Source organism: Desulfovibrio legallii, from assembly GCF_900102485.1.
Lineage (GTDB): Bacteria > Desulfobacterota > Desulfovibrionia > Desulfovibrionales > Desulfovibrionaceae > Desulfovibrio > Desulfovibrio legallii_A.
The window spans coordinates 1-44,401 of sequence record NZ_FNBX01000021.1; the positions used below are offsets into that span (position 1 = coordinate 1).

At 57.4% G+C, this 44,401-nt stretch carries 48 protein-coding genes; 31 read left to right on the forward strand and 17 right to left on the reverse strand.

The features are described from left to right. On the forward strand, nt 1–130 hold a 130-nt coding region (locus tag BLS55_RS11940; RefSeq protein WP_143339551.1), incomplete at its 5' end, for a transposase. On the opposite strand, the gene BLS55_RS12135 is transcribed toward BLS55_RS11940, so the two are convergent. Continuing rightward, on the reverse strand, nt 112–255 hold the full coding sequence (locus BLS55_RS12135) for a hypothetical protein (RefSeq protein WP_180365455.1): 144 nt from the start codon (nt 253–255) through the stop codon (nt 112–114). The two genes, BLS55_RS11940 and BLS55_RS12135, sit on opposite strands and share 19 nt — an antisense overlap. Nucleotides 256–257: 2 nt before the next feature. Between BLS55_RS12135 and topA the strand changes: the two genes are divergently transcribed. From topA to BLS55_RS11945, 4 genes are all read left to right on the forward strand, one after another. Further along, nucleotides 258–2,405, forward strand: coding sequence for a type I DNA topoisomerase (topA, locus tag BLS55_RS10575; protein WP_092155015.1), 2,148 nt, complete (start codon nt 258–260; stop codon nt 2,403–2,405). Nucleotides 2,406–2,413: 8 nt separating this feature from the next. Then, entirely contained in the window at nt 2,414–3,289 is an 876-nt protein-coding gene (gene rdgC / locus BLS55_RS10580) for a recombination-associated protein RdgC (RefSeq protein WP_092155017.1), read from the forward strand. 54 nt (nt 3,290–3,343) lie between these two features. Beyond that, nucleotides 3,344–3,874: a phage tail protein gene (locus BLS55_RS10585; protein WP_092155019.1), complete on the forward strand. Its 531-nt coding sequence runs from the start codon at nt 3,344–3,346 to the stop codon at nt 3,872–3,874. A gap of 136 nt (nt 3,875–4,010) precedes the next feature. Further along, the gene (locus tag BLS55_RS11945) at nt 4,011–4,277 is read left to right on the forward strand and encodes a hypothetical protein (protein ID WP_143339552.1); all 267 of its coding nucleotides are present in this window, start codon (nt 4,011–4,013) and stop codon (nt 4,275–4,277) included. A 597-nt stretch (nt 4,278–4,874) separates the two neighbouring features. Here the strand turns inward: BLS55_RS11945 and traI are convergent. The 4 genes from traI to BLS55_RS10610 all read right to left on the reverse strand — a co-directional run bounded on the left by traI (nt 4,875) and on the right by BLS55_RS10610 (nt 8,171). After that, a complete protein-coding gene (traI, locus tag BLS55_RS10595) occupies nt 4,875–6,410 on the reverse strand; it encodes a TraI/MobA(P) family conjugative relaxase (protein ID WP_092155021.1) in 1,536 nt (511 codons plus the stop codon). After that, nucleotides 6,407–6,751, reverse strand: coding sequence for a plasmid mobilization protein (locus BLS55_RS10600; protein ID WP_092155023.1), 345 nt, complete (start codon nt 6,749–6,751; stop codon nt 6,407–6,409). Before BLS55_RS10600 ends, traI begins: the two co-directional genes overlap by 4 nt. Further along, nucleotides 6,751–7,656, reverse strand: coding sequence for a Rha family transcriptional regulator (locus BLS55_RS10605; RefSeq protein ID WP_092155025.1), 906 nt, complete (start codon nt 7,654–7,656; stop codon nt 6,751–6,753). Before BLS55_RS10605 ends, BLS55_RS10600 begins: the two co-directional genes overlap by 1 nt. Before the next feature lie 251 nt (nt 7,657–7,907). Further along, nucleotides 7,908–8,171 carry a tyrosine-type recombinase/integrase gene (locus BLS55_RS10610; RefSeq protein ID WP_257243223.1) on the reverse strand — a complete coding sequence of 88 codons (264 nt, stop codon included), beginning with the start codon at nt 8,169–8,171 and terminating at the stop codon, nt 7,908–7,910. Nucleotides 8,172–8,388: 217 nt separating this feature from the next. Here BLS55_RS10610 and BLS55_RS10615 point away from each other — a divergent pair, with 217 nt between their 5' ends. The 3 genes from BLS55_RS10615 to BLS55_RS10625 all read left to right on the forward strand — a co-directional run bounded on the left by BLS55_RS10615 (nt 8,389) and on the right by BLS55_RS10625 (nt 11,069). Next, a complete protein-coding gene (locus BLS55_RS10615; protein ID WP_092155026.1) occupies nt 8,389–8,610 on the forward strand; it encodes a helix-turn-helix domain-containing protein in 222 nt (73 codons plus the stop codon). A gap of 145 nt (nt 8,611–8,755) precedes the next feature. Continuing rightward, nucleotides 8,756–10,144, forward strand: a complete 1,389-nt coding sequence (locus BLS55_RS10620) for a ParB/Srx family N-terminal domain-containing protein (RefSeq protein ID WP_092155028.1) — start codon at nt 8,756–8,758, stop codon at nt 10,142–10,144. Between the two features lie 52 nt (nt 10,145–10,196). Beyond that, nucleotides 10,197–11,069 (forward strand): DNA adenine methylase, encoded by an 873-nt coding sequence (locus tag BLS55_RS10625; RefSeq protein ID WP_092155030.1) that lies wholly within the window; start codon nt 10,197–10,199, stop codon nt 11,067–11,069. A 310-nt stretch (nt 11,070–11,379) separates the two neighbouring features. Here the strand turns inward: BLS55_RS10625 and BLS55_RS10630 are convergent, their stop codons facing one another. The 4 genes from BLS55_RS10630 to BLS55_RS10645 all read right to left on the reverse strand — a co-directional run bounded on the left by BLS55_RS10630 (nt 11,380) and on the right by BLS55_RS10645 (nt 17,012). Beyond that, entirely contained in the window at nt 11,380–12,216 is an 837-nt protein-coding gene (locus tag BLS55_RS10630; protein WP_092155032.1) for a tyrosine-type recombinase/integrase, read from the reverse strand. Nucleotides 12,217–12,467: 251 nt separating this feature from the next. Further along, on the reverse strand, nt 12,468–14,891 hold the full coding sequence (locus BLS55_RS10635; RefSeq protein ID WP_257243224.1) for a ComEC/Rec2 family competence protein: 2,424 nt from the start codon (nt 14,889–14,891) through the stop codon (nt 12,468–12,470). Between the two features lie 245 nt (nt 14,892–15,136). After that, on the reverse strand, nt 15,137–15,592 hold the full coding sequence (locus BLS55_RS10640; protein WP_092155036.1) for a hypothetical protein: 456 nt from the start codon (nt 15,590–15,592) through the stop codon (nt 15,137–15,139). Nucleotides 15,593–15,722: 130 nt separating this feature from the next. Next, complete coding sequence (locus BLS55_RS10645) at nt 15,723–17,012, reverse strand: O-acetylhomoserine aminocarboxypropyltransferase/cysteine synthase family protein (RefSeq protein ID WP_092155037.1); 1,290 nt, start codon at nt 17,010–17,012, stop codon at nt 15,723–15,725. A gap of 252 nt (nt 17,013–17,264) precedes the next feature. Here BLS55_RS10645 and BLS55_RS10650 point away from each other — a divergent pair, with 252 nt between their 5' ends. Next, complete coding sequence (locus BLS55_RS10650) at nt 17,265–18,551, forward strand: competence/damage-inducible protein A (protein WP_092155039.1); 1,287 nt, start codon at nt 17,265–17,267, stop codon at nt 18,549–18,551. A gap of 134 nt (nt 18,552–18,685) precedes the next feature. Here BLS55_RS10650 and BLS55_RS10655 read toward each other — a convergent pair whose 3' ends face one another. The 6 genes from BLS55_RS10655 to BLS55_RS10680 all read right to left on the reverse strand — a co-directional run bounded on the left by BLS55_RS10655 (nt 18,686) and on the right by BLS55_RS10680 (nt 24,030). Beyond that, nucleotides 18,686–19,024 (reverse strand): DUF190 domain-containing protein, encoded by a 339-nt coding sequence (locus BLS55_RS10655; protein WP_092155041.1) that lies wholly within the window; start codon nt 19,022–19,024, stop codon nt 18,686–18,688. A gap of 58 nt (nt 19,025–19,082) precedes the next feature. After that, nucleotides 19,083–19,472, reverse strand: a complete 390-nt coding sequence (gene crcB, locus BLS55_RS10660) for a fluoride efflux transporter CrcB (RefSeq protein ID WP_092155043.1) — start codon at nt 19,470–19,472, stop codon at nt 19,083–19,085. A 23-nt stretch (nt 19,473–19,495) separates the two neighbouring features. Continuing rightward, nucleotides 19,496–20,683 carry an MFS transporter gene (locus BLS55_RS10665; protein ID WP_092155044.1) on the reverse strand — a complete coding sequence of 396 codons (1,188 nt, stop codon included), beginning with the start codon at nt 20,681–20,683 and terminating at the stop codon, nt 19,496–19,498. A 166-nt stretch (nt 20,684–20,849) separates the two neighbouring features. Then, nucleotides 20,850–21,794: a symporter gene (locus BLS55_RS10670; RefSeq protein WP_092155046.1), complete on the reverse strand. Its 945-nt coding sequence runs from the start codon at nt 21,792–21,794 to the stop codon at nt 20,850–20,852. Between the two features lie 602 nt (nt 21,795–22,396). After that, nucleotides 22,397–23,680, reverse strand: a complete 1,284-nt coding sequence (locus BLS55_RS10675) for a type II toxin-antitoxin system HipA family toxin (protein WP_092155048.1) — start codon at nt 23,678–23,680, stop codon at nt 22,397–22,399. A gap of 11 nt (nt 23,681–23,691) precedes the next feature. Next, on the reverse strand, nt 23,692–24,030 hold the full coding sequence (locus tag BLS55_RS10680) for a helix-turn-helix domain-containing protein (protein WP_092155050.1): 339 nt from the start codon (nt 24,028–24,030) through the stop codon (nt 23,692–23,694). Between the two features lie 308 nt (nt 24,031–24,338). Here BLS55_RS10680 and BLS55_RS11950 point away from each other — a divergent pair, with 308 nt between their 5' ends. The 22 genes from BLS55_RS11950 to BLS55_RS10780 all read left to right on the forward strand — a co-directional run bounded on the left by BLS55_RS11950 (nt 24,339) and on the right by BLS55_RS10780 (nt 43,642). Continuing rightward, nucleotides 24,339–24,746: a TraK family protein gene (locus BLS55_RS11950; protein WP_180365456.1), complete on the forward strand. Its 408-nt coding sequence runs from the start codon at nt 24,339–24,341 to the stop codon at nt 24,744–24,746. A gap of 15 nt (nt 24,747–24,761) precedes the next feature. Next, nucleotides 24,762–25,487: a nucleotide-binding protein gene (locus BLS55_RS10685; RefSeq protein ID WP_092155052.1), complete on the forward strand. Its 726-nt coding sequence runs from the start codon at nt 24,762–24,764 to the stop codon at nt 25,485–25,487. Between the two features lie 8 nt (nt 25,488–25,495). Then, nucleotides 25,496–25,939 carry a hypothetical protein gene (locus BLS55_RS10690; protein WP_143339554.1) on the forward strand — a complete coding sequence of 148 codons (444 nt, stop codon included), beginning with the start codon at nt 25,496–25,498 and terminating at the stop codon, nt 25,937–25,939. After that, nucleotides 25,939–26,907 (forward strand): P-type conjugative transfer ATPase TrbB, encoded by a 969-nt coding sequence (gene trbB, locus BLS55_RS10695; protein WP_092155056.1) that lies wholly within the window; start codon nt 25,939–25,941, stop codon nt 26,905–26,907. Before BLS55_RS10690 ends, trbB begins: the two co-directional genes overlap by 1 nt. A 7-nt stretch (nt 26,908–26,914) precedes the next feature. Then, nucleotides 26,915–27,130 (forward strand): Com family DNA-binding transcriptional regulator, encoded by a 216-nt coding sequence (locus BLS55_RS12410; RefSeq protein ID WP_180365457.1) that lies wholly within the window; start codon nt 26,915–26,917, stop codon nt 27,128–27,130. Then, nucleotides 27,093–27,440, forward strand: a complete 348-nt coding sequence (locus BLS55_RS10705) for a TrbC/VirB2 family type IV secretion system protein (protein ID WP_092155058.1) — start codon at nt 27,093–27,095, stop codon at nt 27,438–27,440. Before BLS55_RS12410 ends, BLS55_RS10705 begins: the two co-directional genes overlap by 38 nt. Beyond that, nucleotides 27,440–27,730 (forward strand): conjugal transfer protein TrbD, encoded by a 291-nt coding sequence (trbD, locus tag BLS55_RS10710; protein WP_180365458.1) that lies wholly within the window; start codon nt 27,440–27,442, stop codon nt 27,728–27,730. The genes BLS55_RS10705 and trbD overlap by 1 nt, the downstream gene beginning before the upstream one ends. Then, nucleotides 27,724–30,132, forward strand: a complete 2,409-nt coding sequence (locus BLS55_RS10715; RefSeq protein ID WP_092155062.1) for a VirB4 family type IV secretion/conjugal transfer ATPase — start codon at nt 27,724–27,726, stop codon at nt 30,130–30,132. Before trbD ends, BLS55_RS10715 begins: the two co-directional genes overlap by 7 nt. Before the next feature lie 11 nt (nt 30,133–30,143). After that, nucleotides 30,144–30,944 carry a P-type conjugative transfer protein TrbJ gene (gene trbJ, locus BLS55_RS10720; protein WP_092155064.1) on the forward strand — a complete coding sequence of 267 codons (801 nt, stop codon included), beginning with the start codon at nt 30,144–30,146 and terminating at the stop codon, nt 30,942–30,944. Nucleotides 30,945–30,952: 8 nt separating this feature from the next. Further along, nucleotides 30,953–32,095, forward strand: a complete 1,143-nt coding sequence (gene trbL / locus BLS55_RS10725) for a P-type conjugative transfer protein TrbL (protein WP_092155066.1) — start codon at nt 30,953–30,955, stop codon at nt 32,093–32,095. 8 nt (nt 32,096–32,103) lie between these two features. After that, complete coding sequence (locus BLS55_RS10730) at nt 32,104–32,856, forward strand: VirB8 family type IV secretion system protein (protein ID WP_092155068.1); 753 nt, start codon at nt 32,104–32,106, stop codon at nt 32,854–32,856. Between the two features lie 10 nt (nt 32,857–32,866). After that, nucleotides 32,867–33,793, forward strand: a complete 927-nt coding sequence (gene trbG, locus BLS55_RS10735) for a P-type conjugative transfer protein TrbG (protein WP_092155070.1) — start codon at nt 32,867–32,869, stop codon at nt 33,791–33,793. Beyond that, nucleotides 33,790–34,287 (forward strand): hypothetical protein, encoded by a 498-nt coding sequence (locus BLS55_RS10740; RefSeq protein WP_092155072.1) that lies wholly within the window; start codon nt 33,790–33,792, stop codon nt 34,285–34,287. The genes trbG and BLS55_RS10740 overlap by 4 nt, the downstream gene beginning before the upstream one ends. Before the next feature lie 9 nt (nt 34,288–34,296). Continuing rightward, nucleotides 34,297–35,511, forward strand: a complete 1,215-nt coding sequence (locus BLS55_RS10745; RefSeq protein ID WP_227327200.1) for a TrbI/VirB10 family protein — start codon at nt 34,297–34,299, stop codon at nt 35,509–35,511. Between the two features lie 72 nt (nt 35,512–35,583). Beyond that, complete coding sequence (locus BLS55_RS10750; protein ID WP_092155074.1) at nt 35,584–37,695, forward strand: type IV secretory system conjugative DNA transfer family protein; 2,112 nt, start codon at nt 35,584–35,586, stop codon at nt 37,693–37,695. Beyond that, entirely contained in the window at nt 37,670–38,242 is a 573-nt protein-coding gene (gene traF, locus BLS55_RS10755; RefSeq protein WP_092155076.1) for a conjugative transfer signal peptidase TraF, read from the forward strand. Before BLS55_RS10750 ends, traF begins: the two co-directional genes overlap by 26 nt. After that, nucleotides 38,235–38,447, forward strand: coding sequence for a hypothetical protein (locus BLS55_RS10760; protein WP_092155078.1), 213 nt, complete (start codon nt 38,235–38,237; stop codon nt 38,445–38,447). Before traF ends, BLS55_RS10760 begins: the two co-directional genes overlap by 8 nt. After that, the gene (locus tag BLS55_RS10765; RefSeq protein WP_092155080.1) at nt 38,437–40,836 is read left to right on the forward strand and encodes a zincin-like metallopeptidase domain-containing protein; all 2,400 of its coding nucleotides are present in this window, start codon (nt 38,437–38,439) and stop codon (nt 40,834–40,836) included. Before BLS55_RS10760 ends, BLS55_RS10765 begins: the two co-directional genes overlap by 11 nt. Beyond that, on the forward strand, nt 40,833–41,348 hold the full coding sequence (locus tag BLS55_RS10770) for a DNA N-6-adenine-methyltransferase (protein ID WP_092155082.1): 516 nt from the start codon (nt 40,833–40,835) through the stop codon (nt 41,346–41,348). The genes BLS55_RS10765 and BLS55_RS10770 overlap by 4 nt, the downstream gene beginning before the upstream one ends. Next, nucleotides 41,323–42,102 (forward strand): toprim domain-containing protein, encoded by a 780-nt coding sequence (locus BLS55_RS12345; RefSeq protein WP_257243226.1) that lies wholly within the window; start codon nt 41,323–41,325, stop codon nt 42,100–42,102. Before BLS55_RS10770 ends, BLS55_RS12345 begins: the two co-directional genes overlap by 26 nt. Next, the gene (locus BLS55_RS10775) at nt 42,006–43,283 is read left to right on the forward strand and encodes a type IA DNA topoisomerase (RefSeq protein WP_257243227.1); all 1,278 of its coding nucleotides are present in this window, start codon (nt 42,006–42,008) and stop codon (nt 43,281–43,283) included. Before BLS55_RS12345 ends, BLS55_RS10775 begins: the two co-directional genes overlap by 97 nt. Nucleotides 43,284–43,399: 116 nt before the next feature. Further along, entirely contained in the window at nt 43,400–43,642 is a 243-nt protein-coding gene (locus tag BLS55_RS10780) for a hypothetical protein (RefSeq protein ID WP_092155084.1), read from the forward strand. Nucleotides 43,643–43,687: 45 nt separating this feature from the next. Here BLS55_RS10780 and BLS55_RS10785 read toward each other — a convergent pair whose 3' ends face one another. Next, on the reverse strand, nt 43,688–44,002 hold the full coding sequence (locus BLS55_RS10785) for an antirestriction protein (RefSeq protein ID WP_092155086.1): 315 nt from the start codon (nt 44,000–44,002) through the stop codon (nt 43,688–43,690). Nucleotides 44,003–44,095: 93 nt separating this feature from the next. Further along, the coding region (locus BLS55_RS10790) for an integrase core domain-containing protein (protein WP_143339555.1) at nt 44,096–44,401 on the reverse strand (306 nt) is incomplete at its 5' end.

Below are 44,401 nucleotides of genomic sequence, written 5' to 3' on the forward strand. Positions count from 1 at the left end.
GGCCGAGGGCCTCAACAGCAAGATCATGGCCATCAAGAGGAAGGCTTGCGGTTATAGGAACCGGGAGCATTTCAAGACAGCCATCTACTTCTTCTGTGGCGGTCTAAACCTCTACCCGGCCAGTTCCTGACAGGGGTTACCCACGGAAAACCCGGAAGAACCACGGATTTTAACGATCTGCACAAGGCGCGTGGGCTTGATGCCGTCCGTCGGCAGGTCGGCGGCAAGGACCGCAGGCAGGAGAAGGAGCTGCACAGATGAAATTGCTGATTGTGGAAAGCCCCGGCAAGATCAAAAAGCTGCAAAGCATTTTGGGCGCGGACTGGCGCGTTGCCGCCAGCTGCGGCCATGTCCGGGATCTGCCGAATCAGGGCTATGGTCTGGAGCCGCCGGATTTCGCGCTGCGGTATGCTGAAACCAAGCCCGACGTCCTGAAAAAACTGGCCGCCCTGACCAGAACCGCGGACGAGGTCTTTCTGGCCTCTGACCCGGACCGGGAAGGGGAGGCGATCGCCTGGCACCTGAAGGACGCCCTGGGGCTGAATGCCTATAAGCGCGTGACCTACACTGCCATTACGCCCCAGGATGTCCGCAGCGGGCTGGCCAGCCCGCGCGGCATTGACATGAACCTCGTCCACGCCCAGGAAGCGCGCCGGGCTCTTGACCGTTTGTGCGGCTACAAGGTTTCCGGGCCGCTGGGCCGGGCGGTGCGGGAAGAAAAAATGTCCGCCGGGCGAGTGCAAAGTCCGGCTGTACGGCTCGTGGTGGAGCGGGAACGGGCCATCCGGTCCTTTGTCTCCACCACGCATTTCGGTGTGGAGCTGCTGTTTGAGGCCGTGGAAAATATCTCCGACGGCTGGAAGGCGGCCTGGCTGCCCAGGGAAGGCTGGCTGGAGGAAGGCCAGGAGTATTTTCTGGACAAGTCCGCGGCCGAAAAAATCGCGGCTTTGCGGACCCTGGACATTCTCTCTTGCGAAGAGAAGGAAAGCCGCGCGGCCCCGCCCGCGCCTTTTACCACGTCCTCCATGCAGCAGGCGGCCAGCAATGCGCTGAAGTTCAAACCCAAGAAGACGATGGAGCTGGCGCAGAAGCTCTATGAGGCCGGGCATATCACCTACATGCGCACGGACAGCCCCAACTTGAGCGTCAGCGCCATTGCCGAGATCCGGGCGTATTGCGACGCCCAGGGCTGGCCCCTGCCGGCCAAACCGCGCACCTGGAAGAGCAAGGCCGGCGCGCAGGAGGCCCATGAGGCCATCCGCCCCACGCATGTGGACATGGAAGAGGCCGGAGAAACGGAAGAGGAAAAAGCCCTGTACCGGCTGATCCGCATTCGGACTCTGGCCAGCCAGATCGCGGATGCCGTCTTTGACGTGCGCGTGGCCCGGCTCGCTGGCGACGTGGACGGCAAAAAGGCCGTGTTCGAGGCCAAAGGCAAAACGCTTCGGGAACAGGGCTGGAAGGTAGTCATGGCTGCTGACGCTTCCTTGGCCGATGCGGAAGAGGCGGAGCCTGACAACGCCGTGCCGGACCTCAAGGCCGGATGCCAGGCTACGGCTATCCGGGGCGAAGTGAAGACGAAAAAGACAAAACCTGCCTCCCGCTTTTCCGAATCCTCGTTGGTCCGTGAGATGGAAAGGCGTGGCATCGGCCGCCCGGCCACCTATGCCGCCATCATTGAAAACATCATATCACGCACCTATGTGAAAGAAGAAAAAGGCTTTCTCGTGCCCACGCCGCGCGGGGAACAGTTGGTGGACGCCCTGGTGGGCTCATTCGGCTTTTTGAACCTGGATTTTACCAGTCACATGGAGGAACGTCTTGATGACGTGGCCGACGGCAAAGTCAGCTATGTGGAGTGCGTCGGTGCGTTTCATGCCCAGCTCATGGAAGAGCTGGACAAATTCGTCCAGGGGCATGCCGTCCCTTGTCCGGCCTGCGGTGATCGGGAGCAGTTCCGTCATATCTACTCCAGGGAAAAAGGCTGGAATTTCTGGGGCTGCAAGGCCTGCGGGGCCACTTTCGCCGACGACAACGGCCGTCCCGGCCCCAGGCGTGAGAAGGCGGCTGCAGAGCAGACGGACTTCAGATGTGAGAAATGCGGACGCCCCCTGGAACACCTGAAAGGCACAAGGCGGGATGGCTCCGGGACATATGATTTTTTCGTCTGCTCCAGCAAAGAATGCGGGGCGAAATACGACAACCGGGAGGGCAGGCCCGCGGCGCACGAACGCCCTGCGCCGTCTGAGTATAAGTGCAAAAAATGCGGTAAGCCGCTCATTGCCCGGCCTACAAAAAACGGTGGCGTCTGGTATGGATGCTCCGGTTACCCGAAGTGCAAACAGCGGTACTGGGCGACCGATGACGGTGCCCCCGATTATGAAAACCCACCCAAAAACAAATAGGAGCAAGAATGTCCGGTTTTATGACTTCCACCACGGCTCTGAAAATCTTTGCAGCGCAGGTCGTCGCACCCGACGCAGATAATGTGCGGCAACATGTGTTTACACCAACGCCTAGGCCTGACGGCAAACGTATCGGCTGGGTTGGCCTCGGCGATCCGCTGGATCTGGATTTCAGCTTCGGCATAGACCATGGGCAGTTTATGGCCTTTTCTTTGCGGATAGACGAGCGCAAGCCTTCCGGCGCGGCTATCAAAATTCGCCTGGCTGAAGCCCTCAAAGAAGAAGCGGCCGCTAATGAGGGCAGGGTGCCGCGCAACCGCAAAAAAGAGTTAAAGGAGAGCATCACGGCCGCAGTCACGGCAAAAGCGGATTACATTCCGTCCCTCGCCGACTGCATTCTGGATGTGGACGCAAAACGCCTGTATGTGGCCACGACCTCGGAAAGCGTCCTGACCAGTCTGCTGGAACTGTTCCAGCAGACCTTCGGGGTTATGCCGACGCAACTCTTCCCGCAGGCGGATATGGCTGACGTCTTCGCTGGTCTTTTCCGCGAAAGTGCTACCCTTGACGGCACAGAGGTCTGCGCCAACGGCTGCTCTGTGACGCTGGCTACGCCGGAGCAGGCTGAGGACGCTGCCCAGGTCGCCGTTGTCAACAATGAAAGCGCCGTGGCCACGGCCCTGGAGGAAGGACTGCGGATTACGAAAATGGCCCTGGCGACCCGGAAGGATGGCGAGGAAACGTTTTTCACCTTGTCAGGGGACTTGGCCATCACTGGCCTGAAGCTGCCCAAGGGCGAAAAGGGCGATGAAGACGCCACATTCCTGCTTAAAGCCGATACTTGCGCGCAGGTGGCCAGCATCGTTGAAGCCCTGAGCAAATAACCCAAGGGCCGGCCGGCGGAACCGGCCGGCCCTGTCTTTTTCCTGGAGGGCATCATGCTCCGTCGCATTGCGCCGCTGTTTTTCTGGCTTTTTTTGCTGCCAATCTTCTGCGCGCCGGTCCACGGCGCGGACGCCACCAGTTTCGACCCGACTCTTGTGACGGTCAAAGCAAATGGGACGAGCAGCATCCCTGTCGGCACGATAATCTCTTGGCCGGTGGCCCAAAATCCGTCTGATTGGCAAAATTCGGACGGCACATATAACTGGCTGGAATGTAATGGACAAAGTATCTCAGCGTCAGTTTACCCGGAACTGTCCGCGCTTGTAGGCTCCGCCGTGCCCGATCTGCGAGGACTATTCCTCAGGGGCCTGGGAGGAAACTCGGCAGGCCTGTTGGAGGTTCAAGATATGATGATTCAATCGCATCGTCATAGAATTAAATATCCTGCAGCAACAAGCTATGCTGGTGGGCCAGGTTTTCCTGGGACAGGCCCAGGGGTTGCTCTTTTTACAAACTATGAAGGAGGCACAGAAACACGCCCTGTGAACATGGCCGTGCGCTACCTCGTCCGGGCCCGGCCATGAACGCCCTGGCGCGCCCGCCAGCGCGTACCCGGAACTGTTTGCGCTTGTAGGCTCCGTCGTGCCCGATCTGCGAGGACTTTTTTTGCGCGGGCACGGCTCTCAGTCCCACACCCAGAACAACGGCACGAAAGTTGGCGTGACCGAGACCCTGCACAGTTCCGGTGAGCTCGGCCAAGTGCAGGGGGATGGAAATAGAAGATTTACCGGCATGATTGGACCATCAATTAACGCAGGATCTGGTGGCATAGTTTATGGCGGCGAGAATTCTGGATATTGGGTTATGGGTGCAGCTCATTTTTCTACTGCTTATAATTACATTGATTCCGTTCGTGTCCTCCCCACAGCCAACGAAAACCGTCCGGTAAACATGGCCGTGCGGTATCTCGTCCGCGCGCTCCCGTAGCCCCTCTCGCAGCCCTCCCGCGCGTACCCGGAACTGTCCGCGCTTTTGAGTCCGATCTTCGGCTCCGCCGTGCCCGATCTGCGAGGACTTTTTTTGCGCGGCCTGGGGGGGAACAGCGCAGCGCTAGGTGAATACCAGCACTATGAGATACAGGCCCATCACCATACATATCAATGGCGGTGGGTCTGGGCGAGGGCAACGATAATGATGTTTCGCGTATGGGACCAGGTAGCGGGCACTCATCGAAAACAGACGACGAAGGAGGCGTGGAAACACGCCCAATGAATCGTGCTGTACGGTATTTGATCCGAATCAAGCAAGAAATGAAGTTACAAATAAAAAAAATATTATATTAATATTTTCTTCTGATAAAAATTTAGAGATAAAAAGTTATAGAGACTCGACAGAAGCTCTGAGGTATTTATTTGAACTTGAAAAACAATTTCCAGATAAAGATATTGTCCTTGTGAAAGCGGACACTAATGAGGAAATACAGTTAGCTTTCCGCAGCTACTTCTCGGATGCGAAAGATTTTTTGGATTTAATAGAGGGCGCATGCACAAAGTTAAGTGGCCATGTGAGGTGCGGTAGTCGCGACTAGGCTATTAAATTGCTCTGCCCCCGGTTTGGCTCTTGCTGCCGCTGCTGGCGGAATTGGGGTCGTTCAATGCTATTCCCGTCCAGCTTGGTCAGTTCGCTCTGCCTGATGCCCCACCTGGCGGCCGCATAGGCCAAACCCTCGTTCCTGGCATCGGGACTGAAGCTGATATGCTTCCCCGTATCGCAGATTTTCCTTCCACCAGGCAAGGTAAAGACGATGCTGCCGTGCTTGGTGATTTTCGAGGTGGAGCCTGGGACTAGGCTCTCCATCAGGGCAATGCCGATGAGCCTGTTTTTCGTTCTGCCGGAAAGTTCTGCGTTTTCCAGGATGGCCGTTTTCCTAGCCAAGTATGCCGCACGGTCTTTCATGCGCCTAGGCAGAACCTCCGGCGTTGTTTTTTCTTTCCTGGACCGCAGGACGGCCAGCGCTGTTTCATCGCCCTGGGCGGCTTTCTGGCGCAAAAAATCAAGCCAGTTCCCTGTTCCTCGCGCCATACGCGCCGCATGTACTTCTTCGGCCTCATACTGGCGGGCCATTTTCATGAGGTTGGCGCGTGTCCTGCGCGCGATGGGTCTGCGTTGCAATTCTGTGCGCTTCCGCTCCCACTTCTGGCGTATTTCATCCACGGCCATCTTCTGGACCAGCCGCTGTTCTTGAAATTCTTCCCACAGCCTGTTCCGGTTGGGCGCTTTCTGCAGTGGGGCAGCGCCATAATGTTGCTCACTTTCCGGCATCTTGCCATGGGGTGGGCGGAATGCCCCGAACCGCGCCTCCAGCTTTTTCAGGGACAAATCCCTATGCACGGCGCTGGCCTTGGTCATCTGGCGGCCGTGCCGGTTTTTTATCACGAGTCCGGCCCCTCGCGGCTTCAGCTCAAGTCCGTGGCGGGCAAAAGCCTGGTGCACGTCTTCCCACGAACGAGCGGTCTCTAGTGCAGCCAAGATGCTCTCTCCTTGTTCCTGGGAAAAGCCTTCAAAGGACTGCCGACCGGAATGCGCCTCCACAGATGCGGCCCTGTCGCCCAGCGTCTGCTCCTGGGCCTGCTCGCGCCCTGGGTCGATGACCAGGCCGTATTCCTGCTCCAGCTCACGGCACAGTTTGTCGCGTTTGATGTAATCGCGCCAAGGCTCCACCCGCGTCAGCTTTTCAGGGTGGATGAGGTTGTAGGCGACATGCATATGGATGTTGTCAGTGTTGACGTGGACGCCGCAGTGGCGCTGATGGTCGGCAAGCCCAAGGGCTTCGGCGAAGCGCTCTTCAATGGCCTTGAACTTTTCCGGCGTGAGGACGCCTTCATCCTCCGGGCGGAAGCTGACAACCAGGTGATAGGTTTTGACGCCCTGGCTGCGGGTGTTAAGTGCCTGGGTGTCGGCCACTTCCTGCATGGCCAGTTCGTAATCATCCCCTGCCCAACAACCGGCGCACCAGCTAACCAGAGATTTCTCGCCCTGATGGCTGGCATCGGCGATGTAGCTGGCAAGACGACCGTAATTGTCGTTCCCGGCCTGACAGTGGATGCGTTTGCTGATCATAGCGCGCGAATTTTTGCTTTCAGACTTGCTTGAAGCTGATCCAGCCGGTGGAGCAGGCTGTGTATCTGCTCCCTGCTGCCGCCCGCCGCCAAACTTTGCTTCAGCAGACCGCCCAGCCGTCCAAGGTCGGCGTTGACCTTCAGCAGCTCTCTTCGGGCCTGCTGGTCTTCGCGGCTCTCCACCCTGCAGCCCAGACACACGCGCCTGGTAAACTCTGAAAGTGTCAGCCCGGCCCGGTTGCTGAACTCCATAATAAGAGCGAACTCTCCCGCCGTGACATATGACTTCAGTATGCAAGTCCGCTTGGGCCTTGCTGCCTTGGCTGCCTTGTCTGGCGTCATTAAATGAACCTCATCCTGTCAGGAGAAATAGTTCTCCCGACTATTCCGCGAAAAACAGCAAAAATCGCTTTAGTTACGGCTGTCTCCGTAGTTATTTCTTCCAGGTTGCTGATGTTGCAGGAATTGCAGACGTAGTTAGTAACGGCCTGCTTCGAGTAATCAAGACTGATATACGCCCATAAATCAAGCAAACCGGAAATGACGGCAATGCCGTCGGGAGCCTCCGCCACTTTCCTGTCCGCCGCATCGACATCGTTCCGGATGACAAATATTTTCTTCCAGAGAAAAGTAAAAGCTGCATAAAAGGAATCCTTCTGCAGGTCTTCCAGCCTCCTGGCTTGCATGGCCACGAGCAAATCTTGCACCACATTCTCTTCTGCTGTCTTTTCGACATAGGCCACCATGCGAATCAGCCCCTTGAGAGCCTCTATTTGCCGGACAGTGAGCTTTTTTCCAGCAGAGAACAGAGTCCACTGTGCGGGCTTTGCATCCTGAATTTTTTGAAAATCGGGGCCAGCAGACTCCGTGACTTCCTGCCTCTTCAGCAATGCTACCTCCATTGCATTGAAAGCCTCCAGGAACTTCTCTTTCCATGCCGCCGCCTTTTTGCCGGTAAAGCCCATGGCCAGAAAAGCGAAGCCGTCGCGGGTCAGACGGTAGGCAGGGAATTCACGTTTAGCTCCACTGCCGATTTCCGCCTCATAGACCATTGGCTGAAAATTGAGCCGATGGAACTCTGGTGAGCACTCCAGATTTTCAATGGCCTGAAGCACGTTTTTGTGCTCTTTCTCGAACGCCTCAGCGATGATCAGCGACGTGGTAAACATTTCGTCATCATCAATCTGCACAATATTTTCAAATGGTTGAGTGGAGATTGCCTGCGTGTTGTTCTGACTGCCTTCCATTGCTTTCTCCTTTGTTTTTTAGCGTTGAGCCGAAGGCGAATAAGCAAGCCACCCCCGGCGATTGAGGGGGCAGGACGTAAAGTGTGGTACCACTTTACCTGTCCTGCCCTCTTTGTTTTGTTTTCAGCTATAGCATACTCATGTAATTTTACAACAATCTATTACATATTTCATAGAATGTCATAGAATGTCATAGAATGTAATTGATGAATGTTGCAAAAAATGTGTTATTGCGATGAGTTATATAATGATTAGAGTAGCGGAAGAACGGAGACGGCCTGCATCCCCTGATCAGGAGCGAGGTGGGCATAGCGCATGGTCATGCGGATGTCTTTATGACCAAGCAGACGGCTCACGAGCGCGAGCGGCGTGCCGTTCTGAACAAGCCACGATGCGAACGTGTGGCGAAGCGTATGAAAGCAGACTTTTTCTCGGCGGTCGTTTACTCCATGATTAAAACCGCAGGCCTCAACAGCTTCTTGAAACATGTAGTATTTGGTCTGGGCCTGCGCCAATGAACATGAAGATCTTGGGGCAAAGTATTTTTCCGCTATACGCAGCGCTGGTGGATTGAGTGAGAGATAGATCGACTAAGATTGTTTTTTGTGTCGACAGCCTTTGCAATATTGTGCTGTAAATCGACATGGTAGGATTGCAGAGCATAAATTTCATTGGCCCGCATCCCACCGCCCGGGCTTCTTGCGCCGGAGCTCAGATTTTTAGGAGCTGATCATGTCCAGACAAAGAGTAAACTTGCCCTATGACCGCGCCGCAGATGGCGCGCGCGTGAATGTGATGCGTGCTGCGGAAATGCTGAGCTGCTCACGTTCGTGGGTCTACAAGCTGATTGAAGCCGGACACCTCAAGGCTTTCAGCATCGGCAGCCGCAAGGGCTTGCAGATTACCGTGCGTAGCCTTGAGGGGTATTTGACGAAGCAGGCAGTGACGAATTAAATAAAATCAGAGAGCTATGCTTAAAACAAAAACTAGTCTGAGGCATTGGTTGCGAAATCATAGGCAATTGCATATCTTACTTATCCATGCTAGGAGTTCATTACACAAATAAAATAATTTTTGATGACAAATAGGAGTGACGAGCATGAGAGATAAATTTGAATTCTTGTCCAATATTCCTGTTTCAAACATTCAGCTTGATACAAATAATTTCCGTATTGGCACAGCTGCAAGTCAACGTGAATGCATTGGATTGATGTTTGTAGATAAAAGAGCAGAACATATTATATCTCTTGCAAAAGATATCGCTGACCGTGGGCTATCACCGAATCCCATAGTGGTTGTAAAAAATGAGAAAGGTGGATTTACTGTAAAAGACGGAAACAGAAGAGTCACCGCCCTCAAGCTTTTAAATAATCCTGCTGAAGCACCGGATAATTATAGGGCAACATTTTCAGCTCTTTCAGAAAATGCAAACACTAAAATTAGCGACTCTATAAGCTGCTATCTCACAGATGAAGAGACAGCACTTTCATTTATGGAACTTTCCCACCTTGGTTTTCAGGGCGGCATTGGGCAAATCAAATGGGGATCAAATGAGAAAGATAATCTCAATGAATATAAGGGGATAAAGCTTCAAAATAATGTTGCAAGATCAGTATTAGCATATCTCAAAAATATAGGAATTTCTGACATTGATAAAGCCAAAATCACAATCTTTCAACGTCTTTTCCAAGACAAAGAAGTTCGAGACCTTATTGGAATAAAATGGGAAAATGAAACACTTTCGTTTAATGCAGACGAAAAATCAGTTGCAAACATACTCACCGAAATATTTTACGACTTTACAGAACGTGGAAGCACTACCCTTAAAATTTTTACAGCCAAAGACAGACTCGAGTACATTAATGAACTTTTTGCTAGAGGGGTCGCCAAACCTCAGCTAGCATTAAGCAGTGAAGATGGATCCAGCTCAAATCAAAGCGCATCAGAGCAAGGCAAACCACCTAGCACAACTGAACCGAACGAAGCTGCTAAGCCAAGTAAGCCATTGCAGACACCAGACAGCGCTGTCTGCCCGGCTAGAAATCCCTCATGGGATAGAAAATGGCTGATTCCCAAGCGTTGTCGCCTGGGAATACCTAAGTCTGCCACAAAGGCGTCAAATATCGCTCATGAGTTATCCCATGGAATTGGAGTCAAAAAGGCCCCCAACGGTGCTGCGGTATTACTACGACTGCTAATCGAATTTTCAATTGATAATTACATAACAAATCATTCACTGGTTATTCCAAAAGGCAAAGATATGCTATACGTTAAGGCCATTAGAATTGCAGAAAACCTATTAGATGACAGCAAGATAAATAAAAAAGAATTCGAAGATTTGTCCAAGATTAGCCAAAGTGATGACATATTTTCAGCACACACACTGAATGCGTGGGTGCACCATTCTCATTACTCGCCAGATCCCCAAAGTCTATGTATATTTTGGGATAATATTGAAAAATTCATCAAACTTTGTTGGACAAAATAGCTGGCCAGAATTAGACCGCTGTGGTAGTTTTTTGGGACTGGAGGAAGCCCCAATGGCATTTTACACACCGCTACGGTACCCCGGCGGCAAGGGTAAACTTGCCCCATTCATTCAAGACATATACACCGCCAACAATTTGAGCGACGGCACATACGTTGAACCGTATGCAGGCGGTGCTGCCGTAGCCTTGAAGCTTTTACTGGAAGGATACGCTTGGAACATCGTCATCAACGACATTGATAAGCGTGTGTTTGCTTTTTGGTGGTGCGCCCTCAACAATACTGATGGGTTGTGCCAGAAGATACGAGACTGCCGCGTTGACATGGAAACATGGCATAAGCAAAAAGAAATTTATACGAATTTCGAAAATTACTCCATCGAGGAACTTGGTTTTGCAACTTTTTTCCTGAACAGGACAAATCGCTCTGGTATTCTTTGCGGTGGTGTAATTGGTGGAAAAAATCAGACTGGCAATTTTAAAATAGATGCAAGATTTAACAAAAACAATCTTATTTCAAGAATACAGCTAATTGCAAAGTACAAATGCAGAATTAAACTTTACAACAAAGACGCTCTGCAACTAATGCAGGAATTAAGTCCTACATTTGATGACAAGACATTGGTATATTTTGACCCACCTTATTATGCTAAGGGGAAAATGTTATACCAAAACTTTTATACACCAGAAGACCATAGAGCACTTGCCCAGTTCATCAAAAGCTCTAGTCATCCATGGATTGTCACATATGACAATATCGAAGAGATTAAAGATTTATATGATGGTGAAAATAGCGTAGAATTTGATATTTCATACTATGCAAATATGGAACGACCACGCGGAAAAGAAATTATGTTTTTTAGTAACATTAATATTCCATGCCAGCCATATACCCGTAAAGCTGATTTAACGAGAATAGCTATCTGATAAATTTATGCCTACAATTAGTTTTCCTTAATGTATTGAAAATTTGATATATAAAAGAAGCGCGGCAGTAATCCACTGCCGCGCTTCTTTATTTAGTCGGTCCTTAAAAATTGAATTTAGCCGGTAATCCCCCTGAGGGCTCCCCCTGATCATGAATACTCTTCTGGACCGCACAGCATTCAGGCGTCCGGCACAAAAAGCGTCCCTGTTTTTTACTCTGGGCCCCTTCTGGCCATTACCGCGCCCGCGGCACGGCCGCAGTGACCAAGGGCGGTGCAAAGGCCGCGCCCCGGCGGGGCCAGATAAAAAATTAGACTAGGGGAAGAACGGAAACTGCTTGCATCCCCTGATCGGGAGCTAGGTGGGCATAACGCATGGTCATGCGGATGTCCTTATGGCCAAGCAGACGACTGACGAGAGCGAGCGGCGTGCCGTTTTGTACAAGCCACGATGCAAATGTGTGCCTAAGTGTGTGGAAGCAGACTTTTTCTCGACGGTCATTTACTCCACGGTTAAAGCCGCACGCCTCGACAGCTTCCTGAAAAATATAATATTTTGTCTGAGCCTGTGCTAATGACTGTGAAGATTTGGGGGCAAAGTATTTTTCCGCTACGTGCAGTGCCGGGGGATTAAGCGGGATAGAGCGATTGAGATTGTTTTTTGTGTCGACAGCCTTTGCAATCTTGTGCTGTAAATCGACATGGTAGGATTGCAGAGCATAAATTTCACTGGCCCGCATCCCTGTGTTCAAGGCAAAAAGCCCGACATCGTGCCAGACTTCGGAACGTGCCTGAAGGTTTTCAAGAAGAAGTTTCGCTTCGCCGGGCGAAAGGAAACGCAACCGGCGGTTGTCGAATTTAGGCATCCGGAACACCGGCACAGGGCCAGGATAAAGCTCCCACTCCACGGCACGACGCATGACACGCCGAAGCAGGGAAAGACAATGAGCTACGGACTGCGGGCTCAAATTTTTGCTTTCAAGGCAATTTCGTAGTTGCACAATTTGCAAATTTTTGATTTTATCGAGGGGAAGCCGACCGAGGACAGGGGCGATATGGTTATTCCACCGCCCGACCTCCGTGGAAAGCTGTTTTGGCGTCGAAAGCACAAATTTGCGATAACATTCAAAGGCATCATTGAGTTTCATGTCGATCCTCCTTTGCCATAACGTATCGACATAAATCTAAAAATGCCTTTTGGAGGAACGATGGCGGCCTCTCAAGCCGCTAAGACGGGTTCAAATCCCGTTGGTGACGCCAGAAAGCTCCTCCACCTCTTTGGCTGGAGTAAAATACCTTCACCCTGGAAAGCTGTTGCGCTCCAGGGTGAAGGTATTTTATTCTATTTGCCGCCTGCCCCGGTCTTTGAGGTAGAGCCCCTATTGGCCCCTTCTGGCCATTACCGTTTCCACGGCACGGCCGTAGCGGCCAGGGGCGGCGCAAAGGCCGCGCCCCGGCGGGGCCAGCTGACCAGGACGGCGCCATAGCGCCCTGTATCCAGGAGCGGAATATTCCGCTCCTGCAGCCAGGCGCGCAGCCGACGCCCCGGATAGCCGTAGCGGTTCTCAAAACCGCAGGCGGCCAGAACCAACTGCGGTTGCACAGCCTTGTAGAAGGCGCTCAGGAAGCTGCCGTCCGAACCGTGGTGCGGCGCTACCAGCACCTGCGCCCGCAAATCCCGTCCGGAACGCAGCAGGCGGCGCAGTACCGGCTTTTCCGCATCGCCGGTAAAGAGGGCCAGTCCGCGCCCACCACAAGTGAGCCGGGCCACCACGGAGGCGTCGTTGCCGGAATAGACAGCGGCCGCGTCCGCCGCGTCACGCGGGGGATGCAGGATTTCCAGCCGCAGATGCAAGGCCGGATCGCCCAGCAGCAGCACATCCCCATCGGCCAGCGCACGCGCGCCGCATTCCTGCCGGACGGCGCTCCAGCGCGCGCCGCGTTCCCCTTTGTGTTCCCTGCCGTTGTCCAGCAGCAGCGGCACGTCCATAACGTTAAGGACATGCAGAAGACCGCCCATGTGGTCCACATCGGGGTGGCTGTTGCACACGGCCGCCAGACGCGGCGCATCGTTGGTCGTGAGCGCGGGGGTCACCAGGGCCTTGCCCGGATCAAAGCGGGGCGAAAAGCTGCCGCCGCCGTCCAGCAGCAGGCGGATGTGCCCGGGCAGGCGCAGGGCCAGGGCTTCTCCTTGCCCTACGTCCAGCATCTGCAGGCTGATGTCCGGGCTCGTCCGGGCTTGCAGCCGCAGCAGCGGCCCCACGCAGAGCAGCGCTGCGCCCAGAACCAGCAACCGTTGAGCCGCAAGGGGCAAGCGGGGCCTCCCGGCCTTGCTGGCCAGAGCTGTGAGCAGAGCGGCAAAGGCGGGCAGGGCCGTCCAGTGGGGCCGCAGCAGGGCGGGATTTTGCAGCAGCTCTGCGCGGGCCAGCCAGTCCAGCCCATCCGCCAGCGCCGTACAGGGCAGCGCGGCCAGCTCCAGCACCAGGCGCGCCGCGTCCGTCCAGCCCAGGGCGGCCAGCGCCAGCCCCGCAACGGCGGCGGGCAGCACCAGCAAGTCCGCTACAGGCAGCCAGAGTACGTTCAAGGCGAACCACTGGCCCGCATTGCCGAACAGCAGAATGTTCAATGGCAACAGGGCCGCCTGAATTCCCAGTGAGACAAGAAAAACCTGCGCCAGCGGCCGCGCCGCCCGTAAGAACAGCGCCTTCCCTGAGCGCGCGGCCCCAGGTTTTACAGAGGCTTCCGGCAAAAGAACGCGCAGCCAGGGCAGACCCATACCGATGGCGGCCACACAGAGAACGGAAAGTTGCAGCCCCGTATCCAGCACGCTCAAGGGCGCGGCCAGGGTGATGCAGAGCAGGGCGGCGCAGAGCGCGTCCAGCGTTGTGCACAGGCGGCCGCGCAGCAGCCAGAAGGCCAGCGCCAGCAGCATGACGGCGGCCCGAAGCAGCGAAGGCGGCGCATTGCCCAGCCAGAGGTAGACCAAGGCGGGCGGCAGGCTGGCCCAGAGCGCCAGCACGGCGCGCGGTCGGCGCAGGTAGAGCCCGGGGTGCAGGCGGGCGGCCGCCAGCACGCAGAGCAGGCCTACCAGCCCGGCCACGGCCAGATGCTGCCCCGAAAGCGCCAGGCTGTGCGTCAGTGTGGCGGCGGAAAAATTGTCGAGCGTGGCCTGGGTCAGATAACGGCGGTCGCCGAAAAGCAGGGCCAGGAGGATGGCCCTGCCCTGGGGAACGTCCTGGGCCTCTGCGGCGGATTGTTCTGCAGCGGCGCGGAAGGCCACGGCGGGCAAGGGGGCTTCCGGCTGCGGTCTGCGGACGGCTTGCCCTGTCTGTGGCGGGAGGTCGGGGAGGGGCAGGCCCAGGGCGGTGCAAAAATCCCTGCGCAGGTTCTCGCGCCAGAGGGCCGAGGCAGAGGGCTCCCCCAACAGCTCCGGTTCGTGCGCCGCCCCTTTGCTCCACAGCCGCCAGCGGACGCCCTGGGCCGCCCACCACAGGCCCCAATCGGCAAGGCCGGGATTGCGAAAGCCCTGCATGGGCAAAGGACGCCGGGTAAGGCAAACGGTCTGCCCCGGCAAGGGGGTCCAAAGCGGCGCTTCCCAGGTCCAGGCCGTCAGGCCTGGCAAGGGGGCGGCCGCAGCAGGGGCCGGAGCGGCGGGCCGCACAGCGCCAAGCAGCAGGCGCAGCCGATTGTCGGGCAGGCCCTGCACTTCCCGCACTCTGCCGCACAGGCGGGGAGGCGGTGCGGTCTGGGCCCAGGGGGACGGCGCAGGTGTAGAGGCATCCCAAAGGGGCCGCAGGCCGCCGTAGAGTTGCACATGGGCCACGCAAAAGCCCGTCGCAAAAAGGAGCGCTGCCGCGGCCAGGCGCAAAGGCCTCCACAGCCGCGCGTCAGCCGCGAGAAAGACCAGAAGGCAACACGCAGCCTGCCGCGGCCATACCGCCGCCAGAAGCCCCCCTGTCCAGACGACCAGAAAGCTCTGCCAGAGCAAGGGGGCTTGCAGCGGGGGATGGCGCATGACGGGACCAGCCTCACCGCGCCGATCGGGTGCGCTTGGGGCTCACAGCGGGCCTAGCGGGGCAGCAGATCCGCGTAATCCTGACTTTTGATGTAACGGCGCACAAAGGCCAGGCCGGTTTTTCGATCGCCGGTGAAGGTGGTGACCATGAAGACGTCGCCGGAAGTAGCCACCCAGGCCTGACCGGGCAGTTTCTGCTCCGTAAAGGTGAAGCTGTACTGCCCGTTGCGCTCCACTGGAGGCCGGGGCGCTTTAAACTGATCCGCAAACAGGGCCGCAATGGTTTTGGCGTCGGCTCCGCCGCTGGGGCCAATGACAAAGCGCACGGTGGTGGTGCCGGCGGCATTGGTAAAAATGGCGGTGGTGGCACCCTGACTTTCCGCAGGCGCCATGACAACCCGCCAGCTTTCCGGAATATCGGCGGTGAAGTACCTGGTGGTCACCTGTTCGGCCAGGGCTGGCGCGGCCAGGGCCAGCAAAAGCATTACGGCCGCGAGACGTTTACCCATAGACGTTTCCCCCACAAAAGAAACAGCCTGGAGCGCAACTCCCCCCCCGGACGGCAAGAAGCCCGCCCCGGCAGGGCAGGCTTCTTGTATGCAATGCGCCGACAAAACACAATGCCCCGGCGCGGCCTTGTCACGCGCCGCGCAGGGCCTGCTCCAGATCTGCGATCAGGTCGTCCTTGTGTTCTATGCCGATGGAAAGACGCACAGTATTGGGCAGGATGCCGGCCGCGGCCTGTTCCGTCGGCGACATCTGAGCGTGGGTGGTGGAAGCCGGATGGATGACCAGGGATTTGGCGTCCGCCACGTTGGCCAGCAGGGAAAAAATCCGCATCCGGTCAATGCAGGCGCGGGCCGCTGCCGCGCCGCCTTTGATCTCAAAGGTGAAGATGGAGCCGCCCCCCTTGGGGAAATAACGCAGGTAGCGGTCATGGCTTGGGCTTTCCGACCGGGAAGGGTGGTTGACGCGCTCCACACGCGGATGCCCGGCCAGAAAATCCACCACTGCCAGGGCGTTCTCTACATGTCGCTCCACCCGCAGCGAGAGGGTTTCCAGCCCTTGCAAAAGCAAAAAGGCGTGCAGCGGCGCAAGACAGGCCCCCAGGTCGCGCAGCAGAATGGCCCTGGCCCGAACCGCAAAGGCGGCCGGGCCGGCGGCGGCGCAAAACTGCAGGCCGTGGTAGGCCGGATCCGGCTCGCAGAACTGGGGGAAACGCCCGGAGGCCTGCCAGTCAAACCGGCCGCCGTCCACAATGACGCCGCCCAGAGCCGCGCCGTGGCCGCCCAGAAACTTGGTGGCCGAATGCACCACAATGTCCGCCCCGTGCTCCAGGGGGCGCAGCAGCCAAGGCGTGGCGAAGGTATTGTCCACCACCAGCGGGATGCCGTGGGCGTGCGCCAGGGTGGCCAGGCCCTCCAGATCGGGGATGTTGCTGTGGGGGTTGCCCATGCTTTCCACAAAAATGGCCTTGGTGTTGGGCCGCAGAGCCTGCGCAAAGGTTTCCGGCTTATCCGGATCCGCAAAGGTGGTTGTGACGCCCCAGGCGGGCAGCGTGTGGGCCAGAAGGCTGTACGTGCCGCCGTAGATGGTTTTGGCCGCCACCAGATGATCTCCGGCGCGGGCCAGGTTCTGCAGGGCGTAGCTTACGGCCGCCGCGCCGCTGGCGGTGGCCAGCGCGGCCACGCCCCCTTCCAGGGCCGCCACGCGGCGCTCAAAGGCGTCCACCGTAGGGTTGGTCAGCCGGCTGTAAATATTGCCCGCTTCTGTAAGGTTGAAGCGGGCCTCAGCCTGGGCGCAGTCGGCAAAAACGTAAGAGGTGGTCTGGTAGACGGGCACGGCGCGCGCGCCCGATGCCGGGTCCGGGGTTTCCTGCCCGGCGTGAACCTGCAGGGTTTCAAAATGCCACTGGGTGTTGGAAGTCATGGTGCATACCTCATGGCCGCGCGGGCGGCTATTACTTACTAAAAAGATAAGAAATAGTGCCCCAGCGCGCCAGGGTCTGTCAAGCACGTTTCTACAGGGCCGCGCTTGCAGCTCCGGCGCGGCGGCGTTAAAATATCGGCAACGGCGGCGTGCGGGGGCTGCGCTTTTGGGCGGAGCCGCACGCACGGGTTTGTGCCGTGAATCTTTTTGCCGGGCGCGTATTGCGGATACAACAGCGCCAGGGGGATGCGCATGCGGGCGGAAATTATCTCTGTGGGCACGGAGCTTTTGCTGGGGCACACCATTAATACGGATGCGGCCCATGTGGCGCGCGAGCTTTCCGCCCTGGGCGTGGACCTGTTGCAGGTTCAGACCTTGGGGGACAACGCCCCGCGCCTGGAGGCAGCCCTGCGGGAGGCCCTCGCCCGCGCGGAAATCGTTATCACCACCGGCGGCCTGGGCCCCACGGACGACGATCTGACCAAGGAAACTGTGGCCCGCGTGGCGGGCGTCCCGCTGGAAGAAGACGCCGACAGCCTGGCCCGCCTGCTGGAGTATTTCGGCAGCCGCCCCATGTCGGCCAATCAGCGCAAGCAGGCCTTGCTGCCGCGCGGGGCCACGGCCTTCCCCAATGCCGTGGGCACGGCCCCCGGCTGCGCCGTGCCCGTGGGGGAAGGGCGCTGGGCGCTCATGCTGCCCGGCCCCCCCTCGGAACTGCTGCCCATGCTGCAGGAAAGCGTCGTCCCCTTTCTGGCCGGCAGGGGCGGCGCGGTTATTGCGTCCTTTATGGTCCGCACCTTCGGCATGGGGGAGGGCGCGGCGGCTTTGCGCATTGCCGGGCTTACGGACGGAGCCAATCCCACGGCAGCCACCTATGCGGGCGACTGCGAAATGTTCGTGCGGATAACGGCCAAAGCGCCGGACGCGGCGGCCGCCCGCGCCCTGGCCCTGCCCGCGGTGGACGAGGTGCGGCGACGTCTGGGCCCTGTGGTCTACGGCGTCAATGTGGAGAGCCTGGAGGCCGTAGTCGTGGCGGAACTGGCCCGCCAGGGCAAAACCGTGGCCACGGCGGAATCCTGCACCGGCGGTCTGCTGGCCAAAAGGATCACGGACAGGCCGGGGTCTTCGCAGGTTTTCGGCTACGGCCTTGTGACCTATGCCAACGAAGCCAAGATGCGCCTTCTGGACGTGCCTGAGGCCATGCTGCGCGCCCACGGGGCCGTAAGCCCGGAAGTGGCCCGCACAATGGCGGAGCATGCGCGGCGCAACTACGGCACGGACTTCGGCCTGGGCATTACCGGCGTGGCCGGCCCGGACGGCGGCACGCCCGCCAAGCCCGTGGGCCTCGTCTATGTGGCCCTGAGCGACGGACAAAACGTCTGGCTGCGGATCATGCGGGCGCAGGGACGGTATCTGGGGCGGGAGCGCACCCGGCGGCTGGCCTCCAGCCACGCCCTGGACATGCTCCGCCGCCGCCTTACGGGGCTGCCTGTGGAAGGCGACTGGGCCCTGGAGGAAGGCGGCACGGCGGTGGGATAGGGCCTTCTGCCCAGCGGATGCCGGGGCGTCGGCGCAGACAGACGCCCGCCGCGGAAGCACAATCCTGCCTCCGCGTGGCTGCCCGCCGAAGTGCGCTGCCCTGGGAAAGGCGCCTTGGCAAGAGCTGCGCGGCTCTACTCCGCGCCGTCCGTTGCGTCCGCTTCGCCGGTCAGGCCGAATTCCGCAGGAATCTTCACATAAAAGATCTGCATCTTTTCCGCCCGGATGCGCTCGAACAACAAGCGGCAGTGCTCCGGGCTTACGGCCATAGTCACTTCCACGGGTTGCTCGCCGGTTTCAAAAAAGCGGGTGGTGCGGTACGCGCCGTCTCTGCCGTAGCCGCCTTGCGCGGCGCTTACGGTGGCCCCTTTGATGCCCAGCGCTCTGGCCGTGGCCAGCAGCCATTCCGCAACGCTCAGTGCGCCGTGGCTGCGCTCCTGCTGGGTGAAGAACACGATCTGATAGCCCTGCATTTTTGTCTCCCCGCGCTGCCGTCAGTGGGGCTGCGCGCATGTGGTCCGCCGTGCGGCCTCAGTGTCCTAAGGAACGGATCAGGCCCACTGTGCCCAATCCCAGAAAAAACAACAGCAAGGCCCCGCCCAGGTGGAGCAGGGCGGCCCCGGCGGCCATAAGCAAACGTTGTTCCTGCAGCAGCAGGCCCACTTCCGCCGTAAAGGTGGAAAAGGTCGTCAGCCCGCCCAGAAAGCCCGTGACCGCAAGGAGCCGCCAGTGGGGATCCAGGCCGGGCAGCGCGCTGAAAATGGCCGTGGCCAGGCCGATAAGGTACCCGCCAAGGCAATTGGCCGCCAGGGTGCCCAGGGGGATGGGCGGGAAAACGGCGTTGAGCCCCAGCCCCAACAGCCAGCGCAGGATGGCCCCCACCGAAGCCCCCACGCTGATGCACAACAGATTGCCGAACATGCGCGCCTCGCAGTCTCACATCGTTACAGGCCGGAATGGCCCCGTGCCGCGGGCCGCACCAGACAGACCAGCAGCAGCGCGGCCGCCAGCGAACAGCCCGCGGAAAACCGAAACGCCCAGGCCGGAGCGGCCGCGGCGTAAATGACGCCGAAAAGCGCGGACGCGGGCAAAAGCAGCAACCCTACCGTCAGATTGAACCAGCCGAAGGCGGCCCCACGTTTGCCCTGCGGCGCGAGATCCGCCACCAGCGCCTTTTCCACGCCTTCTGTTGCGCCCAGGAACAGACCGTAAAAAGCAAACAGCACAAACAGGGCGGGGAGGCTCTCCCCCACAAGGCTCATGCCCGCATAAAAGGCCCCGTAGGCCGCGTAGCCGCAGGCAAGAACGGTCGTGCGGCCCAGCCTGTCGGAAAGGGCGGACAAGGGGACGGAGCTCGCCGCGGCCACGGCGGAGACTGCAGCCCAGAGCAAGGGGATGTACACCGCCTGCACGCCAAGCTCGCCGGCGCGCAGCAGCAGGAACATATTGGAAGAATTGCCCAAGGTAAAGAGGGCGGCCGCCAGCAGGTATTTTTTGAACGCCGGGGGCAGCGCCCGCAGTTTCCAGTCAAATCCCGACGCAAGGGCCTGTCGCGGCCCCGAAGATTCGTGCAGCCCCAGCGAGAGGCAGAAGCAAAGGAGCGCCGGGGCCAGGGCCCAGCAGAAGATCTCGCGCAACGGAAGCCCCCAGGCCAGAAGGCCCCAGGCCGCCAAGGGGCCGAGAACCGCCCCCGCATTGTCCATGGCCCGGTGCAGGCCAAAGGCCAGCCCCCGCCGCTCGCTTGCGACGCAGGAGGCCAGCAAGGCGTCCCTGGGCGAGGTGCGCAGCCCTTTGCCCACGCGGTCGGCAAACCGCACCGCCAGCACCCAGAACCAGCTGGTTGCAAGGGCAATGAGCGGGCGACCGAATCCGGCTACGCCATAGCCGAACACGATCCATGGCTTTGTTCTGCCGGTTTTATCGACAAGCAGGCCGGAAAAAAGTTTCAGCAGGCTTGCCGTGGCCTCGGCTATGCCTTCAATAAGGCCAAGGGAGCGCGACCCCGCGCCCAATATGGACGTAAGGTAGAGGGGAATAAGCGGATAAAGCATTTCGCTGGCGCTGTCGTTGACAAGGCTGATCAGGCCCAGCAGCCAGACGTTGCGCGGAAGGCTGAACAAGGCTCGCAGCACGGCGCACCTCCAGAATGGCGGACGACACAAGGCTTAGTTACGCTGTTAAGCGCTGAAACGAGCGTTCCGCAAACTTCGAGAATGCACATTCTCAACGTTAATCTGCCCCGTTGCGCAAGCACAATAATCCCCTAGAAAGGGCAAGTAAAGCGGGGAGAGGTGGCTATTATGCGCCCAATGGGGGCTTACGGCTGCACAGGCGGTAGTAGAAAAGCAGAATATAGAGCGGCACCAGGTAGGCCGCGGCCATCAGGGCCTCTGTGGCGCTGAAAAATTCCATGCAGACAATCATCAGCAGCACATTGTTGATAACCCCGCAGGAGATGAGGAAGGCCAGCTTAAGCTGCCGGGGCATGCCGCGGGTGAGGGGCAGAGCGGCCAGGGTCATGAGCAGGCAAAGCAGGCAGGCCGCCAGCAGGGCGCGGAGCATAAAGGCCGGGGACTGGCGCAGCAATCCGCTGTAGGCGCTGAAAATGGCGCAGTTGGAAACCACCACGGCCCCGGTAAGCAGCGGGAACTGCGCGTTCAGAAGCGCGGTGCGCAGCCGGTGCAGGTGCACGCGGGTCAGGTGGGCAGCCGCAAAAGGCAGCAGGATGGTCAGCGCCAGGGAAAAGCTCATCTTCCCCAGATGCAGGTGCTCCGGCATGGCCAGGGGGGCGAGGCCCAGCAGACGCAGGCCCGCGTCCGTGCCGGACAACAGCAGCGGCAAGGTCAGAGGCAGGAGCAAAGAAGTGGCAATGTTGCCCACCAGGATGAGCGCCGTGTTGCCGCCCAGCATGAGCGAAAAGACCGCCGCCATAACGCCCACGGGCGCGGCCCCCAGCAGCAGCGCGCCCAGGGCGAACTGCGGCATGCAGATCCGAAACACGGCAAAACAGACCAGCGCCAGCAAAACAAGACGATAGACGGTAAGGCGGCAGAGGGGCCCCTTCATGGTGCGCAGCTGGGCCTGCAGATCTTCCAGCCCTACGGCCAAAAAGCTCATGTACAGCATGAAGATAAGCGTGGTGCGCGGCATGGCGGCCAAGGGCTCGGCCAGACCTGGCAGGGCCACGCCTGCGGCCATGGAGGCCAGCGAGGCCGTGACCATGATGATGTCCTGGGGATTCATAAAAAACCTTACGCGGGACCGCCGCAGGTTTGGGGCCGAGGGCGGCGTGGATCGCAAGCGGGGAATAACGGCTTGCGAGGACGTTGCTTTTTGTCCCTGTGGTATAGCGGCATTCACATAGTTATGTGAGCTACCTACACCTTTTCTATGCGGCGCACAACAAACGGCAGTCTGCGAATTTTGCGGGTAAACAGGCGGACATTCATACCCGCGCGTCTTGCCCAGACGGCGCAGCCAGCGAGCAGGCGGGCATAAACAGATTGTAATTGAACGGGATCGCGCCGGGAAATTTCTGCAGAAGGGGCCTTGGCGGTATCTGGGCATGTCCAGGGGGGAAGCAGAATAGCGTCGGCGCTGTCACGCCCTTGCAGCCGCGGCATCTTTTGAATGTGCCGCTCGCAAGGCCCGCGCCAGCGCCTGACCACGCGGGCCGCTACGAAATGTGCGAAAAACTCTGGTCGCTACCTGTGACTGCGCCTGACCAGACAATGCCCGCACGTTTTTTTCAAAAAAATGGCGAAGTCTCGATCCTCAGGCGCCATTTGAGCCTCCTGGGGCAATCAATGCGGATATCTCCGGACCGAATTTTCCGCAGGCAGGCATCAAGATTCATCCGGCCGCAGGGCCAAGGCGAAACAATTACGCAGATCCGGAAGGTTGCTCTGGGGCACGCCAGCGTCAAGGAATATATCTTCCCAGTGCTGCGTGATCGTGCCTTTGAGTTCGTCAATAATAGCCTGGGCCTCAGCGGATTGTATGCCAAAGTGTCTGCCGGCAGCCAGCAGATTGCTTAATGTGGCTTTTCGTCCTTCCGGTCCGATGCCGAGATGCAAGGATCGGGGGCTGTCGTCCATGACCGGCTGTGGCACCACGTCATAGGCCGGAGAGAGCGCCCAGCCGGAGCGGCCATTGGAGGCAGGTTGAAGCAGAAAGCCATGGTTGCGCAAATGGTCGTCAGAGTTATTGCACAGTGCATTGAATGCCATGCGTCGATAAAGTTCCCGCATGTCATGGTGGGTTGCAGGCGCTGAATAAAAATCACGCCGCATGCTGGTGGCTATATCCGCATAGGTTGCCGGAGAGTCTGGCTTTGCTGCGCCAATCAGCGTCATTGCCGAGACAAAGGGGATGCGATGGACCGTGTCCGCGAGGCGTTTTCTGTCAAAGCGTTCAACCAGCAGAATATCCCGGTTCCCCAGGACCGTAATCCTTTTTGTTGCGGCCACGGTTATGCCGCACAGCGTTGCCAGAGCCATGGTTGCATGCTCAATACGGCATGTTGGCCAGGCCTCGCGCTCCTTGCTGAATTTGGCAATCCAGAATTTTCCCTCAGATTCAAATGACGCCTTCGGCCTTGCCCCGCCGATTGAAGAGCCTCTGACGAAGAAGCGCCTGTATTGCGGCTCAAGCTGGTCTGCCTGCTCAACATCGTCGGTCGCCATGAGCATGCCTTGAAGATTCAGGTCGGCTCCCGGGAGGTTCATGGCCCATGGGGGGGTATCTGTGAATGGGGGCACCTTGGGGGCGCTGCTGAAACCCAGGGCCCCGATCCTGTCTGGCCCAGCGTAGAGCATGTAATCGAAATCTGAGAGTCTGGCTCCTGAACCCTCTGCAGCGATATCAAGCAGGTGACGCCCCCAGTCGTCAGGGCAGGCATCAAGGATACCGTTAAAAAGAGCCCCGCCAAGCGGGCCTTCGTAAGTGTGCTCACGCTGAAGCGGCAAGGATATGGGATCAACGGCCACGGCGTCAGCCCGCTCCAGATAGCGGTTGGAATACTCAAACAAGCATTGACTGAAACGGCCGTCCTGATAGTACCGGATGCGGCCAGCTACAACAAACTGCCCATCCATGTGCATATGCACATATGCCTCGCGCGCGATCATTGCCAGGCTCCTCAAAAATCGTATGAAATCTTTTCTGGGGCTTTCTTGCCCTCCAGACGTCTGCGCTCATGCGCAAGTCCGATCATGTCCGTTTCCATGGCCGCCACCGTATTGATGTCGTTTTCAAGTCCAAGTGTGAGCAGGGCCGTGATGAGCGTTCCCATGCTTGTACCTGGTGTCCCGCGTTCAAGCCGCTGCAGTGAGCCCACTGACACCATCATGAGCTTGGCCATGGCATGCAGGGTCAGACCCCGACGCTTTCGCGCCAGCTTGATTCTGCGGCCAAGCTCCTCAAGTTTCGTTTGAGCCGTCGGGGGTAAGGCCGTGATAGATGATGATTTTTTAGTCATAAATAATACTTTTTTGACATTTTTTATCAATATATAGCTAATTCAGCGCTGGTCAAGGGGAAACTTTTTACCTCCCCCAAATTGTGTGATGGGTCAGAAAGAACAAATAGCTGCTCGCAACATGGCAATTTACTTAGAATGACATGCTGGAGCAAACGCTGCCATAGTGAAAATATTGTCGCGCGTCGAAGAAGAGCCGCTGAACTGTTTTTGCCTGCGCAGGGCTTGCCTGCACGTCGCCATCGTAGGGATTGTATACGCAGTGGACTGGTCAAAACAGATGGACTTCACGGTCTGTCGGTTCAGTTTTGGGAATTCTACCCATAAACGCTACTTCTTTTTGGGAGGATTACCTGAGCACTGAAACGGATCGACTTCGACGCAACGCTGCGCGGGTTGAGTTCATTGCCTGCATGGATGAAATCGAGCGCTTTCTTGCTCAAGGTTTCGACAAAAAAATGGTCCATGCGCGACTTGTGGAAGAGGGACGCATTTCTATGGCCTATGTGACGTTCTGCAAGCTGATCGCCAAATCCGCCAGTAATGCCCTGCATGTAGCCAGTCTGTATCCGGCTTCCTCGCAAGCGCTCACTAGGCCCGGCAATTTGAGCACGCCTCAGTCTGGCCTTTCCCGGTCAAACGTTCCAAAAGTCGCCAAGGTGGACGGAGAGACATTTAAGGACCCAAAGTCCGTTGATCTCAACTCTGTTTTTTAAGAAGGAGTAAATCTTATGGGCACAATCCATTTTATCCAACAGGGTAAAGGCGGCGTTGGAAAGTCTGTCGTCGCCGTGATCCTGTATCAAACCCTGACCGCACTCGGCAAAGATGTCGCGGCATTTGACACTGATCCGGTTAACGCCACGCTGTCCAGCTATGCAGAGTTCGGCGTCACCAGCCTCGATATTCTGAAAAATGACAACATAGACGCTAGAGCCTTCGATCAGCTTCTTGACGAGCTATTTTATCTGCCGGAACAGATGCACGCCATTGTGGACAATGGCGCGTCCTCATTTGTCGCCCTTGGAGCCTATATCAAAGAAAACGCCTTGCTCTCCCTTCTCCGGGAACAAGGGCACCAAGTCTTTTTTCATACGGTGATCACTGGCGGACAGGCTCTTGGCGATACGCTTTCCGGTTTGAAGGTACTGGCGGAAGGCTTCCCGGATACTCCCATTGTGGTGTGGTTAAATCCGTACTTTGGAGAGATACAGAGAGACGGCAAAGGTTTTGAGCAATTCCAGATTTATCAGGATTTTTTCAGTCAATTTCAAGCGATCATCACGCTTCCACAAGGCAACAAGGCCACAATCGGCAAAGATTTGGAGGAGCTTTTTGCTAAACGGATGAGCTTTAAGGCCGGGATTGATTCCAGTTCATCCATTGCGGTGCGGTCCCGTCTGAATCGGTACTGGCAAAGCCTTATCGCCGTGGTCGAACAAGCCGGAATTGCGTAGGGGGGGACATGTCTGAACAAGAAGAAACACAAAATGCGGGTGCCGTTTCCCCGGCATTGCCGGACGGGATCGGCCTGACTCTTGACGATGTGCGGGCACTGTTGGCCAAAGAGCATGAAACCATCGTACCGAAAGACGATCCCATGCTCATGATCGTAACGCTGCTCAATGCCTACTTGGGCGAAGTGGACAAGCTCCATGCCCGGCATGGCAAGGCTCTGGCGGCGCTCATGGCGGGCAAAACGGACGCCTATGTCAAAGGAGTTCAGGGGGCCACGGATGCCTTGGCCGCGCAACTTTCCGCGTCCTCGGTTGAGGGCATCCGCAAAGTGTTTGCCGAACACGCGGGCCAACTGCAAAGCCTCAAAAGCGGCATGTGGTATGCTGCGGCCATTGTGGCAGTTTCGGCCCTGGTCAATGTAGCGGTGTTCGTACTGCGGGGGGTGCGGTGATGATGGCCACGGATGCAGGATTTCGGGAAACGCTGGCCTACAACTGCGGCCCGCTGTTCATGGATGCCCTGAAAAATCCTGAAGTGATTGAAATTATGTTGAACCCTGACGGGATGCTGTGGATCGAGCGGTACGGACAGGATCAGGAGCCTATCGGCACAATGGAGCCGGTACGGAGTCGGGCCGTGCTCTCCCTGGTGGCCAGTGCTCTGGATCTGACGGTCAACGATCACTCCCCGATCATCGAAGGGGAATTTCCGTTGGACGGGTCCAGGTTCGAGGCGACCTTTCCGCCCATTGTAAGCGCTCCGTCTTTTTCTCTCCGCAAAAAGGCCAGCAAGGTGATGAGCGTTGAAGACTACGTGGCGGATGGCGTTATCACGCCCGCCGTGGTGCCGTTCCTTGAACACGCTGTAGTGACTCGCAAAAACATCATGGTCGTAGGCGGCACGTCCAGCGGCAAAACAACCTTTGTCAACGCAATCATCCAGAGAATAGCCCTGCTCTGTCCCTCGCATCGGCTGCTTATTCTGGAAGACACGGCGGAACTGCAATCCCAAAGCCCGAACACGGTTTTTTTTCGTACCTCGCCACTGGCCGGGGTGGATATGCGGACTCTGGCCAAGGTTGCCATGCGTTATGCTCCCCGGCGTATTCTTATCGGTGAGGTGCGCGACTCTGCCGCCCTGGAACTGCTCAAACTGTGGAATACCGGACACCCTGGCGGCGTGGGCACGTTTCACGCGGACAGCGCGGAAGAGGCGCTGCCTCGCTTGGAAGAGCTTGTGGAGGAGGCTGGCTTAGGTTCCAAGCAAAAACTTATTGGAAGAGGTGTTGACGTGATCGTCTTTATGGAAAAAACGCCGGATAATCGCCGCCGTCTTTCCCAGATCATCAAAGTGCATGGATTCAATCCTAAAACGGAACAGTACGAAACGAGCAACGTCTATACTGTTTCCGCCGCATGAGAGGGCTATGGATACCACCAAAAGCAACACGGATATACGTTGCGGCAACTGTCATAGGTTGCTGGCACGGGGGGATGTGCAAGCCGGAGTTATAGAGCTTGTTTGCCCTCGTTGCAAAACCCGCCTGATCCTGCGGGCCTCGCGCCCCAACCTCGCGCCGCAAGACGGCCTCTACGGAGATCGTCATGCGCGTACATCTGAAGCCCTCCTCGAACAGCACTAAAGGCCGTTGGCTCCTTTTTTGCCTTCCGGCCTTGTGCCTTTGTCTCTTCCCTGAAATCGCCGCCGCCTCCGGGGGCATTACGGAATTTTCCAGCCCCTTGGAACGTGTGGTGAACACCATCACCGGCCCGGCTGGCAAGTGGATTTCGATCACCGCTATGGCGATCTGCGGGATCATATTCATCATGAACAAAGACGACATTTCCGGGGGCTTCAAGCTGCTGCTCGGCGTCGTTTTCGGAATTTCCTTTATCGCTTTCGCGTCGTCCATCGTCAATTCGGTGTTTTCCTTTTCCGGGGCGGTGCTGTGATGCGGACGCTGCCCATACATCAATCGTTGCATAGACACGCGCACGTACTCGGCGCGGAACGGGAACTGGTCATGACGGCCGGGCTGGTGGCACTGCTGGTCGGCGTGGGGGGCCTGACGGTCCTTTCCGGCGTGTCTGCCGTGGTCTTTTGGATGGTGGTCGTGTTCGCGCTGCGGCGCATGGCAAAGGCTGATCCGATCATGTCGCGGGTCTGGCTGCGGCATATCAAACAACAGGATTTTTACAGGGCCAAGTCCGGGCGCTGGCGGGAAGGGGGTTTCACATGCTGAAACTTGCCGACTTCCGCACAAAAGCCAAGGGGCTGCCGGACCTCCTTCCCTATGCCGCGCTAGTCGCGCCGGGTGTGGTCCTGAATAAAGACGGTTCCTTTTTGGGGGCTTGGGAAGTTCGAGGACAGGATACGGCCAGCGCCACACCGGACGAGTTGGCCTATCAGTCCGCGCAATTCAATAACGCGATCAAACTTCTGGGGACGGGGTGGATGCTGCATATGGACGCGATCCGCAGTCCACACGCGGCTTATCCGCCCCGTGAGGCAAGCCGTTTTCCCGATCCTGTCACGCAACTGATCGATGATGAGCGCCGGGAGTTTTTCGGTCGGGGCACCTGCTATAGCACAAACACGATCCTTTCCGTAACGTACAAGCCGGATTTCAACGCCACGCGGTTGGCTGGCGGAACGCAATCCGGCGCGGCCTCTGCCGGAGTGTTGGACAAGGGGCTTGCCCACTTTGAAAATATCCTGGAAGAATTGGAAGATGCCCTGTCCGCCGTGCTCCATCTGGAACGCCTGGGCGAGTATGACGCCTTTGATCCAGACGGAAACGCCTACCGGCAATCAGACGTGCTTTCTCATCTGCAACATTGTTTGACGGGCGATCTGCATCCTGTCCGAGTGCCGGATACGCCCATGTACTTGGACGCCATACTTGCCAGTGAAGAACTTGTGGGCGGAATTGTGCCGCGCTTGGGTTCCCGGCATTTGGCCATGTTGTCCATAGACGGTTTGCCGCAAGAATCATGGCCCGCCATGCTGGCGGCACTGGATGGCCTCCCGCTCTCGTATCGCTGGTCCAGTCGTTTTATTTGTCTGGATCAATTTGATGCTGTGGCGGAAATCAATTCGTACCGGAAGGGATGGCGGCAACAGGTTTACAGGTTTCTCGATCAATTCCTGAATAACCCGAACGCGCGGGCGAACCGGGACGCTCTGCTTATGGCCGAAGATGCGGAACAGGCCATGACGGAAGTACAGGGGGGGTATGTGGGCGCGGGCTATCTTACGTCCTGCGTCGTGCTCATGCACGAAAACCGGGAGACGTTGCAGGATTGGGCGCGGGAACTGCGGCGCACGGTACAAACGCTCGGTTTCGGCTGCCGGATTGAAACGATCAATGCCCTGGAAACCTGGTTGGGCAGTATTCCGGGCAACAGTTTTTCAAATCTGCGGCGGCCTCTCCTGTCCACGTTGAACCTTGCGGACTTGCTGCCGCTGTCCTCAGTATGGGAAGGGGCCGCGCATTGCCCTTGTCCGTTCTATCCGCCCGACTCGCCGCCTCTGGCCGTGTTGACCACGGACGGGGCCACGCCGTTTTTTTTCAACCTCCATTCCGGCGATCTTGGCCATACACTTGTATTTGGGCCTACCGGCTCCGGCAAGTCCACGCTCCTGGGGCTGATCGCGGCGCAATTCCGGCGCTACGCTGGCGCTCAGATTTTCGCCTTTGACAAGGGGCGAAGCCTGCTTCCGCTGTGCCTCGCGGCGGGCGGCGCTCATTATGACGTGGGCGCGGGCGGCCTGTCGTTCGCGCCGTTGCAATATGTTGATTCCGATTCTGAACAGTCCTGGGCGGAAGAGTGGGTGGCCTCTTTGTTGGAGTTGCAAGGCTTGAACGTCTTACCGCTCCATAAAAACGCCATTCATGAAGCCATGTCCCTGGTCCGCTCGAACCCGGAACATCTGCGGTCCCTGTCCAGTTTTTACAGTTTCGTGCAGGGAGAAGACATAAAGCAAGCCCTCCGCCACTACACACGGGAAGGGGCTATGGGGCGTCTTCTGGACGCCAAGCCGGACACCTTGGGCATGTCGCCGTTCATGGTTTTTGAACTGGAAGACCTCATGAACCTGGGGGACAAAAACCTGATCCCCGTCTTGCTCTACCTCTTTCATCGGATTGAAAACGCGCTCAATGGGCAACCTTCGCTCCTGATACTTGATGAGGCTTGGATCATGCTTGGGCATCCGGTTTTCCGCGCCAAAATACGAGAGTGGCTGAAAGTGCTCCGCAAAGCGAATTGCGCCGTACTCCTGGCCACGCAATCCCTTTCCGACGCCAAACGCTCCGGCATTTTTGACGTGCTTGTGGAGTCCTGCCCGACGCAAATCTTGCTTGCGAACCTTTCAGCACGACAGGAAGGGCAACGGGATTTGTATACGGATATGGGCCTCAATGCCCGCCAGATTGACATTATCGCCTCGGCCACGCCGAAACGCGATTACTACGTGATTACGCCGCACGGGCGGCGGCTGGTGCAATTGGCGCTCGGCCGCAAAGCGTTGGCCTTTGTTGGAGCCTCGGACAAGGAAAGCCTTGCCCGCATTCGGCAACTCTCCGGCGAGCACGGCCCGGAATGGCCGTCTTACTGGCTGGCGGAACGCCACGCCGCATAAGGAAAAAGACAATGAAAGTATGCTGTATTCTTCTTGTGGGATTTTGCCTTTTCAGTGCTCCGGCATTTGGCATGACGGTATATTGCACAAATTGCAGTAACCAAATGACGCAAGCATTGGAGCGCGTCACCAATGTTTCACAACTCAATAAGCTTATTGATCAATACGCGGAAGCCGCTCAGCAAACGCAACAACAAATCCGCATGGTACAGCAAAATATTGAGCAGTATCAAAACATGCTGCAAAACACGGCGCAACTGCCCGCGCATCTCGTCAATCAACTGAATGGCTCACTTTTACGGCTGGCCAGTCTTACCCGCGAACTCAAAACGCAACGCGGGGACGTGGTGGGCCTGGGGCAAGTCTTTATGAATCTGTTTCCCGATCAGAGCGAGTTTGCGGACTTGGCCGGGACCGGGCCGCAAGGGGTGAACGCGGCGAATGCCCGTTACCGGGAAAAATGGGATTCATGGTCTGAATCCGTTGATCAGGCGTCACAGGCCACATTCCAGCTTTCGGGCAAACAGCTTGAGGACTTGCAAGGAAACGCCTCGGATATGCAGGCGTACCTTGATCAACTGCTAGCCACGCCTGACGGGCAAATGCGGGCGATTCAGGCGGGCAATCAACTGGCCTCAATCCAAATTCAGGAAGCCCGCCAGCTTCGGGAACTCATGGCCACTACGGCGCAATCTTCCCTTGCCGCGCAAATGAAAGCCGAAAAAGAAGGCCAAATGGAACAAGAATTGTGGCGGGATATGACCAAAACGGACAAGTTGGGTGGCCTGACTTCCAAGCCGGACCCGTTTTAGGGGCGGCTATGAACAAGCCGCGTTTCGCTCTCTTCGCCCTGGTCTGCCTGCTGGCCGTCCTGTGTCTGCCGGGCGGCGCTCTGGCCGCTGCGGATACGGATTTTGTGTCAAAGTTGGTGTCGTCCTTTTATGACAAAACTTCGGCTTGGGAACCGATTCTGAAAAAATACGCTCTGCTTGTGTTCCGTTGGCTGCTGATTCTTGAGGTATGCTTCCTGGGAATCAAAGCGGCGCTGAATCGGGAACAAGTGGGGGATATATTCAAGCATTTCGTTATGCTTCTGCTCATGGCGGGCTTTTTTCTGGCCGTAATCAACAATTATAAGGAATGGTCGTGGAATCTGATAGACGGTCTGAAACAGATAGGCTTTGAACTGAGTTCCCCGCAATACTCTTCCGATTCGCCCTTTATCGCGGGAATGAAGATCGTCAACCTCATTCTCTCCAAGCTCTCGGCATGGTCGCCGGGCAACTCCGTGGCCCTCTTGCTTGCCGCCCTGGTGGTCATGGTCTGTTTCGCCCTGATTTCGGCGCAAGTAGTGTTCATTAAATGCGAAGCCATGATCGCCATGATGGCGGCGTTGATTCTGGTGAGCTTTGGCGGCTCGTCCTTTCTGAAGGATTACGCCGTCAACGCCTTGCGCTATGTGCTGGCGGTGGCCTTCAAGCTGTTCGTTATGCAACTGGTGTTAGGGGTGGGTCTTGCTTTTATACAGGACTTCGACACGTCCACGGCGGAACTGCAAGATATTTTCATTGTGATCGGCGCGTCTATTGTGCTCCTGGCTCTGGTCAAATCCATCCCTGACACCTGCGCGGGAATTATCAACGGCTCCCATGTGTCCGGGGGCGCGGCCATAACCGCCGCCACCGCCGCCGTGGGCGGGGCTGTGGCCGGGGCTGTGGGCGGCTCCATCGCGGCGGGACGTTCCGCCGCTGTCACGACGCAGAATGTCAAAGACGCCTCGAATATAGCAGGGATGGAAGGCAAGTCCGGCATGGGCAAAGGCGTTTCCGTGGCCCGCTCCATGTGGGGCGCTCGGCAGGATGCCAAAACGGCCGGGGAAAAAGCCCTGGCCACTCGTTCCCGCTCGGAAATGAAAGAACGTCTTGAGCGGGCGCGGATGGCAACAGAAAGCGACAATTCATAGGAGGCAACATGCCTTTTTTCTCCAAAAAGAAAGCCCCAAGCATAGAAACGGCGGGCAAGGGGCACAATCCCTATCTGAACGCCCGGCAGGAATGGCTTGAACGATACGGCGGCTATATCAGCCGGGCCGCACAATGGCGCACAGTGGCTTTTTTCTGTCTGATCATCACGGGAATTTCCATCACTGGCAACGTGATTCAGGCAAACCAAGTCAAAACGATCCCCTACATCATCGAAGTGGACAAGCTCGGCAAGTCTGCCGTGGTCGCCCGCGCCGATGTGGCCAGCGTCACGCCGCAACGGCTTATTCAGTCGGAAATCGCGGCTTGTGTTGCCGATTGGCGCACGGTGACGGCGGATGTGGAACTACAGAAAAAGATGATTTCCCGCTTGTCCTACTTCATGGCCGGTTCGGCAAAGGGCGTTTTGAAGGAATGGTACGAAACGAATAACCCCTATGAAATCGCCAAGTCGGGTAAACTGGTCCATGTGGAGATCAAAAGCTTACCCCTGCCGGTCAGTGCCGATTCCTACCGGGTCGAATGGACGGAAACCGTCCGCAGTCATGCGGGGGCGCTGTTGGAACAGCACACCTATGAAGCCACGGCCACGATCCAGATCAACCCACCCCAAACGGATGCGGTCTTACTGCGTAATCCGGGCGGGATTTACATCACGGCTTTGTCGGCGGGTAAGGTTGTGGGCGCTCCGTCGCGTTCCTCTTCTGGTGCCGTTTCCGGCGCTCCGGCTCAAACCGAATAAGGGAAACACCATGAAAAAAATAATGCTCTTGTTGTTCGCGTGTTTTTACGCTTGCCCGGTCTGGGCGGCGTCTCCTCCCTCAGTGGTTCCGGCTGGCTATCCTCCGGCTCTGGAATCCGGTTCGCCGGTAGTCTCGGAAGTAGACTATATCAGCCCGTCCACCGTGCCGCTCACGGATAAGGAAAAACACGCTTTGCATCTCTCGGCGGACTGGTCCCGGCGTAACGTCGCGCCGGTCCTGGGAAGCGGCGGCAAGGTGGTTTTTGTGCATGGGGCCAGTCTTCCCACGATCTTGGCCGTACCAATGCAAGTTTGCGACGTTGAACTTGAATCAGGCGAAACGGTCAATGAAATTGTAGTAGGGGATTCGGCCCGGTGGATGGTGGATTCCGGCACGGCGGGTTCCGGTCCCGCCGCTACCGTGCATCTGTTCATCAAGCCGGTGGACGCCGGGCTTGAAAGTTCAGCCGTAGTTACCACGGATCGCCGGGTCTATCACCTGCGGCTTGTTTCTCAACGCTCCGGCCATACACCCTATGTCGGTTTTGTGTACTCGGATGATCTGCGGCGCACGGCTGCCGCCCGCAAAGCCGCCGAAACAAGGCGGGCAACCTGGGAAAGTACAACGGTAGACGGGGAACGCCGGGATTTGTCCGATTTGAATTTTGCCTATGGAGTCAAAGGGAAAGCGCCTTGGACGCCGGAACGGGTCTATGACGATGGGCGGCAAATGTTCATCCGTCTGCCGAAATCCGCCGCGTCCGGGGAAATGCCCGTGCTCCTGGTCCGTAAAGGCAATAAAGATGTACTGGTCAATTACCGGGTCAAAGACTCGGCCATTGTCGTTGACGGCATTTTTGACAAGCTGGCGCTGATCGTCGGCGTGGGGGGCGATCAACAAAAAATCGAAATCGTCAGAGAAGGGGGCCGGAAATGAAACGCGCTGTTTTTCTCTTGTTGGCTCTGCTGCTCTCCGGCTGCGCGGGGCGCGGCCTGTCCGGCTCCTTCTGCGGTCCTTTGCCTTCGGATACCGCCGTGGTCCAGGTGGCGCAAGATGCCGTGTCTTTCCTGGCTTCGTCGTATCCGCCCGGCCATACCGCGCTTTTCCTTATGCCCGCCAAGGCGGAAAACGCCTTTGCTCATGCTCTGGAAAACGGCTTGCGGTCACGGGGGTTCACACTTTTAATGGAAGACCGAAAAGACGCCCTGGCCGTGGCCTACACGCTGGACGAGCTGCGGGACGATGCCGCGTGGTATCTGCAACTGAGACTTTCAGACGGCAAGGCGCTGGCCAGAGTCTACGACGCGGCGGGCCTGCCTGAAGCCGGACGCTCCCAAACGGAAGCCGTGGCGCCTCGTCCTTTACTGGAAAAAGCCGCGAACAAGGCCGGGGCCGCGTATGACAAAGCCGCCCACGCCTTGAACGACTAAGGGGGCCGTATGTCCACCGATTCTCCGAACAGTTTTGAACCGTTGCCGCCCGATGGTGTGGTCAAAATGCGGCGCTGGCCTCTGTATGCCGTTATCTGCGCCGGGTTGCTGCTGGTTGGTGTGCTCGTCTACAGTGTGAATTTCGCGCATAACCCGGAAGAGGAGGCCGCGCAAACCCAAAAAGTAGATATTAAGGAACAGGAAAACCCGTTGATTGCGGGAGAAGGCAACGGGCTGGCGTTGCCTCCTGCCGGTTCTCAGGGGCTTGCCACTCCTCAAGCGGTCGTTTCAGGCAAGCCGGAACCGTTGATAGTGGTCCGGGATGACGGCCAGAAACCCGCCGATCAGCAGGAAAGAGACAACATACGCCGGATGCGGTCGCAAGCCTACCTTTCGGCGCTGTCCTCGCCTCTGGCCGTCAAAAAAGCGAGTGTGACGGCGGGCGGCGCTCCGGCGCAATCGTCCAGCCCGGAACCCGTAGGCCGGGAACAGGGTAACGGCATTGACGCCTCGGCGCTGCGGGATAACGGCTACGATCCCGCCGCCAACAAAGACAAGGAGGCTTTTTTTGATCGCTCTTCGGCGCGGGATTCGGCTTGGATTCTGCCGCACTCTCGGACGCCGGGGCAACCTCTTGAAATCAAAACCGGGGCGGTGATCCCCGGCGTCATGCTCACGGGGATCAATTCCGATCTGCCGGGAACCATTATCGCGCAAGTCAGTCAAAATGTGTTCGACACAGGCACGGGGCAACAATTGTTGATTCCTCGCGGCGCAAAGCTCTACGGCGTCTATGATTCCCGCGTCGTTTACGGGCAAGAGCGCGTACTTGTGGCCTGGAATCGGTTGATCTTTCCTGACGGGTCCGCCGTCACCCTGGGGGCCATGCCCGGCGCGGATATGTCCGGTTATGCGGGGTATACGGACGGAATCAACAATCATTATCTTCGTATTTTTGGTTCCGCTGCGATTATGTCCCTGGTCACGGGCGGCATGGCCTACACGATGGATTCAATGGGCGGCGATAATGGCGGGAACAATAACAATCCGACGCTACAGGATGAAATGGGGTCCGCCCTGGCCGCGCAAATGGGGCAAGCCTCGCTCCAATTGTTGCAGAAAAATTTGAATATCACGCCTACGCTGGAAATACGGCCGGGCTATCAGTTCAATCTCGTCGTGACAAAAGACCTCGTTTTTCAGCATCCTTATAATCTAAAGTAATTCGCCTTATCCGCTGCGGGCCTCGCGTCCCAACTCAGCGCCGCATGACGGCCTCTTTTATGGAGTGTCGTTATGTGTGCGTCTTCCACGCAACACAATTCCTTCGGCCTTGGTTCCCCGGAACGCTCCCGCAATTGGCGCTTGCTGTATCTGCCTTTCGTGCTGCTGCTCGGCCTTGCCTGCCTGATTCTGACCACGCAACGGGTAGCGGCGTTCTACGGGTACGATCCGGCCTTGGGCGCGTCCTGGGGATCGGCCTTCGGCGTCCGCTGGTATGCGCCGTGGGCGATTTTCCACTGGCAAGAGGCATTCGGGGCCAATGATCCGGGCTTCATGGAACAGGCCATAACCCAAAGCCAAGCCCTGTTCCTCTGCCCGCAATTCCTACTCCTCGCCGTGTGGTTCACCTTTATGAAGAAGTTGAAAGGTGACGCCCGGCTACACGGCTCGGCCCGATGGGCGAATGAAAAAGAGATCCGCCGCATGGGCTATATGGACGGAAAGGGCGTGTATGTCGGCGGATGGGTCAAGCACATTACGGGCTTTGCCTACTGGTCCGCCGTGGCGCGTCGGGCCGTGCTGGTCTGGTTCCTGCGCTCATATCGTCCGCCCGTGCGTCGGGAACGGCAAATGTACCTCCGGCACAACGGCCCGGAACACGTCTTGTGCTTCGCGCCTACCCGTTCCGGTAAAGGCGTGGGCCTCATTCTGCCCACGCTGTTGGCCTGGGAAGGTTCCACATTGGTTTTAGACATAAAGGGCGAAAACTGGGCGCTTACGTCTGGTTTCCGCCGTTCGCAAGGGCAAACGGCGCTCCGGTTCGACCCTTCGGATATGTCCGGCGCGTCCGCCTTCTTCAATCCTATGGAGGAAATCCGTCTTGATTCCATGCTGGCTATTCCCGACGCTCAGAATATGGCGGCTATGCTGGTCGATCCTGCGGGCAAAGGTCTTGAAGACCATTGGAGCAAAGCGGCGTTCGCTATGCTGGCCGGGGCGCTGCTCCATTGCTGCATCATGGTCCGGCATGAGCAAGACCGTTGCGCCACGCTCTACGATCTGGGCTGCATGTTGGCCGATGAATCCCGCACCATTCAGCAACTTTTTGATGAAATGGTCAAAACCGACCATGCGGCCATGCTGCATAAAATCTTTCCTGACACCGCGCCCGATGGGGATGCCGGGGACTATGCCCAGAAAGCCCATGTCTTCATCGCGTCCAGTGCGCGGGAAATGCTCAATAAGGCGGAAAATGAAGCCTCCGGCGTCGTGTCCACGGCCCTGACAAATCTTGCCCTGTACCGCGATCCGGTGGTGGCGCTGAACACGTCTCGCTGTGATTTTCGCATTCATGACCTCATGAACGCGGAAAATCCGGTGAATTTGTATCTTGTCATTTCCCCGGCTGACATAGATCGGATGAAACCGTTAATCCGGCTCATGGTGGATATGATTATCCGCCGCGTCTGCGCGAAAATGGAGTTTGCGGATGGTTCCAGCAAAGCCGGGTACAAACACCGGCTTTTGCTCATGCTGGACGAGTTCACGTCCCTGGGCAAGCTGCCGATTATGGAAAAAGCCTTGGCCTACATCGCGGGCTATGGCGGCAAGGTCTATCTCATTGTTCAGGATATTACCCAATTGAATGCGGTCTATGGCAAAGAAAACGCTTTAATGGCCAATTGCCATGTACGGATCGCTTACGCCCCGAACACGGTAGAAACGGCGGAAATCCTGTCAAAAATGACGGGAAAAACTACCGTTGTCGAAGAAAAGGTGTCGTTGTCCGGCTCTCGAACCGGCCACCTAAAAAATGCCTCGGTCAACGTCACGGAAACGGCCCGTAATCTCCTGACGCCGGATGAATGTATGCGCTTGCCGGGACTGTCCAAAGACGAACAGGGCCACGCCACGCCGGGGGATATGCTCATTTTCACGGCGGGCTATTCCGCTATTTACGGGCGGCAAATCCTCTATTTCCTCGATCCCACCTTTTCAACCCGCGCCAAAATTCCCGCGCCCGGCACGACTGCGGCCTATCCATCCGGCATTAGTGATTCCCTGTATTTCCCGCGTCCGGCCTCCTGGTATGCGGTCACGTCCGCGGCCGCTGCTTCGCCCGCGTCGGCCCACACTTCCGAACAAGTAGAGGCTGATTATGCCCGTTATCTCGATGCGTCCTAACCGGCTGGCCACGCTGGCGCTGTCCGGGGCGGCGCTGATCCTGCTGTGTTTGTGGGCCTGGGGTGCGGGCTACCGTTGCAATCCCACGCCGTCCCTCCCGGTGGGCTTGTACCGGCTTGCGGCCGGCACTCCGCAACGCGGCGAGCCTGTGGCGATCTGTCTGTCCGGGCCGTTTGCCGATCTGGCGGCGGAACGTGGCTACCTCAAACCTGGTTCCTGTCCTTCCGGGCTGCGGCCTTTGCTCAAACGCTTGGCCGGGCTGCCCGGTGATCTGATCCAGGTGGACCGGGACGGAATCCGCGTTACGCCTGCCGGTTCTCCCGTGGCCTGCCTGTGGCTGGAAAGCCGGATCAAGACTGTGGACCGGCACGGGCGGCCGGTGGTTTCCGCGCTGACCTCCGGCGTCATTCCGGCGGGGTCTGCCCTGGTCCTGGGCGAACATCCCGGCAGTTTCGATAGCCGTTATTTCGGCCTTGTGCCGCTGGACTCGCTCCGGCGCACGGTGCCGGTTTTTGTCTGGACTCCAAAGGAGAAGAATCATGACTGACAAGGAAAAAGACTACTTGAAAGCCGCCGTCAATGTGGTGGCGCAACAGGTGACGGACAATCCGCTTTGGGGTGGCGTGGCCGTCGATCCTGACGTGGCCGACTGGATGGGCGCGTTCACGGAATCCGCCGTGACGCTGGCCGATCTTGCGGACGATGTTCTTTTGAGCGTCAACGCTCAGGGGGATGTAGTCTATGAAGGATGACAAGCCCAAACGTCCCCCGTTCCATGTAGAGTTTGCGGAAAAAATCATAGAACGCCTGAAAGAAGGGACCGCGCCTTGGCAAAAACCTTGGGAAGACGGCGGGCAAATCGTTGCGCCGCATAATCCCGTTTCCGGCACGGTTTACAGGGGGGTGAACCGGGTTGGGTTGGCTTTGTCCGGCTATGACGATCCCCGGTGGATGACATATAAACAGGCACAAGAGGCGGGGTATCAGGTCCAGGCCGGGAGTAAATCCACGCCCGTGGTGTTTTATCAGTGGACGCGGGAAAAAGATAAAATGGATGAGAACGGCAATCCGGTCCTGGGGGAAGACGGCAAGCCGGAAAAGGTCCATGTCTATCTGGATCGGCCTATTGTGCGTTTCGCCCATGTTTTCAATGCGGAACAGATAGACGGGGACTTGCCGCCGCTCTCGTTGACGAAAAATCCCCATAAATGGGAACCGCTGGAAAAGGCGGAAAGCATCCTGGCTGCCTCCGGCTCGACCATCAAACACGATCAAAGCAATCGTGCCTTTTACCGGCCTTTGATGGATGAAATCCACCTCCCGCCCAAAGTGAATTTTGACGAACCGGGCAAGTATTACGCCACAGCGCTACATGAGCTTGGTCACTGGACAGGCCATGAATCCCGCCTGAATCGGGAAGGTGGACCGTTCGGCTCAGAACCTTACGCCAAGGAAGAGTTGCGGGCGGAAATCGCTTCATGGATGCTCGGACAAGACATAGGCGTCCGCCACGATCCTGATCAGCATGTGGCCTATGTCGCCTCCTGGATCAAAGCCCTTGAGGAAGACCCTTCTGAAATCATGCGGGCTTGCCGGGATGCCGAACAAATCAAGGAATACGTCCTGGGACTGGAACGGGACAAGGAACTTGGAGACGAGCGCGTCAAAACGCCGGAAGTCGAGCGGCCCGATACGCCGGAACCCATAGCGGCTATGGGAACGCCGGATGGGGCGCAGGAACAATCCGCGCCGTCACGTCCAGCCCCGGAAAAAACTTGGTTGTCTGTGCCATACCGCGAAAAGGAACAGGCCAAAAGCCTGGGCGCGAAATGGGATACCACGGAAAAAAGTTGGTATGCGCCAAAAGGGGCGGATTTAGCCAAACTGGCCGCATGGCTGCCGGAACATGCGCGGGGTAAAGCGCCGGAACCTGCTTCCCCGGAACCCGTGGCGGCAATGGGCGTACCGGAACCGGCGCGGAAAACGGCTGCGGAAAAAGTTTGGTTGGTTGTGCCGTTTCGGGAAAAGGAACAGGCCAAACGTCTGGGCGCAAAGTGGGACCGGTCGGAAAAATGTTGGTTCGCCCCGGAAGGCGCGGACCAGGGGGCGCTTTCTCGTTGGCTGCCGGAACCGGGTAAGAGTCCCGTGCGTGTGCCGGGGTTGTCGCCAGAAGCCGAATTTGCCCGGATGCTGGACGAGGCGGGCTTTGATATGCAGGGACGGGAACCCGTCATGGATGGAAAAATTCACCGCGTCCCGCTGCTCGGCAAACTGGCCAACCCCGGACGGGCTGACGGTGCCTATTGCGGCTATCTGGATCATCTCCCGGCCGGATGGGCACAAAACCATATTACCGGGGAAGTGTTGCACTGGTCAGCAACAGGCCATGTCATGACGCCGGAAGAATCGGCGGAACGGCGGGCGGCAATGGAGCAGCAGCGGGAAGAGCGGGAACAGAGTATGCGGGAGTCTCGAAACGCGGTAGCGAAAGAATGCCGGGACTTGTGGGACAAACTGGAATCGGCTTCGCCGGATGCTCACTATCTCAAGGAAAAGGGAGTGCCGTCCTTTGGCCTGCGACAAGATCAAAATGGTTTTCTGGCGGTCCCTCTGCGGAATACTGCGGATGAGCTGCGCGGCTTTCAATCTATTTCGCCGGAAGGGGAAAAGCGTTTCAAAGTCGGCATGGAAAAAAAGGGAAATTTTCATACCATAGCGGCGGAAGGCAAAGACTTCTCGCAAGGGGAAATCCTGATCTGCGAAGGCTACGCCACGGGTGCAAGTTTGCACATGGCCACGGAAAAACCGGTGGCCGTGGCGTTGGATTCCGGCAACCTGGAACCCGTGGCCAAAGCCCTGCGGGAAAAATTCCCGCAAGCGCAAATCACCATTTGCGCGGATAACGATCACGCGCTCAAACGGAACGGCAAACCTTACAACGTGGGTATGGAAAAAGCCAAAGCCGCCGCCCTAGCCGTGGGCGGCAAAGTGGCGGCTCCGGTGTTCAATGAGGAGGAAAAGGCAAAAGGCTTGACGGATTTCAACGATCTGCACAAGTCGCGGGGGATTAAGGAAGTACAAAAACAAGTCGGCCTATCCCTTCTCCATGATCAGGGAAAGACACGGGAACTGTCTTTATGAACGTGCATTTTTCCAGCCGTAAAACCGATTGGGCAACACCTTGGACGCTTTTCCGGCAATGGGACACACTGCAAGGCCCATTCACGCTGGACGTGTGTGCCACAGCCGAAAATGCCAAATGTGGGCATTTCTTTTCCCCGAAAGACGACGGACTCTCTCAAAATTGGAGCGGTGTTTGCTGGATGAACCCGCCATATGGACGTGCTATTTCGCACTGGATCGCCAAAGCGGTTGTGGAGGTGAACACAGCCGGGGTCAGGCGTGTTGTTTGTCTTCTCCCCGCGCGGACAGATACCGCATGGTGGCATACCTTTGTTATTCCGCATGGCGCTGTGCGGTTTCTGCGGGGACGGATACGCTTCGAGGGCGCGGCACATCCCGCACCGTTTCCCAGTGCTATTGTCGTCTTTAATAACCCAAGCCTACAATTTCTGCGGGACACGCGCCCCAACCTCGCGCCGCCTGACGGCCTTTTAAGGAAAAGTCATGTGCGCGAAATTGTTGATTCTTGAGTCTCCCGGCAAGGTGAAAAAAGTACAGTCGTTCCTTGGCCCGGATTGGAAAGTGGTTGCTTCTGTCGGGCATGTCCGCGATCTGCCGGTCAAGGAAATGGGCGTGGCCGCACCGGATTTCAAGCCGCACTATCAGCCCACGGAGCGCGGGGCGGATGTGTTGAAACGGCTAGGGGCGCTGGCAAAACAGGCCGATGTTGTTTATCTGGCCACGGACCCGGATAGAGAAGGGGAAGCTATCGCGTGGCATGTGGCCGATGCCCTGAAACTGAAGGACGCAAAGCGCGTCACCTATGGAGAAATCACGGAAAGCGCGGTCAAGGCCGCTGTCCAGAGTCCCCGCGCCATTGATATGGCTTTGGTGGCCGCGCAAGAGGGGCGGCGCGTTCTGGATCGCTTTTGCGGGTATCTGGTGTCCGGCCCGCTCTCCCGCGCCGTGGGTACGCGCCTTTCTGCCGGGCGCGTCCAGAGTCCGGCCTTACGGTTGGTGGTCGAACGGGAACGGGCAATCACTTCCTTTGTGAGTGTCACGCATTACGGGGCGGAACTGAGCTTTGAGGGCTGGAAAGCGGCCTGGGTGGTCAAGTCGTGGATTGAGCCGGGACAAGAATATTTCAGGATCAAGCCCTGGCAGAAAAAATGGCGGGCCTGCGCTCCTTGGAAATCCTGGACTGTGAAGAATCGGAAGCCCGCGTCGCGCCTCCGACTCCGTTCACAACGTCCAGCCTGCAACAGGCCGCCAGCAATGCCCTAAAATTCAAACCGAAACAAACTATGTCTCTGGCGCAAGCCCTCTATGAGCAAGGCCACATTACCTATATGCGGACGGATTCTCCTAATCTCTCGCAAGAGGCCGTAGCGGTGATCCGCGCCTATGCCGATGGGCAAGGCTGGCCGCTGCCGGACAAGCCGCGTACCTGGAAGGCCAAAGACGGGGCACAAGAGGCGCATGAGGCGATCCGGCCTACTCATATAGAAGAGGAAGACGCCGGGGAAACGGCCGATGAAAAAGCCCTATACCGGCTGATCCGCGTTCGCGCCCTGGCATCACAGTTGGCGGATTCCGTCTACGCCGTGCGCCTGCTCCGGCTATCTGCGGATGTGGACGGCAAACAAGCCACGTTTGAGGCCAAAGGCCGGACCCTACAGGAACAAGGGTGGAAAGTGCTTCTGGCTGCGGATGAGGCCACCAAAGACGACGCGGAAGACGAGCCGGACAATCCCGTCCCGGCGCTGCAATCCGGCGCACAGGTCACGGCGCTTTCCGGCCGTGTCCTGACGAAAAAGACAAAGCCGCCCACGCGCTACACGCTGGCGAGTCTGGTGCGGGAATTGGAAAATAGAGGAATAGGCCGTCCGTCTACGTTCGCGGCCATTTTGGACACTATCCAAACCCGTGAATACATCAAAGAAGAAAAACGCTATCTGGTGCCTACTCCCTTGGGGGTACAGGTGGTGGATGCCCTGGTGAATGCGTTTTCCTTCGTTGATTATGCGTTCACCAAAGAAATGGAACAGGCGCTTGATGATATTGCCAGCGGCAAGACGAAATATCAGCAAGTTGTCGCTACGGCTTTCAATCGGCTGATGGATGAGGTGACGCGCTTTGACTCAGCACATGCCGTGCTCTGCCCAGAGTGCCAAAGCCCCAAACTGCGGCATATAGTCAAAGAGGACACAAAAAATGTGCGCGGCTATGACTTCTTCGCCTGTCCCGACTGTGAAGCCACGTTTCCGAATGTGGACGGCAAGCCTGGCCCGAAACAGGATCGGAAAAAGCCGGAACTGTCGGAATACAAATGCGGGGAATGCGGCAAGCCTCTGATCCGTCGCATGGGGACGACCCAAAATGGCAAGCCGTATGATTTCTTCGGCTGCTCCGGCTTCCCGAAATGTAAAGCCAAGTATGAGGTGAAAGACAGCAAACCTGTATAATACCTAATTGTGGTTCCAGAATTTTTTTGGGGAATATCACCAAAAATTGATTTCCTATTCTTGACCTCCAATCTTTAGAAATTATTCTATAAAAATATCTATATTTGGAGGTATCTATGAACAAGAAAGTCTCTAGTGAAGAAATGGCCAGTTTAGCATCGGAAGTTTTGCGAGACAAAGGAGCGTCCAAAGTTCAGAAAACTCTCGCCGGTTCTGTTCTGTCACAAGCTGCAAGTGGAAAAGAAACAGGCGCAGATATGGAAGCATTGGCCTCTAGGGTGCTTCAAAGTGACAAGTATGCCGACACCACGCAATCCTTAGCAGGGTCAGTCCTTTCTCAATCGAATAAAAATCGCTGACCGTCAGAAAGGCCCGCGCTCCCTAACGGAACGCGGGCCTTTCCGTCAATCAATGGCGGCGTAAATCTTCCCGGCTTCGGGGTGGCAATCAATATACTCCATCAAATCATAATACCGATCCGCCAGACTCGGCACACGTTCCGCCATATGGGACAAAGTGAACAGCGTCACGACGATTCCCGCCGCGTCGGCGGACATTTCCTCATTAAAATAGTTGCCCTCGCAGACTATGCGAACCGGCGTAGCCGTTTCCGGGGCCATATAAAAACCGCCGTTGCTGAGTTCGTAAAACTGCCAGAATACGCCGTCATAATTCGGGCAAAGCCGCCGCATCCAGTTATACACATGAGATTCAAACATCAGAAACGCTCGGGCGCAATGCTTGGGGAAAAAATCTACGCGGTCTTCTTCGGTGGTAATCTTCCCATTTTTAGGAGCGATTACAAGTAGAGCCTAAGACACCTGTGCGAGCTTCATGGCGGGAGTTATGCCGCCAATGCCCATGTTGGGGCGCTCGTTATTATAACTCCAGAGCCATTTGGTGGCAAAATCCTGTATTTCTTCAAGACTTTCAAAGAGATAGTGGTTGAGCCAGTCATAACGCACTGTTCGGTTATACCGCTCGACATACCCATTTTGTTGCGGATTCCCCGGCTGGATATACCGCAGGCGGATTCCTCTCTGCCCGGCCCAGGTTTGCAGCTTGGCGCTGACATATTCCGGGCCATTGTCACAACGGATCTCTTTGGGGCAGCCACG

Bases quoted from the DNA above. Each gene is read 5' to 3' on its own strand.
- BLS55_RS10640 (WP_092155036.1), bottom strand. From the start codon at position 15,592: ATGGGTAAACGTCTCGCGGCCGTAATGCTTTTGCTGGCCCTGGCCGCG.
- BLS55_RS10730 (WP_092155068.1), top strand. From the start codon at position 32,104: ATGCCTTTTTTCTCCAAAAAGAAAGCCCCAAGCATAGAAACGGCGGGC.
- BLS55_RS10670 (WP_092155046.1), bottom strand. From the start codon at position 21,794: ATGAATCCCCAGGACATCATCATGGTCACGGCCTCGCTGGCCTCCATG.
- BLS55_RS10585 (WP_092155019.1), top strand. From the start codon at position 3,344: ATGCTCCGTCGCATTGCGCCGCTGTTTTTCTGGCTTTTTTTGCTGCCA.
- BLS55_RS10625 (WP_092155030.1), top strand. From the start codon at position 10,197: ATGGCATTTTACACACCGCTACGGTACCCCGGCGGCAAGGGTAAACTT.
- BLS55_RS10675 (WP_092155048.1), bottom strand. From the start codon at position 23,680: ATGATCGCGCGCGAGGCATATGTGCATATGCACATGGATGGGCAGTTT.
- trbL (WP_092155066.1), top strand. From the start codon at position 30,953: ATGAACAAGCCGCGTTTCGCTCTCTTCGCCCTGGTCTGCCTGCTGGCC.
- BLS55_RS10615 (WP_092155026.1), top strand. From the start codon at position 8,389: ATGTCCAGACAAAGAGTAAACTTGCCCTATGACCGCGCCGCAGATGGC.
- BLS55_RS10760 (WP_092155078.1), top strand. From the start codon at position 38,235: ATGACTGACAAGGAAAAAGACTACTTGAAAGCCGCCGTCAATGTGGTG.
- BLS55_RS10705 (WP_092155058.1), top strand. From the start codon at position 27,093: ATGCGCGTACATCTGAAGCCCTCCTCGAACAGCACTAAAGGCCGTTGG.
- BLS55_RS10785 (WP_092155086.1), bottom strand. From the start codon at position 44,002: ATGTTTGAATCTCATGTGTATAACTGGATGCGGCGGCTTTGCCCGAAT.
- BLS55_RS10600 (WP_092155023.1), bottom strand. From the start codon at position 6,751: ATGACGCCAGACAAGGCAGCCAAGGCAGCAAGGCCCAAGCGGACTTGC.
- rdgC (WP_092155017.1), top strand. From the start codon at position 2,414: ATGTCCGGTTTTATGACTTCCACCACGGCTCTGAAAATCTTTGCAGCG.
- BLS55_RS10685 (WP_092155052.1), top strand. From the start codon at position 24,762: ATGGGCACAATCCATTTTATCCAACAGGGTAAAGGCGGCGTTGGAAAG.
- traF (WP_092155076.1), top strand. From the start codon at position 37,670: ATGCCCGTTATCTCGATGCGTCCTAACCGGCTGGCCACGCTGGCGCTG.
- BLS55_RS10630 (WP_092155032.1), bottom strand. From the start codon at position 12,216: ATGAAACTCAATGATGCCTTTGAATGTTATCGCAAATTTGTGCTTTCG.
- BLS55_RS10655 (WP_092155041.1), bottom strand. From the start codon at position 19,024: ATGCAGGGCTATCAGATCGTGTTCTTCACCCAGCAGGAGCGCAGCCAC.
- topA (WP_092155015.1), top strand. From the start codon at position 258: ATGAAATTGCTGATTGTGGAAAGCCCCGGCAAGATCAAAAAGCTGCAA.
- BLS55_RS10750 (WP_092155074.1), top strand. From the start codon at position 35,584: ATGTGTGCGTCTTCCACGCAACACAATTCCTTCGGCCTTGGTTCCCCG.
- BLS55_RS10745 (WP_227327200.1), top strand. From the start codon at position 34,297: ATGTCCACCGATTCTCCGAACAGTTTTGAACCGTTGCCGCCCGATGGT.
- BLS55_RS10620 (WP_092155028.1), top strand. From the start codon at position 8,756: ATGAGAGATAAATTTGAATTCTTGTCCAATATTCCTGTTTCAAACATT.
- BLS55_RS10650 (WP_092155039.1), top strand. From the start codon at position 17,265: ATGCGGGCGGAAATTATCTCTGTGGGCACGGAGCTTTTGCTGGGGCAC.
- BLS55_RS10765 (WP_092155080.1), top strand. From the start codon at position 38,437: ATGAAGGATGACAAGCCCAAACGTCCCCCGTTCCATGTAGAGTTTGCG.
- BLS55_RS10690 (WP_143339554.1), top strand. From the start codon at position 25,496: ATGTCTGAACAAGAAGAAACACAAAATGCGGGTGCCGTTTCCCCGGCA.
- BLS55_RS10780 (WP_092155084.1), top strand. From the start codon at position 43,400: ATGAACAAGAAAGTCTCTAGTGAAGAAATGGCCAGTTTAGCATCGGAA.
- crcB (WP_092155043.1), bottom strand. From the start codon at position 19,472: ATGTTCGGCAATCTGTTGTGCATCAGCGTGGGGGCTTCGGTGGGGGCC.
- trbD (WP_180365458.1), top strand. From the start codon at position 27,440: ATGCGGACGCTGCCCATACATCAATCGTTGCATAGACACGCGCACGTA.
- BLS55_RS10605 (WP_092155025.1), bottom strand. From the start codon at position 7,656: ATGGAAGGCAGTCAGAACAACACGCAGGCAATCTCCACTCAACCATTT.
- BLS55_RS10715 (WP_092155062.1), top strand. From the start codon at position 27,724: ATGCTGAAACTTGCCGACTTCCGCACAAAAGCCAAGGGGCTGCCGGAC.
- trbB (WP_092155056.1), top strand. From the start codon at position 25,939: ATGATGGCCACGGATGCAGGATTTCGGGAAACGCTGGCCTACAACTGC.
- trbG (WP_092155070.1), top strand. From the start codon at position 32,867: ATGAAAAAAATAATGCTCTTGTTGTTCGCGTGTTTTTACGCTTGCCCG.
- BLS55_RS12345 (WP_257243226.1), top strand. From the start codon at position 41,323: ATGTGCGCGAAATTGTTGATTCTTGAGTCTCCCGGCAAGGTGAAAAAA.
- BLS55_RS10645 (WP_092155037.1), bottom strand. From the start codon at position 17,012: ATGACTTCCAACACCCAGTGGCATTTTGAAACCCTGCAGGTTCACGCC.
- BLS55_RS10770 (WP_092155082.1), top strand. From the start codon at position 40,833: ATGAACGTGCATTTTTCCAGCCGTAAAACCGATTGGGCAACACCTTGG.
- BLS55_RS12410 (WP_180365457.1), top strand. From the start codon at position 26,915: ATGGATACCACCAAAAGCAACACGGATATACGTTGCGGCAACTGTCAT.
- trbJ (WP_092155064.1), top strand. From the start codon at position 30,144: ATGAAAGTATGCTGTATTCTTCTTGTGGGATTTTGCCTTTTCAGTGCT.
- BLS55_RS10740 (WP_092155072.1), top strand. From the start codon at position 33,790: ATGAAACGCGCTGTTTTTCTCTTGTTGGCTCTGCTGCTCTCCGGCTGC.
- traI (WP_092155021.1), bottom strand. From the start codon at position 6,410: ATGATCAGCAAACGCATCCACTGTCAGGCCGGGAACGACAATTACGGT.
- BLS55_RS10680 (WP_092155050.1), bottom strand. From the start codon at position 24,030: ATGACTAAAAAATCATCATCTATCACGGCCTTACCCCCGACGGCTCAA.